Consider the following 42,923-nt stretch of genomic DNA (forward strand, 5'->3'; position numbering starts at 1 on the left):
TGCGCGGCAACAACGCCGTCGCCGGCTCCGACCGCGTATACCGCAACGACTACCTCTTCTTGGTGGACATCGGCAACGGACTCATCACCCGCATCTTCGAGTACTCGAATCCGACTACCTACGCCGCCGCGGTGGGAGATAGGTAACCGCTGGATATGAGGGCGGGACACACCGCGTTTCTGGCAGTTCTTCCCATGGTTCCAGGAAACTCTCGACGCCACGCCATCAGTTCAGTTGACCCGAATCCCCGTATCCGTAGCCATTCGCGGACCACAATCGTGGGTACTCCAGGAAAATCCCAGGAGGACACCGGTGTCGGTTTGAGAGCAGTTGTGGGCGGCGGCGCCGGGTGCGTCGTCACGGCACCTGTCTGCTCCGCCACCACGATTATCGGTATCGGCGGCGTGACAGGCTGTGCCCTCGGCACCGGCGCACAGATCCCGGGCTAGCACATCCCGCCCACCGAGATCTCCTCGTCACAGCGATCTCGGTGGGCGGTGACACGCGCGCGGCAGTCACCAGCGCGTTTGGTCGTGGGATAGGCGTAGTTCGTAACCTTTGCCCGGCGCAATGCCTGCTCCTCGGTTCCATCGAGCATGGCGTCCAGTAACTGTTGATCGAACGGATGCACCGAGGTGATGGACGAGACCGCGACGGCACGCGGCGCGGCAGACTTCAGCAGTAGCGGCCGCAGTCCCTCCAGCGTGGAGAGCGCACCGTAGTAGTTGATCGCCACCGTGGCCGGGCCGCCGAGGTCGACACCGGCGACAGTCAGGATGGCATCGATCGAGCCGCCGCTCTGGTCGGTGACCCGATCTCCTTGGCCCTGCAGCAGTTTTGCTGCTGCCGAGCCGATCCCGGAGGCCGATCCGGTGATCACGTAGTGCGTGGTGTGGTGGTCATAATCCTTCTTCCTGTGCCACCCTCAGCGGGCGAGTGTGTTCCGATAGATATGCTCGGCCACCATGATTGTGGTGAGATTTGTTGCAGTGGAAGGTATTTCAGGGAGGATCGATGCATCGACGACACGGAGCCCGGTGAGGCCGTACACGGCGCCCCTGTTGTCCACCACGGCCGACGGATCGGTGTCGGCGCCCATCGGCACGGTGGAGGTCGGATGCTGGTACGGCCCAACCTGTTCCGCGATGGCGGCGACCAGTTGCGCATCCGTGGCGACCTGTTCGCCCGGCGTCAGTTCACCGGCCGCGATACGGGCGAAAGCGGCCTCACGCGCGATCGCGCGGCTGAGCTTGACCCCCTCGAGCATCCGCTCGCGGTCACGAGGGGTGGCCAGGAAGTTGTAGTCGATCAACGGCGCGGCAGCGGGATTCGCGCTGCGCAGCTTGAACGTTCCGATGGATTCCGGGCGTACCACCGCGACCGCCAGGACGATGGCGCCGCCGGTAGGGCTGGCTGCCGGATCGATCAGGTGCGTCGCCGAGATGTGCAGATCCAGTTCGTCGCGCCGAGCTTGGCTGGTCGCCGTCCACACGATCGCGCCGGCGGCCGGTGACATCGCACTCGCCTGTGGCCGCAGGGCATAGTTGTTGAAGAAGAACGGGTGGTCCTGCAGGCGCTTGCCGACGGGGAGGTCGGCTACGGTGCGGATTCCGAGCCGACCCAGATCACCGGCTGGGCCGATACCCGAACGCATCAGAATCGCCGCGCTACCATAAGTTCCCGCAGACAGAATGACTTGCGGTGCAAGGTATTCCACTCCATCGGTGGCGACAACGCCGCGAGTGGTGACGCCGGCGAACAAGACCCGATCGATCTCTACCAGCGGGCGAATGACCAGGTTCGGCCGGTTGCGCACGTCCGCGGTGAGGTAGACGATCCCGGTGTTCTGACGCACCTCGGACACGACGTTGAGCGGATACGGCGAAACACCGTTCTGCTTATCGGCATTCATGTCGTCGATGCGCGTCAACCCGTGCTGCGACGAGGCATCGACGAACGCCTGCAGGGAGGGAGTCAGTTCGTCATAGCTGCGCTGCCGGACGGGGAACGGCCCGGTGCGGCCGTGGAACGCGTCGTCACCGGTCGGGGTGTTCTCCAGTTCGCGGTAGGTGCGCATGACGTCGGGCACCGACCAGCCGGTCAATCCCCGTGCGGCCCAGTTGTCGAAGTCCGCGGGTCGTGCGCGCATCGCTACCGCCGCATTGACCGCCGAGCTACCACCCAGCACCTTTCCGCGCGGTGCCGGAACGTCGCGGTCGCCGATACCGATCCTCGCGTGATATCCCCAGTCGTGTGCGGCGTCCCCGCCGACGCGTGCCGCCTCGGCAAGAACCCGCGGGTAGTCCGCGGGGGCGTATGCCTGCCCGGCTTCGAGCAGCAGCACCTGCCGAGTGGAGTCGGCCGACAATCTGTTGGCCAGCACAGCACCGGCGGAGCCACCGCCGACGACAATTACGTCGAAATTCCTGACCTTTTCATTTTTGCTCATGTCTCATTCGCTTCCCTGCGATCCACCGGCTCGAATGCGGCGGGCTATATGGAGTAACGGAGAGTCTCGCCGGTCGAATCCCGGATATTGCGCACGGTTCAACCTAGGACTGCCAGTGCTACCTTGAGACATTCCGCGAAAGGCAACGCGACCGCATAATCGAAGTATGGATACGAACGCCGAGCTCGGACAATTCCTGCGTAGTCGCCGCGCCAGGCTGCGGCCGACCGATGTCGGTATCACTGCACAGCGCGGTGCCGGTCGGCGAATTCGACGCGTCGAAGGGTTGCGCAGGGAAGAGGTCGCACATATTTCCGGCGTAAGCGTCGACTATTACGCACGGCTCGAGCAGGGCCGTACCGGACAGGTCTCGTCGGAAATCCTGGCGGCGATCGCTCGCGCCTTACGCCTCGATCCGACCGAACAGGAATACTTCTTCGTCCTTGCCTCCGGGCCGACCCTCGGACCGTTTTCCACTCCGGAGCCCACGCAGCAGGTGCGTCCCAGCGTGACCCGTCTACTGAGGTCGATTACGGATATGCCCGCGCTGGTCATGGGCCACGGAATGCAATTGCTGGCGATGAACGAGATGGCGGCGGCGCTGTACTTCGACATCGAGGCGGAGCCGGTCCGCGACCGCAACCTCGCCCGGTGGACGTTTCTCGCACCGCAGGCGCGAGAGCGCTACGCGGACTGGGAAGCCGTGGCCTCCGACGCGGCAGCGGTGCTCCGCGCCCAGGTGGCAGGCAATCGCGACGACAGCTTTCTCAACGAACTCATCGGCGAACTCTCGGTCAAGAGCGCCGAGTTTCGCTGCCTGTGGTCCGAACATCGGGTCCACACCTGTACTTTCGACACCCAACGCTTCGTGCACCCGATCGCGGGTCCGTTGACACTCGACTACGACGCACTCGGCGTGCCCGGTGCCCCGGAACAGAAGCTCATCACCTACTCCGCGACAGCGGGGTCACAGTCCGCGGAGGCGCTGACCATGCTGGCGAGCTGGATCGCGACTCCTGCAGCGCGGACCAACGCCCGGACCGGTTCCCGCGAGATCGGCTGAACTCCGCCGGCGAGCCCGGCCGACGGACGCAAAACGACGGCCTGCCCATCAGATGATGGGCAGGCCGTCGTTTTCCTCACATTCTCAGCGCATTACCGAGATTCCGTCTGCAACCATGGGTATCGCGCGGTATCTGCCCCAGCATAATCGGGATCGAGGTACGTGCTCAGCCGACGGATCTTGAAGTCCTGAATGTCGAACACATCGCACCAGTTTCCAGCATGGGTACGCCCGGCTACCCATTCGACACCATCGGCAGTTACTCCACTACTGGCTCCCTCGATGACAACGAGAGACCCTTGAGTGACGATATTGAATCGGTCGGCATCGTGTTTGATTACGGAAATAAACTTTCCGAGCTGTACCAAGAACTCGGAGATTTCCTGCTTACCCCGCATCAAGCCGCGTTTGGGAAAATAATACAACGCATCGTCGTCGAACAATTCGAGGATGTCCTCGTCCTTGTCGAGCCGCAGCAGAAATTCCCGGGCCACCGAGACCCGCTGCTCTTCGGTCATTGTTCCCATGGTAATAGCCATTGCATTCCTTACCGTCTATATCGGACTACAGTCAGGCCGCGAGTGGAAATCGTGCGGCGATCCATTCGCCGATGACATCGGCGGAAAGGCTGCTTGCGGTAGGTTCCCCGGCGGAAATGGGCCCACCGAAATGCAGGCCGCGTACTACGCGATGGGTGAGGTCGACGGCGCCGATCTCACGCCGCACAGCGGCCGCGTCTTCGGGGAAGCCGGCTTGGTCGCCGGTGAGTTCGATCAGCAGCGTCGGCGCGGTCACACCGGGGGCGCAGCGCAGCAGGTCGGCGTTGGAGGTATTGGCCGACCAGGTGGACAGCCAGGCGTCGGGGGTGCAGAACCGGCCGAATCCGGTCAGCCCGTAATTGATGAGATCGGGTCGGCGACCGAGTAGCGATCCGTATGGACGCTCATTGGGATCCAGCGACTGGTCGACACTACGCAGATCGGCATCAGTGCGATAGACGGTGATGACACGGGGCGCTATCGCCCGTCGGCGATCGCTGACGTCACCGGTGTCGGCGTAGCAGATGCGTGCCGCGGCGGCTTCGGTGGCCAGTTCCCGGGCCAGATTGTCGATACGGCTGATGCGGGCGCGTTGCGCCGCACGGTATCGATCGATGAATTCTGGTGCGTAGGAAGAGCTCTGCGGCGGCGAAGCGAAACCATTGGCGGCACGGTAGGGGTCCAGGCCGGGGTCTACAGACAGCGGGTCGGTCTCATCGATGACAGATGGATCGATCAACCGCTGCAGTAGCCTGCCCTGCCCGAGGTGGGCAGCGAGGAAGATCGCGGCATCCGGCAGTGGCAGTTCGGCGTCGGCCAGCATGGTCGGCCGACCTGCCGGGGTGTGTGAGATCCGCTGCGCCGGAGCAAGTCCGGCCTGCTGGTGGTAGAGCGCCGCCAGCGTGCCACCGCCGGAATGGCCGAGGGTGATCACGTGCGCGAATCCGGCCTCACGCAGGAACGCCTGCCCTGCGGCCATGTCGAGGACGGTCTGCTCATGAATCAGTGCCAGGTCGTTGTTGACCGAGCGGGAAGTCTGTGTCCACACGGCGGCGCCACGCGCGAGCAGCTCCGGAACCAGAACATGGTGGGTGAAGTCCTGACGCGGATGCATCAGGCAGACGACCCCCCGGGCACCCGGCACTGTGCGCAGCACGCCCGTCACGGTCGCACCGTCGCTGGTGCGCAGCTCGTGTGCGGTGGTAATCGTTGTGGCGGGCGCCTGCCCGGCACTGATATACCGCCCGGCGCCGAGCCGTGTCGTCTGGGTCATCGAGTCTCCACGCGCAGAGCGTTCTTGTCGTGCTGGGTGATTCGGGAATGCAGCAGTCCGGCGACGACGCTGTACCAGACCGCGTGTCGGCATCCGGTCGCGCGACGGTCGACGACGATGGTGTTCGGTGAGGCGATGCGGAAGTACGGCCCGACCTTGTCGACCGATACCGCCGAATCCTGTGCGGCGATGTGTGGGAGGCCCGCGTTCTCGGGGACATCCAAGACGAAGAAGGTACTCATACCGGCGTCGGTTCCGTCCACTGTGCGGCGCGCTCGACGATCAGCTCGGCCTTGCGCGCAAGTAGTTTGTCCAGGCTAGGCTCGGGATCGGCGGCGACCTCGACCAGCGCGTCGACGGTGAGCGCCGCGTCCAGGTCCTCCTGCGGAGTCACCGGCCGCAGTGCCCTGGTCAATTCGACCAGATATCCATTCGGATCGTGGGTGTAGATGGAGTCGATCGTCTCGTGCATGACGCGCATCTCGACCGGCCACTGCGAATCATCGAGCCGTCGGCGGTATTCCAGCAGATCCTCCTCGTCCTCGACGTGGATCGCCAGATGGCGCGAGCCGATGAAGAAGCCAGGCACATCGTCGGAGAACCGCGCGTAGACATCGCCGCCGGAACCGGATCCGATCGGCCGTTCGAACCCGAAGTAGTAGAAGAAGGCGATGCGGTCGCCGTTGCCAATGTCGAAGAAGAAGTGGATGAAGTCCGGGTGCTTCTCCGGTCCCCATCCGGCGGCGCAGATTGCGTGCACCACAGGGAATTTGAGGACGTCACGGTAGAAGTGGACGGTCGCGGCCGGGTCGAATGTCGGGAACGCCGCATGATCGACGCCCTGGACGCGATGTTCGGGCTTGCTCATCGTGAATCTCCTTGTACTCGTTGGCTTACCGGGCCATGGACGGCATCGGCGCGCAATAGGCTGCCGGCGTCGGGGATGTCCACGGCCAATCGGAGTCGCCGCAGCAGGGCGTACGCGCCCGCTGTCGCGGCAGACAGGACAGGCAGCCCGAATTCGTCCTCGGCGCGTTGCACCAGATCCAGTGACGGCATCTGCACACAGGCCGAGATCACCAGCGCATCAACATCTTTCAAGTCCAGTTGGCGCGCCGCATCGAGTACCTGCGCCCCGGGGATGCGGCCGACTTCGCCGTTGTCCTCGACTTCGAGGGCCCGCCAATCGGATACCGCGAAACCTTCCGACTCCAGATAGGCCACCACCTGCTCGGCGAGCGGCCGCACATAGGGCGTGACCAGCGCGATGCGTTGAGCCCGGAGTGCGCGTAGCCCTTCGGTCAACGCACCCGCACTGGACAGCACGGCCGCGGCGCTCTCACCGGCCAGCAGCTGACGTGCGATCGAGTCCTCGACTCGACGGTGCTCGCCCGGTCCGCCGACCATCACCGCGACGAGGCACGCGTACAGCACCGCGTCGACGCCGGCGTCACCGAGCTCAAGTATGCAGCGCTCCCGCTGAGTGTTCATGGCGCGCAACTGTTCCGGCGACACGGTGTGCATCCGCATCCGGCTCGAATGGAACGAAAATTCGGCGGTCCGATGGCGACCCAGGATTCGAGGCATCTCGGTCTCGACGGTCACGTTCGAACTCGGTACTACCAGCCCGATCCGGAATTGACTCATGTGTCTAGTTTTCAACACGAGTGTCGAACTGTCAACCCCGCGACGTCCCCAAGCACAAAAAAACCGCCCGGCGCATGATGCGGCGGGCGGTGGTGATCATCGAAAGATGATCGATCAAACCTGTTCCGGCAGTAAGCGTTTGAGCGTTTCAAGGCCCGCACTCATGGTGGCGAGGGCGGCGCCGACCGACTCGGGCCCCTGGGGTCCGCGAACGATCAGCACGTCGACCGCCGATTGACTGATCTGTGCTGCCACCGCATCGATCTCGATCCCGATCCCCGGGTGGTACCACCAGGCGACCCAGTTGCACATGCCCAGCACGGTGAACGCCGCAACCTGCGGATCCAGCCGCTTGAACTCTCCCGCCGCGATGCCCTCCTCGATCAGCCCGGCCAACTCGGTCAGCACGGTGCGCCGCGCCTGCCGATGAAGGGTCCGCAGCGGCTCGGGAACCAACGCCTCGGAGCGGTCCAGGACGCGGAACTGATTCGGCGATTCGGCACGCTGACGCACCAGTGTGCCGCTCAATTCCCGTAGCTTCCCCTCGGCGGAAAGATCGGTTCGCTGCCGCAGCGCGGTGAGCGATTCAGCGAGGTTCAGACCGATCTGCTCCACCAGCATGGCGAGCAGATCCTCTTTGCTCGACACGTAGTGGTAGAGCGCCGGTCTGGATATCCCGACCGCATCGGCAACATCCTTGAGAGTGGTGGTTTCGTACCCTTTTTCGGCGAACAACGAGGTCGCCCGGTCCAGCAACTCGCGGGTCACCAGAGTGCGCCGCGCGTTGGTACGACGGCGACCTTCGGCCTGCGTCGCCTCCGGGGCCTCCCCGCTACCTGCTGTCATCGTCGAATCGTAACGATTTCCCGGCCGCGGTCCCGGAGGATGGGCTCGGCGCGATTCTCCGCGCCGGAGATGGTGACGTCATGGTGAAGTCCTTTCCGGTCTACAGGCGGACCAGGCCGCCGTCGGCCATGATCGTCTGCCCGGTCACCCAGCCGCTGTCCTCACCGGCCAGGAACAGCACGGTGCCGACGATGTCCTGCGCGGTACCGGGTCGTTTGATCGACTGCGAGTTGGATAGCTCCGCGATCACGGCCGGGTCGATATGGGTGTGACCACCAGGTGTCAGCGACGCGGTCGGTCCGACGGCATTGACTGTGATGCCTTGCTTACCAACATCATTCGCCAAACCTCGAGTAAATCCGATCACCCCCATCTTGCTGGCTATGTAGTGCGACAGCCCTGTGGCCGGCAGCGCGACCGAGTTCGAGGTGATGTTGACGATCCGGCCCCAGCCACCCTCCGCCATGAGCGGTAGCACCGCCTTGACCATGAGGAACTGGGAATCCAGATTGATCCGATGGACGCGCCGCCACAACTCGTAGTCGACTTCGTCGAATGGCACGTTGGGGTAGATCCCGGCATTGTTCACCAGAATGTCGCCGCGCCCGAATTCCTCGCGCAGCACCGCAGATACCCGGGGGGTGATATCCGGGTCGGAGACATCGCCGGACACTGCGATACCCCGAACTCCCAGCGACTCTACTTCTTTCACGGTGTCGATGGCCTCGTTCAGGTCGACGGCGACGATGTCGATGCCGCGACCCGCGAGACCGACGCTGATGGCCCGGCCGAAACCCTGCGCCGCACCGGTTACTACAGCGACTCTCCGATTGGTAGGCATATGCGTTGTCCTCACTCTAGAAGGGGTAGGAGGGAATCTCGGTACGGCTGGTGAGCCACTGCCATTCGGTGAACTGGTCCGCATTGGTGAGTGTGCTGTGGTTGAACCCGTTGCCCGAGTCGCCGACTCCGCCGATCGGGCCGTACACCTCGTGCAGGACGGTCTGGTCGTTGATGTGGACCACGCCGGCGTGCAGCCGATCGGCCACCAGCTGGGCGCGCGTCACATCAGCCGAGACCACGGCCGCGACAAGTCCGTAATTGGTGCGGTTGGCCAGCGCGATCGCCTCCTCGTCATCGCGGAAGGTGGTAATCGGCGCGATCGGGCCGAATATCTCCTCGTCGAATGCGGCCATGCCCGGAGTAACCCCGGCCAGGACGGTCGGCTCGAAGAACAGCCCGGCGCGGGATCCGCCGGCCAGGACTCGGGCACCGGCGGCCGCCGAATCGGTGACGATCTTCTCCGCATGCGCGGCCTGGCGCTCGTTGACGATCGGCCCCAGATCGACGTCGTCTGTAAGCGGGTTTCCGACGGTGAGCGCCTTGGTCTTTCGCACCAGGATGTCGAGGTAGGCATCGGCGACCCGCTCGTGAACCAGGTGGCGGCCCGCAGTGAGGCAGATCTGGCCCTGGTGGAAATACGATCCGAAGGCGCCGGCACTGGCAGCGGCCTCGAGATCGGCGTCGTCGAGCACGATGTAGGGGTTGTTGCCGCCCAGCTCCAGGGAGACCCGCTTGAGCGCGCCGCCCGCGACCGACCCGACATTACGGCCGCCGCGGGTCGAACCGGTAAAGCTGATCATGTCGACGGCCGGTTCCTTGACCAGAGCCTGCCCGGTCTCGATGGCGCCGGGCAGCACATGCAGCAATCCCCGGGGGAGACCGGCATCTTCGAGCAGTTCGGCGAACAGGAAGCCGCCCACCGAAGGCGTCTGCACATCGGGCTTGAGCAGCACCGCATTGCCCATCACCAGCGCGGGGGCGACAGCGCGCGTGCCGAGCAGCAAGGGGGAATTCCACGGCGTGATGACGCCGACCACGCCGAGCGGAATGCGCCGGGCGATACTGTGCCGCCCCACTTCGGCACTCGCTACGACGGACCCCGTCGGCGCACTGCCGAGATTGGCGGCTTCGAGCGCTTCGCGCGAGGTCATGCGCACTTCCCACTCGGCCTTGGCCCGCGGGGACCCGGTCTCCCGGATCATCCGCTCGGCGATCTGTGCACTGTGCTCGAGCAGCAGCTGGGAAAACCGGCGCAGCACATCGCCGCGGACCGGGCCCGGCACCTGCGCCCATTCCGCCTGTGCCGCATGCGCATCGGAGGCAGCGGCGGCGACGTCGCTCTCCGAAGCAATGCCCGTATAGCCCAGCACCTCGCCGGTGGCCTTCTCGGTGATCGGCGCCGTGCCCAGGCCGGGCTCCTTCCAGCCACCGCTGTAGATCTTGCCGTTCCATCCGCCGTCCTCGGCGAACGCGCTCCACGCGGTATGGGGAGTTGTTGTTGCACTGAGCATTTCGATGATCTCCTTTGAACTGTGCCGGCACCGCTCGGCCTCATCGACGTCGGTGGGCGACGGGCGCTTACCAACGATGAACCGGGACAGCCAGATTTGTCAACACATGCGTCGATAACCTGACATTGCCGTTGACTCCGGGCGCGGGTCGTCGTAAATTCGAGGCATGAACGCGACGGCTGGTTCCCACACCGATATCGAGCTCACCCTGGAAGAACTCGTCCCGTACCCGGCCGACATGGCTGCCCGGTACCGGGCAGCCGGCTACTGGACCGGCAGATCACTGCCATCGGAGTTGAGCTCGGCTGCGGCACAGTACGCCGACCGCATCGCCTTGGTCACCCCCGAGCACAGCTGGTCCTATCGCGAATTGTTCGGTACCGCAGAACGATTCGCCGGTGGCCTACTGACCAGGACCAGCCTCTGGCCGGGCGATGCGGTGATGTTCCAGATGGGCAATGTCGCCGAGACCGTCGTCGCCTACCTCGGCTGCCTCCTGGCAGGCATGCGCCCCGTCTGCACACTCCCCCAGCACGGGGTGCGCGAGATCGAGATCCTTGCAGGCCATATCGGAGCCCGCGGCTTGATCCTGCAGGCCGATTTCGGACGCGGCCAACTCCTGGACAATGCGCGCACACTGATCGACCGGGGTGTTATCGACGACGTAATCATCGCCCGCGGAACGGCTTTCGACGATGCCGTCGGCTTCGACGAACTACTGCGGCCGACCCGGCTCGATGACCCCGGCCTGCTGCCCTATCACGTCCTGGGCCCCGAACGGATCGCCGTCTTCCAACTCTCCGGCGGCACAACCGGTTTGCCCAAGGTCGCGCCCCGGCTGCACGAGGAATACACCTACAACGCCAAGGCGTGGGCCGAAACCCTGGGCTGGGGGCCCGGCACAGTCGCACTGTACCCACTGCCGATCATGCATAACGCCGGCATTCAGGTGGCCCTGCAACCAGCGCTGCTCAGTGGCGCCACCCTGGTCCTTTCGCCCTCCGCCGACATCGACATGCTCCTCGATCTCATCGAGGCCACCCGGCCCGACAGCATGCCGCTCGTCCCGCCGGCGCTGGCCATCCGGCTGCTCGAACACCCCCGGACTCGTACGGTGGATCTGTCGTCCCTCCGTGACTTCATCGTCGGCGGGCAGAAGCTTCCGGTCGAGATCACCGAACGACTGCGTGACGAACTCGGAATCGCGGTCCGTCAGAAGTTCGGCATGGCCGAGGGCATGTTCCTCGTCACCCCGGCCGGCGCGAGCGAATCGGTTCGCCATCACAGCGTCGGCCGGCCCATCTCGCCCGCTGATGAAATCCGCATCCTCGAGCCCGATACCGGTATCGAGGTTCAATTGGGCGAAATCGGCGAACTCTGCGTGCGGGGCCCCTATACGATCCGCGGCTACTACCGTGCCGCGCAACATAATGCGAAGGCATTCACCTCCGATGGGTTCTACCGCACGGGCGACCTGGCCCAGCGATCGGTGATCGACGGCCAGGTGTGCTATTCCGTCATGGGCCGCACCAAGGACGTCATCAACCGCGGTGTCGAGAAGATCCACGCCGAAGAAGTCGAAGAATTGATCGTCCGCCACCCGGATGTGCGCACCGCCGCCCTCGTCGCGATGCCCGACCCCATTCTGGGCGAGCGCGGCTGCGCCTACCTCGTACAGGAATCCGGCACCGCGCTGCTTTCCGTCGCTACCTTGGGCGAGTTCCTCCTCGCGCAGGGCCTGGCAAAATACAAGCTGCCCGAACGCATCGAGATCGCCGACATACTCCCGCTATCCAACGTCGGCAAGGTTTCCAAGAAGGACCTCCGCGCGGATATCGAGCAAAAGCTCGCGGACGAGCAGTAATCCGCTGCGGCCCTACGGCCCCTGCCTCACATTTGCCTATACGACAACAGCTTTCGCGCGCACGCGCGCACTCTGAAAGATACGCATATTTCTTCCTAGGACGCACAGTGCGCCCCTGAATAGGAATCCGCCGAACACGGAAGGCGCTGAACCAGATATGCAAAGACTTCAAGGAAAAGTAGCCCTTATCAGTGGCGCAGCCCGCGGGATGGGCGCCCAACATGCTCGAGCCATCGTCGCCGAAGGCGGTCGAGTCGTGATCGGTGACGTACTGGATGCAGAAGGGAAGGAGCTCGCCCGCGAACTCGGCGCAGAGAACGCGATATCCACCCGCTTGGATGTTTCGGACTTCTCGTCCTGGCAGGAGGCTGTCCAACTCGCCGAGCAGACCTTCGGCCGCCTGAACGTGCTCGTGAACAATGCCGGCATCATGAACTCCGGGCCCCTGGACGAGTACGGTCTCGATCAGTGGGACAAGATCATCGCAGTCAATCTGACCGGCCAATTCCTCGGTGCAAAGGCGGCAATACCCAGTCTCCGTGCCGCGGCGCCCGCCTCGATCATCAATATTTCCTCGACCGCCGGATTCAGAGGGTACGCGGAACTTCACGGCTACACCGCCTCGAAGTTCGGGGTTCGTGGTCTTACGAAGTCCTTGGCCGTGGAACTCGCGAACCAGAACGTCAGGGTCAACTCGGTGCACCCTGGCGCCGTGGCTACGGCGATGACGGATGGCCTCGACGTTGCCGGACTGAACCCGCTCGGCCGGCGCGGGCAGCCTGCGGAGTTGTCCAGCCTGATCGTCTATCTGGCCAGCGACGAGTCCAGTTTTGCCATCGGCGGCGAGTTCATAGTGGACGGGGGCGAATTGGCGGGCAGCGGTCCTATCACGGGCAAATAGATACGAATCCTTCAAAGCACACCAACCAAAGGATGATCATGGCTGGAAACCCGCACCACATTTCGCTCGAACCCGCCGCGCAGGCATTCGTCGACGCGACATCCGAGCCGCCCTTTCTATATCAGCTCGAACCGGACGAGGGCCGCAAGGCGGTCGACGGAGTACAGGACAGCCCGATCTTCAAGCCGGAGATCGATGAGGAGTGGATCACCGTCGACGGCGGCCCGACCGGGTCGGTGCGGGTGCGCATCGTCAAACCTGTTGGCAACACCGGTGTTCTGCCAGTGATCGTGTACACCCACGGCGCGGGTTGGGTTTTCGGCGACGCGCACACCCACGACCGTCTGGTGCGTGACCTCGCGGTCGGCACCGGCGCCGCCGTGGTGTTCCCCGAATACGATCGGTCGCCGGAGGTGCGGTACCCGGTCGCCAATGAGCAGTCCTATCGAGTTGCCCAGTGGGTCAGCACAAACGGCGCCGAGAAGGGCCTCGACGCATCGCGCATCGCGATTGCGGGCGATTCGGTCGGCGGCAATATGGCCATTGCGCTGACCCTCATGGCGAAGGAGCGCGGCGATGTCACTTTCCGCCAGCAGGTGCTGTTCTACCCGGTGACCGACGCGAACTTCGATACCGGTTCCTACCACGAGTTCGCCGAGGGCTACTTCCTCGCCCGCGAGGGCATGCAGTGGTTCTGGGATCAGTACACCACCAGCGAATCCGACCGCGCCCAGATCACCGCGTCGCCGCTGCGTGCCACCACGGAACAGCTGGCCGGACTGCCGCCCGCACTCGTCATCACCGGCGAGGCCGACATACTACGCGATGAGGGCGAGGCGTACGCAGCGAAACTACGGACCGCCGGAGTGCCGGTGACCGCGGCACGGTACGGCGGCATTGTGCACGACTTCGTCATGCTCAACACCCTGCACGATACGCAGGCCGCCAAAGCCGCCGTGGCCCAGGCTATCTCGGTCCTATCCACCGCTCTGCACGCACAAGGATAGAAGCCCTGGAAGATCGCCGAGCACCTTGCCGGAGTGGGACCGGCCGACCACAAAGGGCAGGGTGGTAGCGAAAGACAACAGTGCGGCCGGTTGACGCTGCCGTTGCCGCAACACAACATTTCCTCACGAGAGGAGTCCGTGCACCTGTGCCACTGGAAGATCTCGCAAAGAGATCAGTCCTGGCCTGGCTGCACACACTGCTCCGATGGCGTTGACCGCCTTGGCTGCGGTCGCGACCACGCCCGCCTGGTTGTGGTCGACGCCATCGAGGCCTACGTGAACGTTGATCTCGACGCCGGGATGCCCAGTCACGACGACGCGATGCACACCTGGTCGCCCCTCGGGCGGCGACGGCCACTCGGGCGCGACCGCCTCGGTAAGCCGGTTGACGTGCTCCATGACAATCGCGGACCGTCCCTCGACGATGCCCTCGACTCCGAAACGCACGGCGGCGACCTGACCGGGTTCGACCCGCATCATCGTGCAGTCGATCGGCTCGACCGCCACCCATGTCTCGTAGCGTTCGCGCATCTCCTCGACGATGACACCGAGCTCATCGGCGAGAAGTCGGATCGGTCCGCCCCAAATTGAAGTAAGTACGCCGGGTTGAAACAGCGTTGGGATGTTGTCCGGCTTCGTGCCGAAACCGAAGCTCGCGCCGGTAAACGCCGCGTCGTCATAACTGCCGTAGTCGAAGACCTCCTGGACAAGGATGTGGTCTGCCCGCTCGGTGAGGCTCAGTGCCGCAAGCGGCAAGAGGTCCCCGGAGAATCCGGGGTCGATGCCGTTGACGTACATGGTGGATCCTCCGGAGGCACATGCGGCCGCTATCGGGTCGAGCAGCCACCGATCGGCGTGTGGCGGGTACACCAACCACACCAGAGACGTTGCGACCACGTTCGTGCCGGCGGCGAGAAAGGCGGTGATCTCCGCAAGTGCCTGTTCCGGACGTGTCTCGGCCTGCGAGGTATAGACGACGCAGTCGGCGCCAAGCGATACGAGCGCACCCAGATCGTCGGTCGCGTGAATGCCCGTCGGTTCGGCGGCCCCGCAGAGTTCGGCTGCGTCACGGCCGATTTTGTCCGGGCCGTGGGCGTGTAATCCGACGAGCTCGAAATCGGGGTGACGGATGATCGACCTCAAGGCATGGATTCCCACGTGGCCGGTCGAGAACTGGACTACTCGGTAACTCATGTCATCTTCCATTCCTCGTTGAACCACTCGACGCGGGTAACCAGACCCGGACGGAACGACGTCAGACGCCCACCCAGTGCTGATCAGATCCTTGAGCATGGCTTGGTCCTGCGGCGACCAGTAACCAGCCGAACAACCCGCACAAAGCCAGGGTTGCTGTGTTACGTCTTCTCCACGATCGGTCCTCTTTGAACAAATGCGGATATCAGTACGTCCTATATAATATATATAATGAGTAGACGCAATGGGGCGGTCAGCGTGGGCCGTCGCCTCCTTGGCCGATGTGGGCTTGCAGTTGTTGTTTGAGCACCTTTCCCATCGCATTGCGCGGCAAGGCGGTCACTGTTTCCAACTGCTCGGGCGTCTTGTATCGAGCCAGTCCTTCGATGCGGCAATGTGCGGCAATATCCTTCAGTGTCAGCTCGACGCCGGGCCGGGTAACGAGCACAGCGCACACACGTTCGCCAGTCCGTGCGTCCGGGACCCCCACTACTGCCGCATCCACGACGTCGCGGTGCCGTCGCAGCGCATTCTCTACCTCGAGTGCGGAGATGTTCTCCGCATTGCGAATGATGATTTCCTTCAACCGGCCGGCGACACTGACAAATCCGGCGTCGAGGGTGCCGAGATCACCGGTCCGGAACCACCCGTCCGCGTCGAACGCCGCGGCATCGAGAGTGGAATCGAGGTAGCCGGCGAAACACTGCGGGCCCTGCAATCTCAGCTCACCATCGACGACCCGAACCCGCACCCCCGATGCCGGTCGCCCCACCGTGCCGACCTTCGCCCCCGGATCATCGCCCGCCAACGCTGTGGCGCAGGGGAATTCGGTCAGGCCCCAGGAGTTCGAAAGGTGCCGCACCCCGAATGTCCCAGCCAACTCGTCGATCATGTCGGGCGGAATCGCCGCGCCACCGTTGACGAAGGCCCGCAACGCAGGAAACAGGGGATCGCTCGCCTTGCGATGCTGGGCGTCCAGATATGCGCGGAAGAACGGTGTGGCCGAGCCGAGCACTGTCGGTCGATGAACCGCCATGCGCTCCACCGTTGCCGCCGGGTCGAAACTGTCGAACAGCACCAGCCGACCGCCGCGCCGCAATATCGCCGCCGTCACCGACGCCCCGCCGATATGCGGATAGGCCCAGGCGATCGGATAGACGTCGCCGTCGCCCAGCCCGAGTGCGTCTGTCAGGGCCGAGGACGAGGCGATCACCGACAGATCGGTATGTTGCGCCCCCTTGGGGGCGGCTGTCGTTCCGGACGAGAAATAGAGCCAGCGGACTTCGGTTGGGTCGGTAGGTGGCGGGGGCAGGGTGGCTGGATCACCCATCGGAAGCCGCAACTCCGCGCGACCCGACCCTAGTGCCTCCAGATCCAGCCCCACCACTTCGGCATCGAGCCCGCGCACCATATCCCCATGGGCGAAACCACGCCAGACCCGCGGAACGATCAGCAATTCCGGCGATACCTGTCTGGTAATCAGCCCGATCTCGCTTTCGCGAAGGATCGCGACAAGCGGGTTCTGCACCACGCCGACCCGGGCGAGCGCTGCCAGCAGTACCGGTGCTTCCAGCACGGTCGGAAGCTGCCAGGACACGACTTGCCCGGTGCGCAGCCGCAGTCCGGCAGCGACCCGTTCCGCCGCGTCTCGAAATTGCTCGGTGGTCAACGACCTTCCGTAGTCGTCGCTGAACAAGACCCGATCAGGATGCTCGTGTGCCGCTGTTGCGATCAGATCCCACAACGTCACGCTCGGTTCAGTCGGCTGCGTGGAAGGCGTCGGCAGAACGTACACGCTTTTTTATACCATATATCGTATGGTATCCATACAACAGCTCCGCACCAGCGCACCAGTCATCGACGATCAGTGCGGGGAATCGGAGAACAAGTGGTGCCCTGGCATCACATCAGCCCCACCGATCGCGCGATACAGTGCGAGAACGGTGTCGACAACCCAGGAGGAACTGCCATGGTAGCCAGTTCGCATGCGACCGTCGATGACCGCGACGGGGTCCGGACCATCACGTTCGATCGGCAGGACAAACTCAATGCGATCAGCCCGTCGATGACCGAAGTCCTGTGGGATGCGGTGCATGCTCTGCGCGAACGCGACGATCTACGTGTTCTCGTCATCCGTGCGGTCGGCCCGTACTTCACCGCTGGTTACGACATCACCGACATCGACGAACAGGAACGCCCACCGTCCAGGTATCGCAACGACTACCTCGAGCATCATCGCCTCTACGATGCGATGGAGGAGCTGGACAAACCGATCATCCTTGCAGCGCAGGGCAAATGCTTCGGTGCCGGCGTCGAGATGTCGGGCTCATGCGACTTCCGCTTCGCGGCCGCCGATGCGATCTTCAAGCTTCCCGAGATCAACCTGGCCGTGATCGCCGGGAGCGGCGGGACCAGCCGGATGACACGCCTACTCGGCCAGCACTGGGCCAAGTGGCTCGCAATGGCCGGGCAGCCCGTTGATGCCCAGCGCGCGCTCATGATCGGTCTCGTGCACGACGTGTATCCCGCTGATGAATTCCACGACCGGGTTCACGAGTTCGCCGTCGGGCTCACCCGGCTACCGCGTGAGGCGCTCGGATTGGCCAAGATCGCGATCAATATGTGCGCCAATACCGACCCTGCGACCGCACGTGACGTCGAGCGCCTGACCAACAACGTCCTGGTGTACGGCCAGGAGTACAAGCAGCGCGTAGCCGCCTTCAAGGAACATAGCGCCCGGCGACGATAGTCGGGCTCACACCGTCCAGCACTATCTCGATGCTCAACGGCGGAGCGCATTCGCGAGTGTGGAGCTGAGGGCCAGGGCCACAAGAGATTCCACCAGCACGTCAATGAGTTGCTCTCGGCTGATAGGTTTTTCGTCGAGCCAGATGAGGGCGGTCTCGTTGACGAAGGCGACCCAGCCACGGATCGCGAGGGCGAGCCGGGGGCGGTCGGGATCGTCTGACGCAATGGGGACTTCAGCCAGAACGGCTTTCGCTATCGCACCGGTGTGACCGGGGAACCCGCTCAGGATTGCCCGGTACGCGTCGCCATGATGTTCGACATAGCCGACGTATCCTTCGATCGAGTTGCGGAACATGTCGAACAGAGCGAGCTCGCGGTCAGGAGCGATTGCGGTCAGAAGCTCGGCGCTGATGTGACGCACGATCGCATCACGGAATTCGTGTTTCGAGTCGAAATAGTAGAAAAGCAGGCTCGGGGAAATACCCGCCTGCCTGGCGATCTCATCGACGGAAATATCCGCAGCGGCGCGCTCAGCAAGCATATCGGCGCCCAGTGCGATCAACTGCTTGCGCCGCTGATCCCGGGTCAGCCGAACACGTTTCGCCTTTTCTGAACCTGGATCACTCACCGCGTATCGCCGTTCTCCAGCCCCACGTCGGCAGCCAACTGCGCGACCGTTTCCCGCGCGCACACGCGGTTGTCTCCCACTCCCCCGGTGGCACCCCGCTTTGCCCAGCCCACAACATACAATCGCTCGAGCGGACCGCCGGTCTCGCGCGAAATAACTTTTCCTCGCCGGTTCAGCACCGTGCCGCTCTCGCCGGCGGGGAGACCGGCAATATTCTTTGTTGTGAAACCTGCAGCGCATATCGCAGAACTCGCGACAAACCTTCGCCCAGATGCCGTAACCACTGCCACTTCACTGGAGCTCGTGCCCTCGATACTTGTCACGTCGTTTCCGAACGATAGGATCACGCGGAGCTTTTGATAACCTTGATGCCACCAGCCATATTCGGCGCCAGAAACATCGGCGGAGGGCAGGGTCGAAATATCTTGGAGCAGTGCGCTCTTCGAAGATGACTCGGGAACGATACCGGCTGCGTCGATGAGAAGGTCAACGCTGTCGAGATCGAGAAGTTCATAGAACGACGAGGGCGTGAACGATGCGCGATCAGGGGCGGATCGCGATAATACGACCAACTCCCGCACTGCTCCCCCGGCGGCGGAATCGATATTCATCCTCGCGACGTATCTGACAATATCGAGAGCTACGTTTCCGGCTCCCACGACTACACATTCAGGCCCCAGCGGCCCGTGCGGAGGAGAGTCCGACGAGCCAGAATTCGCCGCAGTGAGGATATCGATCGCCTCATATACGCCACCGCGACCCGCTTCATCGATAGAGCCGATTTTCCGTGGCTGTGACGCCCCGTACGCGAGCACTACGGCGTCGAATCTACTCCTGAGGGCCGAAACAGAAATATCGACGCCAACTTCCGTGTTGAGGATGACTTCGACACGGTCGTCATTGAATGGAACCTCGAAGAGCCTGATCATGTCTCGAATCTCGGAATGGTCTGGAGAGACACCCCTGTGCAGCAGGCCCCCAATCTCACCGTGCTGCTCGAAGACCGTGACACGGACCGAACCCGATCGGCGCAGCAGCTCCCGAACCGTGTACATCGCCGCAGGCCCTGACCCCACGACGGCGACCTTCAGCCGGCCGCCGGGAGTTCCTAGCGATTGTTCGAAAGTCACCCGACGTGCAGCAGGGCCGGAGACGACCGATGTAGTCGAGAAGAACTCCTGAGCCTGGAGGGTGTACCGATTCTCTGCGATCGTGAGTTCATGCTCAGATTTAATGGCAGACGCCGGGCACGCCTCCACACAGGCGGTGCAGTCGATACATGTGCGCGGATCGATGTACAACCTTTCCGCAGACTCGAACCCGGGCTCACGCGGAGCCGGGTGAATGCAGTCCTGCGGGCACACTTTGACGCAAGAGGCATCCTTACAGCAATGCCCCAGGATAATATGGGTCAAGATCGCTCCCGCGTGCCTAGAGAAGATTCGATTTCCGGTAAACCCACCGGGCACCCCAATGGAGCAAACCTTCCTTGTTCAAAAATTCGATAAAGGGCTCGGCTGCCTTTCGGAACATCATCCGGTGGTGTTCATTGGCATCGATGTCGCGTCTCACCGATTCCCAATCCAAGCCTAGATCCTCATAGACTCGCCGATTGATCAAACTCCTGGCGATCACGTGCATTCCGATTGCGATGACCATCGAGCTGACAGAGCGTCGCATCTTCGAGGTTCCAGCCAAGCGGTCCCGCATCTTGCGGCGCGCGAAAGCCATGTGCCTTGACTCTTCGACCACATGAACGTAAGAAGTCCTTCGAATAGTGCTGGTAACGTTCTCGCTCGCCATCCAATCTCGTTGCATGACGTCGAAAATCTCTTCCCCAGCCAGGACGATTCCGTAGGCAACCTCTTCCCAGGCGAACGATCGAAACAGCAGTCCTAGAATGTTCAGCAACCGGCCGCGTGGATAGAAATGTGAACCAATACTTTCTATGGCATTTGCGAACATCAAAGAGTGCAGATTCTCGTCAGCACACTCATTGAACAGGAATTTGACGTCACACTGGGCAGGGTCAGAACTATGACTGCGACGCAACAGCGCTACCTGCAGCCCCACTTCCAGCCAAATCCCAACGCCCAAGAACTGCGCAACCTCGCACCTGGTGAGCCGAATTCTCTGGTCCTCGGACATTCCGCCCCAAGTCCGCGTCCCAAACAAAGGCGACCACTCGGGCGTCATTCCATGAAGCCGGCCATCATTCAAGCCGGGCTCATAAATCGATTCAAGTCTCGGATCGAAAGAGAGACGAGCGGCCGAGTCCAGCAGGACCTCGAACAATACATCACTTTTGGAATCTGTCATCATATTCCTTAAATCACCCCGCAATTGATGTAGACACAGTCACGACGCAGTAAAGCGCCCGCCTCGAGATCCACGCCCGGTGGGCGGCGTCGGATCCGGACGACAGCGGTTCACGGGCGACGTCGGCCATGGTTACGTCCCAATCTCAGCAGGATTGCAGATTACATATTTTATTCAATATTTTCTGGAGGTCAACCCCTGCGCCACGCCACCCCATGCTCGGTATACGCGCCGCAGGGTACGGCTAACCGTCACATCCCTTGCTCGTCCACCTCCGATGTGGCGCGAACCAATAGATGTTCGACAAGCAGCATCAGAACGTTCTTGCATGAGGCGCGGTCGCGGGCGTCGCACAACACGATCGGTACCCCGTCGTCGAGGTCGAGTGCATCGCGGACCTCAGCGACGGTGTAGAACGGCGCATGGTCGAAACAGTTGACCGCCACGGTGAACGCCACAGCGCGGTGTTCGAAATAGTCGACAGCGGCGAAAGAATTCTCCAGCCGGCGGGTATCCACGAGGACAACCGCACCGAGAGCCCCGAGCGCCAGTTCGTCCCAGAGGAACCAGAATCGGTCCTGGCCGGGGGTGCCGAACAGGTAGAGCACAAGGCTCTCGTCGATGGTGATGCGGCCGAAGTCCAGCGCGACAGTGGTGGTGGTCTTGGTTTCCACGCCAACGAGATCATCGACGCCAGTGGACAATTCGGTGATCAGCTCCTCGGTATGCAGCGGAGTGATCTCGCTGATCGCCGATACCAGCGTCGTCTTACCCGCGCCGAAGCCGCCGGCGATGAGGATCTTGACCGAAGCGGCCAATTCTTGCGTTGAGTCATGCGCTACGGATGCCATCGAGTACTGCTCTCAAGAGGTTCACATCGGGACCACTCGCCTGGTGGTGCACCGGGGGTCGGAATATCAGAATCCTGTCGTCGATCAGATCGCCGACGAGAATCTTGGTCACCGCCAGCGGAAACCCCAGGGACGCCGACACTTCCGCAATTGAGACCGGCGTCCGGCACAGGTCCCGGATCTGCCGGTACTCGGGTTCGGTGCGCCGCAGCGTCGGCCCCGCCCGCGCGGTCACGATCGCGGTGAGCATGTCGAGATCATGTCCCGCGCCGGCCGTGCGGCCGCCAGTCATCGCGTAGGGCCGGACCAGCGGACCGGCCGCCTCGTCGTACCAATCCTCGTCGAATGGCTCGTCGGCGAACCAGAATCCGGTCATGCCAATCGAGGGGGTATCGGCTCGTTGCGGGGCGTGGCGGCAAGAGTGCTGCCCACCCTCAGCACAGTAAGGTTCATCTCGTAGGCGACCATGCCGAGGTTGGCGTCGGCGTCGGCCTGCACGGCGAGACAAGCATTGGCACCGGCTGCGGTGACGAACAGCACCGCCCAGTCCAGTTCGATCACCGCCTGACGCACCGAGCCACCACCGAAGCCCGCCCCGGCACTGCGTGCCAGCCCGTACAGGGTCGACGTCATGGCAGCGAAGCGTTCGGCGTCCTCGCGCATCATCGTCGCGGAGCGGCCCAGCAACAGTCCGTCGGCGGAATGGACCACCGCGTAACGGACTCCAGCCAATCGTTCGACGAGGTCGTCGATGAGCCAGCCGAGATCACCTGTGGTTGAAGAAGTCACTGTCGCCCTCCTGTTGATCCGGAAATGCGGAAGTCTGCTGTCGACCCGCCCCTCGCCGACCTTGCCGAGTGCCGTTCTCGATGGCGGAGAACCGCTCTCGCGCCTGGTCGGCACTGTGCGAGGGTCTCAGCGGTGGACCTTGGGCGGAATCGCTTGCGGCGGAGTCACTGTTCGCCGACCTCGCCAATTCCGGAGCAAGGCTGGCCTGTCGACGACGCTTGGGCAGCGCTGGCCGGCCCAGTCGGTCAGCGGGGGCCGCGTCCGTTACCACCGGGAAATCCGGCTGGCTCGGGTCCGGATGTACCGGGACATCCCTCCGGGGCAGGTTGGGTGTCACCCGAGTCGCCGCGGACAGCCTGGCCGGTGAAACCTGGTCTAGCCCCGGAACCACGGCCGCCGGAATCTCACCGGCGGGTGGCGGTATGTCGGCGCGGTGTCTGCTGAGGTACTGCGGGAGGTGGTCCACGGCGACCGGCTCGGTGGTGACCAGCGCGCTGGGAACCAGCACAATGGCGCGAATCCCGCCGTAATCGGATTCGCCCAGCCGCACAGAGATTCCGTACCGCGTCCCGAGCTGGGCGACAACGAAGAGTCCGAGTCGCGCATCGGCCGACAATGTCTCGACGCCGAAATCCGGTGGGTCGGTTAGCATCTCGTTCACCTTCCGGAGATCGTCCGGCGTCATTCCCACGCCTTGGTCGCTGATCTCCACCGCCACCCCCCGCCCGACCACAGTGCCGGTAATGTCCACCCGCGACTGCGGTGGCGAAAACGACGTGGCGTTGTCGACCAGTTCCGCTACCAGATGGATCAGGTCGGCGACCACCGCGCCGATGACATAGACCGCCGGCAATTGGGCGACCCGCACCCGGGAGTAATCCAGGGTCTCTCCGACGGCACTGCGGATCAACTCCAGCATCGGGACCGGTCTCCGCCACTTCCGGCCGGGCTGGCCACCTCCGAGAATTGTCAAATTTTCGGCGTTGCGACGTTCGCGAGTGGCAAGGTGATCGAGCCGGAAGAAGATGTCGAGCAGGGCCGGATCTTCCTGTTCACGTTCGGCCTCGTCAAGAATCTCGAGTTGGCGGTGCACAACGATCTGACTGCGATGGGCGATATTGAGGAAGACCCGACGCACACCCTCACGGATGCGAGCCTCAGCGACCGCGGCCGCAATCCCCGCTGTGTGAGCGGTATTGAACGCGGCCGCCACTGTCCCTATCTCATCGTGGCCAAAATCCAGTGCTGCCGATTCGGTTTCGAGATCGATCTGCTCACCCTCGCGCAGACGGCGCATCGCCTCGGGCAACCGGACTTCCGCCAGCGCCAGGGTTTCGGTGCGCAACCGCCGCAGCCGGCCGATCAGCCGGTTCGCCAGCCACAGCGACAATCCGAAGGCCAGCAGTGCGATCGCCAGCACGGCGCCACCCGCCGCCAGGGAATTGCGCACGGTGCGATCGACCGCCGCGGCGGAGACGCGGTCGGTCGCCGCGCGCTGCCCCTGCCACAGATCCAGCAGTTCCCCGCCGATCTGGTCCACCGCGCGCCGCCAATCCGCGACGGTCACCGGCGCAGCATTGGTCCCACGCGAATCCGGAGCCGGCCGCTCGATGACGTAGTTCTCCATCGCCGCCAAGGTCTGCCAGGCCGGCTCCGCCATGATCGCTTTCAACCGGGCGCCCTGAGGTGCTCGCAGATCTCCTGTCAGCTGCACGAATTCGGCGTGATAGTAGCCGACCAGGCCACGGAATTCGACAGCGAGCGGCTCGGGCAACGGGCTACCGTTCACCGTGAGAACCGCCAGCGCACTGCTACGTGACAGCGCTTCGATCGCACGGGTCATCCGCACCGTGCCGTACGCGTCGACGGCGGAGTCAGGACTCGGCGCTACGCTGCGCGCACCCTGAATCATCCCGGCGCCGATGCCGTCGAGCATCTTCGAGTAGATGGCGTACACATCCGAAACCGGCATCGCGCCATCATCAATCCGCCCTCGGATGATGGGTAACTGCTGCTCCAGCTCGGTGAAACCTCCCATGTCGGCCGGCAGCTTGTCCGCGCCGGTGGCCGTGAGCTCGGAAATGGTGGAAGCCAGCTCACGCAGGGCACTATCGAGCTGAACACGGGCGGCGGCCAGCCCCGTCGAATCCGGAGCCGCGCCCGCCAACTGCCACAGCGACATCAGCCGCTCCCGCTCCACCCCCGCGACCAATCCCCGCACCCTGTCATCGCTGCGCTGGGCGGCGGAGACGAAGGTGCGCAGGTGCTGGCTGTGCCACGCTAGATAACCCGCTGCGCCCGTTCCGATCCCGAGCAACGCCAGACACGGGACGAGCGCGATCGCCAGGATGCGGGCTCGAATTCCCGGCCTCACCTTCAACATTCGGACATAGTAACCACTATTGATCCAGAACAGGGCGGCTTCGACACACTATGTAGATATTATATATTCTATGCCCTCGGCATTGGCCTCGCGCACAATGGCGCCAGTCGCCATGACTCGGCCCGTTAGCTCGGCGCCGGCAAAACCGAAGCACGGATGGAGGATCGGCCCCGTATCGCCGACTACAAGCGGGAAAACCGGCTCAGAAGTCGGGCACCGTTACGGGCGGTGGAGAAGATCCGCGGCGGCCGGCGTTGCCGGGCTGTCAGGATCGCCGACTAGCGGTCTTCTCGATGTCGCGGCCGATAATCTCCTTCATAATCTCCGTGGTGCCGCCGTAGATGGTTTGAATCCGATTGTCGCGATAAGCGCGGGCGATGGGGTATTCGAGCATGTAGCCGTATCCGCCGTGCAACTGCAGGCAGGTATCCACGACCCGCTTCTGCAGTTCGGTGGCCCACCATTTGGCCTTGGCCGCGTCCACAGCGCTGAGCACGCCATCGTTGTATGCGCGCACGGCCCTGTCGACGTAGGCATCGGTGATGTCCAATTCGGTTGCCATTTCCGCCAGTTTGAATCTGGAGTTCTGGAAGGTCCCGATCGGCTTGCCGAACGCCCGTCGGTCGAAGACGTACTGCAGGGTCCACTCGTAGGCCGCACGGGCACCGGCCATCGCCGTCACCGCGACCGACAGTCGTTCCAGCGGCAGATGCAGCATCAATTGCCGAAAACCGTCACCTGCGGCACCGAGCAGGTTTTCGCGCGGTACCCGGACATCACTGAAGACCAGCTCCGCGGTGTCCTGACCGGCCAAGCCGACCTTCCGCAGCTTGCGCGCTTTGCTGAATCCAGGGGTGCCGTCCTCGACGACGATGAGTGACAGCGCCCGTGAACCGGTGCCCTGGCCGGTCCGGGCCACGACAACGACAACATCGGCATGTATGCCGTTGGTGATGAAGGTCTTGCTGCCGTTGAGGACATAGCGATCGCCCTCGGCAACGGCCGCGGTCGCGACCGCTTGCAGATCACTACCGGCGCCCGGCTCGGTCATGGCGACCGCTCCGATCGAGGTGCCGGCGGCCATCCCCGGAAGCCAGCGTTGTTTCTGCTGGTCCGTGCCGAGGTCTTGAATGTAGGGGATCGCGACATCGTCGTGCAGGCTGATGCCCACCCCGAACGATGTTGTCGCGCTGCGGGCGACTTCCTCGCACACGACGTACCGAAATCGGTAGTCAAGTACGGCGGCACCACCGTACTCCTCCGGGACGCTGAGCCCGAGCACACCGGTGTCACCCGCGGAGCGCCAGACGTCTCGATCGATAAGCGCCGCGTCCTCCCACTGCTCGTAGTGCGGGACAACCTCTTTGGCCAAAAACTTTCGAACCGTATCCCGATATGCCTCGTGATCGTCGCCGAACAACTCACGGTCCATTCGATTTCCCTTCCGGTAGACCATCGATGCCGACCGGTAGCCCTGGCCGATCTGGACATTTCGTGCAGAGTACTATATATATTATATATGCAACACTTGGTGCGGGCGCTTTCGAACGACCGCGAGGTCGATACCGAATCCCCTTGTGCCGACACCAATCCGGAGTACACACGGGGCGATCTACGGTGGCGCAATATCGGCGAGCTGCTGACCGATGCCGCGAATCGGCTGGGCAATGCCGAAGCGGTCATCGACGGAAACGTACGGCTGAGTTACGCCGATCTCGACACGCTCGTGTGGCGGATTGCCCGATCCTTTCTCGGCATCGGTGTGGAGCGGGGCGACCGGGTGGCGATCTGGGCGCCGAACAGCTGGCAGTGGGTCGCGACAGCGCTCGGGCTCCAACGCGCCGGCGGTGTCCTGGTCCCCCTCGACGCTCGGTTCAGCGCCAGCGAGGCGTCATATGTACTGCAGAAGAGCAAAGCGCGGCTCCTCTGCATGGCCGGCAGGTCCCCCGGGCACGACTATCCCCAATTACTGCGCACGGCAGTCGGAACGGTCACCAAGGACCGGCCCTACGCACTGCTACCGCACCTGGAGTGCGTAGTCACCTTCGATGGCGAAACTCGCCGTGGCATGCGCACATGGAACGAGTTTCTAACGACCGGCACCACGATCGATTCCGAAACCGCGCATCGACTGGCTGCCGAGATCGATCCGGAAGACCTCTCGGACATCCTGTTCACCGCGGGCACGACAGGTCGCCCGAAAGGCGTGATGTGTACTCACCAGCAGGCGCTTCGCGCCTACACGGCATGGACCGCGGCGGTGGGTCTCCGGGGAGGCGATCGGTACTTGATCCTCAGCCCGTTCTCCAACGGCTTCGGATACAAGGCCGGTTGGCTGGCCTGCTTCATCGCCGGGGCCACGGTCCTACCAGCACGGTCACTCGATGGCACTGAAGTTCTCCGAGTAGTCCGGCAAGAGCGGGTGTCCGTGATCACCGGCACTGCCACGCTATTTCAGCCAATCTTGAAGCATCCGGATTTCACCGCAGCGAGTGTGGCCAGTCTGCGCCTTGCCGTATTCAGTGCGACCTGCGTTCCTCCCACGCTCCTCCAGGGAATCAAGGAAGGCCTGGGCCTTTCGCACATCGTCACTTCTTACGGTCTCACCGAGTCCTGCGCAATAGTCTCCACGTCCCGATGCCACGACCCACTCGACACTGTGGCCACCACATCAGGGCGTCCACTACCCGGCTTATCGGTGATCGCTGTGGACACCACCGGGCGGTCCGTTCCGGCAGGGACTCGGGGCGAGATCCTGGTGCGTGGATACACCGTCATGAAGGGATATTTCGGCCAGGATGCCCGGACTGAAACGACGATCGACACCGACGGCTGGCTACATACCGGAGATATCGGGGTGATCGACGAGGACGGGCGACTCCGGATCACCGACCGGATCACCGACATGTACACCGTGAACGGCTGCAACGCCTACCCCACGGAAATCGAGGAGATACTCGACCATAACCCAAATATCGCACAAACAGCTGTGATCGGCGTGCCCGACGAGCAGCTGGGGGAAGTCGGGGCGGCCTTTGTTGTCCCACGGCGCGGCGCCCAGCTCGACGAGAACGAGCTCATTGCTTGGGCGCGCCGAAATATGGCGAATCACAAAGTGCCCCAATATGTTTTCGTCTGCGACAAGTTGCCGACCAACGCCGCCGGCAAAGTGGTCAAGGGCGTGTTGCGGGAACGCGCCCGCAGGTTGGGCAATTCGGATAGACCGCTGTGAGGAGCTGCAATGATCGATGGGCCGCGCACATGTTCGATCGAGACTGCCACTCGTTCCCAGAGTCCGACTGCGCGCCGTCGCGCGGTATTGGTGGCTCCGGGTTCGGACGAGCGGAAGGCGCTGCGGGCGCTGCGATCGCAGGCCGACGAGGTTGTCATCGACCTGGAAGACTCGGTATCGGTCGCGGACAAATCACGGGCTCGCACCGGCCTGGGGCGCCTCATAGGGCAGCAGGGGCGCAGCGAATTCTGTGTTCGAATCAATAGTTTGAGCACATCCTGGGGTCGAGCGGATGTGCGTATGTGTGCCGATACCGCAGGCATAACCAGCATCGTCGTGCCCAAAGTTGAAACGGCCGCGGACCTGCTGGGCGTTGCCGCTATGGTCGCAGGTACTCCAATCCGGTTGCAGGCGTTGATTGAGACGCCCCGTGGCCTCACCAACATTGGCACGATCGCCCAGGCTGTCGATTCGCTCGACACACTGATCATCGGGTATGCCGATCTCGGTGCACTGCTGGGACGCGCACCCGATCTTCCACCGAAACACTGGCTGTGGGTCCAGGACCAGGTCCTGGTCGCGGCCCGAGCGGCAGGCATCCAGGCCATCGACGGACCCTGCCTCTCCGTGGCTGACGACCAGCCGTTGCGCGAGTCCGCCGAATGGTCCCAGTCGCTGGGGTTCGACGGTAAGTGGGTGATTCATCCTGCCCAGATATCAACTGTTACTGACATTTTCACGCCCAGCCCCGATGCCGTCGAACACGCTCGCCGCGTGCTCGATACGCTGCAAACTGCCGCCGCAGACGGGATCGGTGCGGTGCAACTCGAGGGTCAGATGATCGACGAGGCGGTCGCGGTGGCGGCCAGACGAGTCCTGACACTGGCGGCCGCGACACCGTAGCGATTACCCGCTCCTGCGCGACTCGACACGGCAGGATCCGGTCACTTGTCGTAACCGGTTGCGGCGCTTCGTACTTGATTGACATAGACGGTGGAGTGGTTGTACGCCAGGATGGCTTGCCGCCAACCGTAGGCGGTGGCCAGGTCACCACCGGCCGCGCACAGATAGCGCCCCGCAGCCAGCGCCGCGTCATCGATATTGTCCGCGTTACCCGAAAGCTCTTTGGTGGCAACGGGTTTACCGGATTCGAGCGTGTTGGCGAGGGCAGTGTAGTCGGCGCCGGCGCGCACACCCCAGCGTCTCCAGGTGTCGGGGATGAACTGGAACGGCCCCATCGCGCGGGCAAACACGGTGCGCCCGGCTCGCGTTGTCGCGTCAGGATCGACGATCACAGCGTTGCCGCCGGTGCCATTCAGGGCGATACCGCGGATCGGTGGCCGCACCAGGCCGTCGGCGGCGATAGTGGCGCCACGGAATCGGGCGTGATTACTCTCCACGCGGGCGATCCCGGCCAGAGTGGTCCACCCGAGATGACACCCCGGCTGTGCGTTCGCCATGACCACCGTCGCGTATCCGTATGCCTGCAGCGCCCCCAACGGGATGCTGAACTTGTCCGCCCGCACCTGCGCCCAGTCATGAAGCTGGTCGAGCCTATTCTCGACTGCGTCGAGCCGGATCGCCGGAACCGGCCCACCGGAACCAGGCGGCCCGAGATCGGGAACCCGATTTGTCGACCCGCAGCCCGCGACGGAGACCGACACCACTGACACCAGCAACGCCAGGCGAACCGCGCCCATTCTAGGACCGCCTATGTCCGAATTCGCCATCCTCTCGCCCCAACGACTCGTCCGCACCGTGCCAGCTACCCGGATCAACGGGTCGTGGACGGCTTCGCCACCGTGATCGTCGTGATGGTGGACGTCTTCGAGGGCCGCGAAGTCGTGGTCGGTCGACGCGTCGTCGTCGGTGGACGCGTCGTCGTCGTCGGAGGCACTGTCGTCGGAGGCACTGTCGTCGGAACGGCAGCGGCGATCGTACTGGGTGAGATCGTCGTTGTTGTATCGGTCGTTGTCGTAGTCGGAGGCAGTGTCACCGAAAGGGTGTCGGTGGTCGTGCTGGGCGGGACAACCATCACGGTGACAGTGGTTGTGGTGGTGACCGGATCCAGAGTGGAATTCACCCATGTTTGAGGACCCGGACTCACTTCGGGTTGAGGGTTGAGCGAGAAGTCCGCATTCGCACTGAGAGAGATGCTGGGCACCGCTGGCAAGGTCGTGGTGATATCCGTGGTCGTACTCGGCGCATTGGTCGTCGTATCAGTCGTCGTATCAGTCGTAGTGATCGGCGCGCCGGGGTCGATCGTCGTGCTCGGGTCATAGGTGGCGGGGTCGGTCGTCATGGTGTCACCCGGGACAGCCACATCACTCGGCGTCACCGAACTGCTGGCAATATCGATCGCCTGAATCGGCCCACTCTGGGTGGTCAGATCTCCGGTGGTTTGCGTCTTCGAGACATCCGACGCCGCCGCATTGCCCACCTGATCATCCCGCTTCGATGCAGCCACGATCACGATCCCGATCACGACAGTCATTACCGCAGCGGTGGCCGCGGCATGCGGCAGATGCCGGCGAATGTCTTGTGCCGCAAGATGCCTCGTAAGCCATTGCCACCGCCCCGAACCCGACGATCCAGACGGATCCTCGCACGCATCGGCGTCGGAATCAGCGGCATCGTCCGCGCCGCGAGAGTCGTCAGGATCGGCGGCATCGTTGCCGAGTACGGCGATGAGTTCAGTCGCCTCCGGATCAGTGACATCACTGCCAACGATGCTGATCAGTTCGGTTGCCTCCGGATCGCCACGATCCGGTTCGTTGCTGTCCAATGGTTCCATCAGGTATTGCTTTCTTCTCCTCGATGAGCCGCCACCCCGACCAAATCTGATCTGCAGGACGAGCTCATTGGCCTCAGGGGCCATACACAAAAACCGACCGCAGCGCATCAACAGGTTGCAGTGGAATAGCTTGCGAATTTCACTGTCGGCCACGATTCGCTCGAACGTTGTTCGCCGCGCTCTCAGGAGAGTTGTCGGCCACGGCGACACCCGATTCCCCGCAGATCGAGGTGAACTGTGACCCACCTATGATGGACGGCGCAACATCACCGCTATCCTCCGACGATGAATTGCACCGTCTTCAGAGGTGCTCCACAGGGGTCCTGTTGCACCACAGACTGTGCCCTGCAGACGGACAGGATGCAACTGCGGTAGGCAGTCACGTGGGTATCCGAACCAACGCGGTAACGGGTAGCAAACCGCACGTGTTTAGTCGGTACTTTCCCGCTTCGCATCAATAGGTGCCGGAAGCTGCTTACAAAGGTATAGCCGCAGCCTCGCAATCAGAGAAAACACCGACTACCGGATTACACAAAGCAATCGAATAGCAACCTTGATCGAGCACTCTCCGAACGGTGCCGTTAGCACCGCGCGTCACGAAAGCGAAATTACGTGCTGGCCAGCACTCTTCTCCTTTTGCGGCACTTGGTTACCCGAGCCGTCGGACGCAAAGTGACACAAATTGTCACAGTCTGCCATTCCTCGGCGAATTCCATACCACCCAAGATGGCGCTTACGAAACGCTTCCACGCGTGACTTTTGTAACAAATATCGCCTTACTGTGTCGTGTATATGTTGGTTTGCGAAGTTGGATTTCGTCGCCATGAATTTGCCCGAACAGAGACAGTTCACCTTGCTGCATTCACCACATTCGGCAGTTTCCAGGCGCGACAGGCACCGTGTGAGGTTCATAGAGAGGCCGGGCATGCCGATGACCGCACCTACATTCCCGGATCCCAACCCCCTATCGATATCCCGCAGACAGCGGCGTCCGATCGTGCCGACCCGGGAGCACCGCGGGTCCGATCGACCTTCGTGGATCTGCGACCGGCCGGAGGCCGGCGTATACCTCCGCCGACGACGCGAAGCGCTGCGACTGACACGAGAGGAGGTAGCCCTGGCAGCGTCGACGACGGTGTCGTCGTTACGAAAGTGGGAGGCCGGCCTCCGTCACCCGAGCACCGACAGTTTAGTTGCCTGGTGCCGCGCACTGGATCTACCGGATTGGATGCTGCGCAAAATGACATCGCTGGTGCTCAACGGCATGGACACACTCGCGGTCGGCACGTGGCCACCGACCTTCAGCAATGATGACCTCGACCACCTGGAGATGGTCGCCGGCCCCGCCTACTACTACAGCTTCCCGCACCTGGATGTGCTGGCCGCCAACACAATCGCGCGGCAAACGATACCCAGCCTGCTGCCGGCCGATCTCGGATCGCCGCGACCCACCAACTTCGTCGAGTGGATCATGACCAAGCCCGCACGGGACCTGATCGCCAATTGGCAGACCGTCGCCACGCGCCTGGTGTACCTGCTGCGCGTCATGGGACCCGGGCTCGTCTCGCAGCACCGGCTCGACGAGATCTTCAACTTCTGCTATTCCCAGTCACCGCACGACTTCACACTCTTCTTCGACACCGAACTCACCAAGGCCGAGATGAACGACGACGTGGTACTCCTGCGAAATCCGAGCACCGACGCCATCGAGCAATGTACCTACCGATACCTGCGCCCCGTGCAACCGATGCGGCCGTACGAGCAGTTCCAGATGGCCAAACGCAGCAGACCACAAGAGACGATCGACCAGACCCCGGTCGGATAGAGAACAGCAGCAGGCGGAGGAATCGCGTCGTCCGCGCGCCATCGGCTGCAATGTGGGTCACAACGATCCGCTCTTGTCGGGAACGCCCTGAACCGTACCGTGCACGACTAGCATAGTAGATACTATGCTAGCAAGTGACGGAGAGATGGTGATGGTGACACAAACTATCCCGCCAGGTCCAGATCGCGATGTCAGGTTCTTTCGGGACGGAGTCGAACACGGCCGCTGGCTTGTTCGACCGGGCCTGCACGTACCGACAGTCGTCACCGAGGCATCGCCAGGGCAGTATTCTTGTCTACTCCCTGTCGAATTCGAATTCGAATTCTCCGAATCCGACACAGGCGAACCGGTCCAGAACGGTGTCACCGGCGACACCACTGAGAGCGTACGGGCTCAGTAGCGGCCTGATCTCCTTGCGCCCCCCGCCGCGTCGAGCATCTAGTCCACGATTGCGCGGCATTCGCCATGAAAAAGGATCCGCGGACCGGTGTTACGGCTCACCATCAGCCGCGCGGCCCTCCTCCCGTGGCGGCCCGGCGAGAACTTATCGGCCCGGGAACTGCGTCACATTGCCAGAAGGCGATGGCCGGATGCTGAGCCAACTATCTGAGGTGCCACCACGGCGCAGGTCATTACGTCGCTGGTCGCGGCGACGGCCCAGCCAAGTGAGATCCACAGCGCTTCCATCGGAAATCAGGGTGCTGTTCGGAGCCGCTCTGGTCATCGAACTCGGCTTTGGTCTGGTGACACCTGTGCTACCGCAATTCGCTCGAAGTTTCGGTGTCGATATCGCCTCCACATCCGCGATAGTGAGCGCATACGCGCTGATGAGACTGCTGTTCGCGCCTGTGAGTGGACGGCTGGTACAACAGCTCGGCGAACGATCCGTATACGTGAGCGGACTACTGATCATTGCCTGCTCGGCGGGAGCGAGTGCATTCGCCCGGAACTATTGGCAACTGCTGGCGCTGCAGTCGGTCGGCGGCATCGGTTCAACCATGTTCACCGTGTCGTCGATGGCGCTCCTGATCCGAATGTCGCCCACACATGAACGGGGCCGGGTCTCAGCACTGTGGTCAACCTACTTTTTGATCGGCTCCATGAGCGGCCCGATCGTCGGTGGAGTGCTGGCCGGGTTCGGTCTGCGTGTGCCGTTCGTGGCCTTTGCCACGGCGCTGGTAGTGGTCGGGATCGCAGTGCACTTCGGTCTGCGCAACTCGCAGATAGTATCTCCGATCCCAGCCTCTGAGGGCGCAGCAAGGACTTTCCGGCAGGTGTTATCCCTCCCTGGATACCGGGCATTGCTGTGGTCGAACTTCACCAGCGGTGTTGCGCTTTTCGGCGTCAGAATGGCGCTGGTGCCGCTGCTGGTGACGGAAGCACTCGGGCAGTCGGCTCGAATGGCCGGGGTCACCTTGACCGTGTTCGCTGTCGGCACTGCGGCTGCACTGTCAGGCTCAGGCCGATTCTCAGACAAGTTCGGGCGCAGGCCACTTCTGATCGCCGGCACCCTCATTTCCGGTCTGGGCACTGCGGCATCAGCGATGGTGCCCACGGTGCCCTGGCTGTTAGCTATGTCATTCCTGGCCGGCAGCGGTTGCGGAATGTTCACCCCTGCGCAGCAAGCCGCCCTCGCCGACCTCATGGGACCGAAGGTCCATGGCGGGTCAATGCTCGCCGGTTTCCAGATGTCCGGCGACCTCGGCGTTGTCCTCGGTCCAATCGCGATTGGAGCGGTGGCCCAACACCTGTCCTTTGGGTTCGGACTCTGGCTTGCAGGGGCGCTGCTTGCTACCGCATCGACCGTGTGGGCGATCGTCCCCGAGCCTTCGTCGCGATCGCCGCTCGGCCGGACCCGCTACGGCGCCGATGACATGCGATGGCCCGCCGGAAACGAATCGCTGTGTTCAGAAAATCGGTGCGCTCCTCGCAGGAATCGACTGTGGTCGGGTCGGCATCGTCGGTGTCGCAAACGGTGCCGGACGTCCACGTGACAATCCACCAGGTTGTGAATATATTATATACTGCGTGTTCCGGAAGCGCAGGAAGGTACATGTGGACGGCGATCCGTTACGGAGGCCAAGGAATGCGCGACCATCGAGAGGAGGCAGTCCTTGACCAATTCAACCGACATCGCCGCGACCCGGCATGTCGTCGATGTCGGCCCCATCGTGCCCGAACTCGCCGGGCAGCCGATTGCTGCCACCGTATTCTCGCCGGCAGATCCGAGCGGCCAGATCGTCTTCTGCTGCCTGCCCGGCGGCGGTCTATCCCGTCGATACTGGGATCTACAAGTGCCGGAAGACGATTCGTACAGCTTCGCGCGTTGGATGGCGAGCAGAGGGTTCCCCGTCATCTCCGTCGACCATGCCGGGACCGGCGGTTCGACACTCTCCCGGGATGGCACTCCACCATTGCTCGGACACGTAATCGCGGCGAATCACGCGGTATTCAGCATCCTGTGCAACAAGTTGCAGCAGCAATGGACCGGCACGGCTACCGCCCCGGCACTGCGGCGCGTGGGTGTAGGGCACTCCATGGGCGCCGGACTCACAGTCCGTCAACAGGCGGTACACGAAACATACGACGCCATTTGCCTCGTGGGATTCGATACCAAAGGACTCCCCGGCGTCATTCCCCCGGAGGTCACAGATCTGCTCACGGACGAGCCGCCCGATGATGTGCTGCTCGCCCAACTGACCGTGCGGATGTTCGGCAGCGCTTACCCCGCGATGTCGGCAAACGTACACGGAACCCGGACGGTTCCCGCGCCCGTGCGCCTGGCGATGGAGGCGGCGACAACGCGACTGCTCGGGGCGGGCGGGTTGTTGAGCCTGCTCCCCGGCAATGTCGCCATCGACGCCGGACGGATTCGCGTCCCGGCTCTCGTCCTGAACGGCGAACACGACTCGCTCATCAATGGCCGGCTCGATCGGGTCACGCGGTACCCGGGCACGGCGAGCTTCACGAGCCACGTGCTCCCGGGCGCCGGGCACATTCACAACATCGCGCCTACTCGAAATCTGTTCTGGGAAAACATGCTCCACTGGACGAGGAACGCCTTCCCGCAGTAGTGAGTGGCGGGCGTGGCTAGGTCCGGCCCGCGGCCGAATCCCAGACGTGGACAGCCTCATTTGTTTTGGCCAGGGTGGCGACCAATCCGATGGTGTGCTCCACGACCTGCAAGCCGTATTCGACCGGCACGCCCGCCACGGCGTCGGTGATCACGACGACTCGGTACGACCGGTTCACGGCGTCGAAGACCAGGTTCGGAATCGCGACGTTCAACGACACTCCGGCAATCACCACGGTGGTGATGCCGGAATTGCGGAGCAACGCGTCGAGTTGTCCGTCGGCCAGTGGCGATAGACCGTGGTATCGGGGCAGTACGAGATCGCCTTCGGCGTATACCGCCGACACCGGGCGCACCGATGCTGTACCGCGCGTGTTGTCGGCACCGGCCTTGCGGGCCGCACTGAACAACCGCGCGTTCCGGTTGGTGCCGAAGCCGCCGGGCAGGCTCTCCGCCGTCGCGTGAATCACCGGCACCGAGGCGGCACGCGCTGCCTCCGACAGCCGGGCGGCATTGTCGACCACCCCTCGCTGGACCGCAGCGGCAGCGAGCTCAGGAAAGACCGTCCCCGGCCCCACTACACCGTTTTGTATCTCCTGCAGCACGAGTGCCGTCCGCCCGGGGGCGATCACGTCATCGAATATCGGTATCGGCAAGGCTTTCCCTTCTATCAACTTGTGCCACAACCTCGGTCGCGAATCCAGCCACGTTCTCCAGAAATCCCGCCCGGCTCGGCGCGGGCAGCCTGATCGACAGCCAGGTCACCCCGAGCCGCGCGAGTTGTACCGCCTCGTCCAGCAGACGTTCGGGCTCGAGAGCCGCACGGTGGTGTGGATGGGAGAACGGCGTCACGCAGATATCGATGGGTTCGCTCCGGCCGATCTCGGTCGCAAAGCTCCGCATGTCGCCGATCGCACGAGCCAAACTGTCGACGTCCGTCAACGCGGCGGTCCGGGTGGCTTTCGCCAAACCGCGGGTTGCGGGGAACGGCGCCCAGCCTTGTCCCAAGCGCACCGCCCGCCGCATGGACACCGCCGAGTTTCCGCCGAACCAGATCGGCGGGTGCGGCTGCGAAACAGGCAGCGGCGCAAGGACATTGCCCTCGTTGCCGAGCTCGCCCGACCACACTTTCTGCATTGTCGTGATCACCTCTTCGAGCACTGCGCCCCGACGCAGGTAATCGACGCCCAGGGCCTCGAATTCTTCGCGCAGGTAACCGGTGCCGGTGCCGAGAATCAACCGGCCACCGGACAGTACGTCCAGCGTCGCCGCGCTGTGCGCGGCCAGCACAGGATGACGATAGGCGGCCACGAAGATATTGGTGTGCAATCGGATACGCCGCGTCGCTGCGGCGGCGAACGACAACGCGATCAAGGGGTCGAGCGCGTGGTGACCGCCGGCCTCGACCCACGCACGCGGCGGATACGGGTGATCGGTGACATGGCACGCATCGACCCCCGCCGCCTCGAGGGCTGCGGCCATCTCACCGATCGCCGCTGCGCTGATCAGATCGGGACCCGCCCCGACATTCTCGGTGGGCAGCGCAACAGTCCAGCGCACTACACCGCCCCGGAGGACAGCGCGCTGGTGTCGTCGACGACACGGTTCTCGATCAGCTTGGCGATATCGTCGTCGCTGTAACCGAGTTCGGTGAGGATGGCCCGGGAATTCGCACCCGGCCACACCGGCCCACCCTGCAATACGCCGGGCGTATCGGACAGGTCGAAGTACAGGCCCGCGACCGTCATCTTGCCGACCGCGCGTTGCTGGAACGACGCAACCAGTTGGCGGCGCTTGGCATCCGGGTCCGCGAACAATCGCTGTGCGTAATCCGGATCGGAGACTTCGCAGGGGACCCCGTGCGAGTCTAGTTCCGCGTACCAATCGGCCGCAGTCCGGTCGGCGAACACTGCGGTGAGTTCCGCAATCAGCTCGAAATCGTGTGCCGCGCGCGCCGATTCGGTCGCGAAGCGTGGATCGCGTGCCAGCGAGGCGCGTCCGAGGGCAGCGGTGAGATTCGACCAATCCGCTTCGGTAAGCGCAGCCAGGCACAGCCAGCCGTCCGATGTCCGGTACAGGCGGTACAGCGCATTCCATCCGTACTGCTCCGCATCGGAGCGCTGCCGATCGCCCATCCGGGCACCATCGGGGGTGACCCATGATGTCGCGGCATTGAGCAAGTGCGCGTACAGAATCGACGTGCGCACGAATTGGCCTGCCCCAGTGCGATCACGATCGTAGAGAGCCTGGATGATCCCGATCGCGGAGAGGAATCCGTTGCCTGTATCGCCCAGCGAGGTGCACGACCAGATCGGCCGGCCGTCGTTGTCGAGCCCGCCATCCAGCCAGGAGGTCCCCGCCAGGGCTGCGGCCGTCTGATCGTTGCCCGGGTCCTGCGCACGGGGTCCCTGCTCATGGCCGAGGGTATGGCAGTAGATCAGTGACGGATTGATGCTGCGCAGGTCCTCGTATCCGACACCCAGCCGCTCCGCGGCGTCATAACGCATATTGTGCTGAACCACATCGGCTTCCGCGACCAGGCGGTGCAGCACCGCAAGACCTTCCGGATCCTTCAGGTCGAGCACGATGGATTCCTTGTCCCGGTTGCAGCACATCGCGATGTGATTGCTGAACCAGAACTTGTCGGTCTTGGTGTTGACCATGATGACTCGGGCGCCCAGCTCGGCCAACACTTGAGTGCCGAACGGTCCGGCAACGGCCAAGCCGAGATCGAGCACGGTCACACCCGCCAGCGGAGCCGACAGGCTGCGCGTGTCCGATGCCGCCGAAACCGGCATGGACGCCAAATCCGGTTGCGCCGCAAGCAAGGCGTCCGCCTCTGCGCGGACCTCTTCGGTGTGCGTGCCGAAGATCGGCGCGGGTTGCGGAGTCGGTTGCGGATGCCGGGCCAGCTCGACGATCCTGCCGACCTGCCGAATCGGACCCATCTCCGGATCATCGATCTCGACGACGCAGCCATCGGCCAGCAGGAGGGGGTCCAGGAGCGCTTCTTCGGGCGACCGCACGGTCTGCACCGGTACGCCCACCTGGTGGGCGAGATCCACCCAATCCTGGGCCGGGTAGCGTACGACCGCCTCCGCCAGCTGCTCTTGGAAGGCGTGCAGGATGACCATGTCTTCCGACATGGGACTGACGCGAAGCGATGCGTCCTTGGGCGACGAAACTTCAGGCGTGGCCTGTAGTCCGTTCGCGGACGCGTTCAGAATGAACTCGGGCAGCGGCACCCAATGATGGGTCCAACGGCCATCGGACGTACGGAAGAAACCCTTGGGCGCTCTGCTGTCGTTGACCCAGGTCTGAAAATAGGGTGCGTCCGGCTTGTCCACCTGCTGCCAGCCCGCGATCGTGGTGGCGAGCACACCGTGCAGCAGCGACGCCTGCACGCGCTGTCCGCGTCCCGTGTGTTCCCGCGCCCGCAACGCGGCATTGACACCGACCGAGGCGATGTAAGCCGTTCCGAGACTGACCCACGGCACACCGCTGAACAGTGGCCCGTCCCGGTCGGGTCCCACCCAGGAGCCCGGCGGTGGTCCGGTCAACTCGGGCATGATCGGCGCCTGTCCGGACAGGCGCGCGATGGTTCCGCCAACGGTCCCGCGGCCCTCGAATTGGTGTCCCGACCGAGCGGCGACAAGAGCGTCGATTCCGGGCCGATCGGCATCGGGTCCGTCCTCGCCATAGCCGGTAATCGAGCAATAGATCAATCGAGGATTGATCGCCCGCAATGTCGGGTAGTCGATGCCGAGCCGCTCGGTGGTGCCCGGCGCGAAGCTTTCGATCACAACGTCTGCCGACCGAGCCAGTGCCAGGAACCGCTTCCGGTCCGTGTCGCTCTTCAGATCGAGTGCGGCGCTGCGTTTGCCGCGGTTCCAGATCCGGTAGCCCGACAGCCGCCGCCACGGATCGCCTTCGGGCGGTTCGATTTTCGTGACCTGCGCGCCGTGGTCGGCGAGCAGCATGCCCGTTATCGGTCCGGCGATGCCCCAGGACAGGTCCAGGACCTTGATTCCGTCGAGAACACCCACGGTTACACCCCGCTTCCGAGCACGATCGCGCTCTGCCCGGCCGCGCAGAGCACATGCGCGGCACCGGAGATCTGGTTCACCGCGGTGCCCCGAATTTGACGAACACCTTCGATGATGTTGTTTATCCCGTGGATATACGCCTCACCGAGCAGGCCACCGTGCGTATTCACGGGCAGCTTGCCACCGATCTCGATATTGCCGTCCTTGATGTAGTCCTTGGCTTCGCCCTGGCCACAGAATCCATAGGCTTCGAGTTGATAAAAGACGACCGGACTGAAATTTTCGTAAATCATTGCCGCGTCGATATCATCCGGCTTCAGTCCGGTACTCCCCCACAATTGTTCGGCGACATATTCCGCTTGCAGGAATCGGTCCATGTCCGCACTGTAGTAATTGAACAACGTGTTGTCCCCCGCCACGTTTCCCTGCGTGGCCGCCTCGATCGCGACGGGCGGATGGCGCAGATCTTGCGCGCGTTCGATGCCCGTCACCACCAGGGCCACGCCGCCGTCACTCTCCTGACAACAGTCCAGCAGCCGCAGGATGGGCTCGACGATCCATCTCGACGCCTGATGGTCGGCCAGCGTTATCGGGCGCTGGTAGAACCACGAATTCGGATTGGTCGCGGCATGCTTGCGAGCGACCACGGTGTATCGGCCGAAATCTTCGTTCGTCAGGCCATAGCGATGCATGTAGCTCTGAAACCAGAGCGAGAACATTTTCGCGGGTGTGTCCAGTCCGTAGGGGAGATGGAAGTTGAGGTCCGGGATCCCGCCGTTTCGCATGGGCTGGCCGAACCGTGTGCCCGATCGTTCGTTGAACGCCCGGTAGACCACCACGACATCGGACATGCCCGCCGCCACCGCCGCCGCGGCGTGCTCGACCATGGCCGACGAGCCGCCGCCGCCGAAGGGTGTGCGCGAGGTCCAACGCACTCGGTCGATGCCGACACTGCGCATCAAGGCGAGTTCGTCGTTGTCGTCTACGGTCATCGTGACCAGGCCGTCCACGTCGGCGGGCTGCAGCCCGGCGTCCGCGAGCGCATGGCGCACCGCTTCCGACGCGAGCTGTAGCTCGCTCCGCCCGGAGTCCTTCGAGAACTCGGTCTGGCCGATCCCGACGATCGCAGCTTTGTCTGTGTTCAGGGCCATCAGAACCTCACTTCGCCATCGGCTTGAACTGCGGCAACTTGACGCCGCCGACCTCGCCGAAGGTCACCTCGACAGCCATTCCGTTGACAACCTGAGCAGGGTCGATGCCCTGCAGGTTGGTGACCAGGCGAGCACCCTCGGCCAACGCGATCACCGCAACGATGCGGGCATCACCGTCCGGCTGGCTGGGGTGTCGCGACACGATCCAGCTGGATACGGTGCCCGTGCCCGCCACCTCGAGGGGGGTCCACGCGAGGGATCCACACTGGGGACACATGGGGCTGGGCGGGTGTTGAAGTCGCGCACAATTCGAACATTGCCGAATCAGCAACCGCCCCTCTTCGACGCCATCCCAGAAGAACTGATCATCCCGATTCGGAACCGGGGGGATAACTCGCAGCACGGGCGTCCACCTCTTCGTCTGTTGTTTACATAGTAACTACTATACAGAGCGAACGTTACTATTTTCGAATTTCTGTGGCAAGAGCGAGCCGCCCTTGGCAACCCGCTCAGCGTCCGTCTCAGCGCAGCAGTTCGACGATCGTGCAGTTGGCCATGCCGCCGCCCTCACACATCGTCTGCAGGCCGTATCGAATGCCGTTGTCCCGCATGTGATTGATCATCGTCGTCATGATTCGAGCGCCCGAGGCCCCCAGCGGGTGGCCCATCGCGATAGCGCCGCCGTTCGGGTTCAATCGCGATTCGTCCGCTCCGGTCTCGTGCAGCCACGCCAGCGGAACCGGGGCGAACGCCTCGTTGACTTCGTATACACCGATGTCGGACATCGAGAGCCCGGATCGGTTGAGCGCCTTCGCCGTTGCCGGGATCGGGGCGGTCAGCATGATCACCGGGTCGTCGCCGGTGACCACAGCGGTGTGCACCCGGCAGATCGGCCGCAGGCCCAGTTCCCGCGCGCGATCGGAGGTCATCATGAGCAGTGCGGCCGCGCCATCGCTGACCTGAGACGAATTGCCCGCGTGGATAACACCGTCCGCTTTGAAGACGGGTTTCAGCGCAGCCAGGGTCTCCACCGACGTTCCCCGTCGCAGGCCCTGATCCACCGACAAGGAGCCGCCATCGGCGGTCGGCACCGTGGTGATCTGCGCGTCGAAGACGCCGGAATCGATGGCGGCCGCGAGCTTTTCGTGCGATTGCGCCGAGAATACATCGACTCGTTCGCGATCCAATCCCCACTTCTCGGCGATCATTTCGGCGCCGAGACCCTGATTGAAGCCGGTGCCGTAGCGTTCGGCCACCAGTGGTCCGCCGGGCAGACCGAACTGATCTGTCGCCCAGGTGGCTCCGATCGGAACGGCCGACATAATCTCGACACCACCCGCGACGGCGACGTCGTATTGCCCGGAGATCAGCCCGGCCGCAGCGAAATGGACCGACTGCTGCGAAGATCCGCACTGCCGGTCGATCGTGGAGGCCGGTACGGACTCCGGCCAACCGGCGCCGAGAACGCCCATGCGGCCCACATTGCCGGCCTGCTGCCCGGTTTGGTTCACACAGCCCCACACCACGTCATCGACGACGGCGGGGTCGAGCCCATTGCGTTCGGCCAGCGCATTCAACACGTGGGCCGACAGGTCCGCCGAATGGTAGTGCGCGAGGGCGCCGCCTCGTTTGCCGATCGGGGTTCGCACCGCGTCGACGATCACCGCATCACGAATGGCCATGCTGTGTACTCCTTTGAGATCAAGCCGATATTTCCGATTTTGGTCTGCGCCAACTGGTTCCGAGCGCGAGCGCCCCGGCGAGGCCGCCGAGTACCGCCGCTATTGCCAGGCCGGGCCACCCGGCGATACTGATGTCGAACAGGTTGTCCAGCGACCATGAACCACCGCCGGACGCGCCGATCGCCGCCGCGACCACAATGATCATCAGCACGTACTCGTACCCCTCACCAGGGCGAAAGATGAAGAACCCGTTACGAATATGGTT

General features: G+C 63.4%; 38 protein-coding genes and 2 pseudogenes. 11 read left to right on the forward strand and 29 right to left on the reverse strand.

Annotated elements, in window-relative coordinates; genetic code table 11:
- Positions 1–445 precede the first annotated feature (445 nt).
- Both JWN03_RS31695 and JWN03_RS31700 read right to left on the reverse strand, forming a co-directional pair.
- Entirely contained in the window at positions 446–880 is a 435-nt protein-coding gene (locus tag JWN03_RS31695; protein ID WP_297622676.1) for a hypothetical protein, read from the reverse strand.
- A gap of 45 nt (positions 881–925) precedes the next feature.
- A complete protein-coding gene (locus JWN03_RS31700) occupies positions 926–2,449 on the reverse strand; it encodes a GMC family oxidoreductase (RefSeq protein WP_297622678.1) in 1,524 nt (507 codons plus the stop codon).
- Between the two features lie 166 nt (positions 2,450–2,615).
- Here JWN03_RS31700 and JWN03_RS31705 point away from each other — a divergent pair, with 166 nt between their 5' ends.
- Positions 2,616–3,512: a helix-turn-helix domain-containing protein gene (locus tag JWN03_RS31705; protein ID WP_297622680.1), complete on the forward strand. Its 897-nt coding sequence runs from the start codon at positions 2,616–2,618 to the stop codon at positions 3,510–3,512.
- A 92-nt stretch (positions 3,513–3,604) separates the two neighbouring features.
- On the opposite strand, the gene JWN03_RS31710 is transcribed toward JWN03_RS31705, so the two are convergent.
- From JWN03_RS31710 to JWN03_RS31745, 8 genes are all read right to left on the reverse strand, one after another.
- Positions 3,605–4,030, reverse strand: coding sequence for a nuclear transport factor 2 family protein (locus tag JWN03_RS31710; RefSeq protein ID WP_297622682.1), 426 nt, complete (start codon positions 4,028–4,030; stop codon positions 3,605–3,607).
- A gap of 52 nt (positions 4,031–4,082) precedes the next feature.
- The gene (locus JWN03_RS31715) at positions 4,083–5,324 is read right to left on the reverse strand and encodes an alpha/beta hydrolase (protein ID WP_297622684.1); all 1,242 of its coding nucleotides are present in this window, start codon (positions 5,322–5,324) and stop codon (positions 4,083–4,085) included.
- Entirely contained in the window at positions 5,321–5,566 is a 246-nt protein-coding gene (locus JWN03_RS31720) for a hypothetical protein (protein WP_297622686.1), read from the reverse strand. Before JWN03_RS31720 ends, JWN03_RS31715 begins: the two co-directional genes overlap by 4 nt.
- Positions 5,563–6,192 carry a VOC family protein gene (locus tag JWN03_RS31725; protein WP_297622688.1) on the reverse strand — a complete coding sequence of 210 codons (630 nt, stop codon included), beginning with the start codon at positions 6,190–6,192 and terminating at the stop codon, positions 5,563–5,565. The genes JWN03_RS31720 and JWN03_RS31725 overlap by 4 nt, the downstream gene beginning before the upstream one ends.
- The gene (locus tag JWN03_RS31730) at positions 6,189–6,971 is read right to left on the reverse strand and encodes a maleate cis-trans isomerase family protein (RefSeq protein ID WP_297622690.1); all 783 of its coding nucleotides are present in this window, start codon (positions 6,969–6,971) and stop codon (positions 6,189–6,191) included. Before JWN03_RS31730 ends, JWN03_RS31725 begins: the two co-directional genes overlap by 4 nt.
- Positions 6,972–7,085: 114 nt before the next feature.
- Positions 7,086–7,817, reverse strand: a complete 732-nt coding sequence (locus JWN03_RS31735) for a TetR/AcrR family transcriptional regulator (RefSeq protein ID WP_297622692.1) — start codon at positions 7,815–7,817, stop codon at positions 7,086–7,088.
- A 100-nt stretch (positions 7,818–7,917) separates the two neighbouring features.
- Entirely contained in the window at positions 7,918–8,658 is a 741-nt protein-coding gene (locus JWN03_RS31740; RefSeq protein WP_297622694.1) for an SDR family NAD(P)-dependent oxidoreductase, read from the reverse strand.
- Positions 8,659–8,674: 16 nt separating this feature from the next.
- A complete protein-coding gene (locus tag JWN03_RS31745; RefSeq protein WP_297622696.1) occupies positions 8,675–10,171 on the reverse strand; it encodes an aldehyde dehydrogenase family protein in 1,497 nt (498 codons plus the stop codon).
- A 166-nt stretch (positions 10,172–10,337) separates the two neighbouring features.
- On the opposite strand from JWN03_RS31745, the gene JWN03_RS31750 reads away from it, so the two are divergent.
- The 3 genes from JWN03_RS31750 (at position 10,338) to JWN03_RS31760 (ending at position 13,943) form a co-directional block, all read left to right on the forward strand.
- Positions 10,338–12,035 (forward strand): (2,3-dihydroxybenzoyl)adenylate synthase, encoded by a 1,698-nt coding sequence (locus tag JWN03_RS31750; protein WP_297622698.1) that lies wholly within the window; start codon positions 10,338–10,340, stop codon positions 12,033–12,035.
- 157 nt (positions 12,036–12,192) lie between these two features.
- A complete protein-coding gene (locus JWN03_RS31755; protein ID WP_297622700.1) occupies positions 12,193–12,936 on the forward strand; it encodes an SDR family oxidoreductase in 744 nt (247 codons plus the stop codon).
- A 38-nt stretch (positions 12,937–12,974) separates the two neighbouring features.
- On the forward strand, positions 12,975–13,943 hold the full coding sequence (locus JWN03_RS31760) for an alpha/beta hydrolase (protein WP_297622702.1): 969 nt from the start codon (positions 12,975–12,977) through the stop codon (positions 13,941–13,943).
- A 123-nt stretch (positions 13,944–14,066) separates the two neighbouring features.
- On the opposite strand, the gene JWN03_RS31765 is transcribed toward JWN03_RS31760, so the two are convergent.
- Together JWN03_RS31765 and JWN03_RS31770 are read right to left on the reverse strand one after the other, a co-directional pair.
- Positions 14,067–15,137 carry an NAD(P)H-dependent amine dehydrogenase family protein gene (locus JWN03_RS31765; protein WP_297622747.1) on the reverse strand — a complete coding sequence of 357 codons (1,071 nt, stop codon included), beginning with the start codon at positions 15,135–15,137 and terminating at the stop codon, positions 14,067–14,069.
- A 253-nt stretch (positions 15,138–15,390) separates the two neighbouring features.
- Positions 15,391–16,887, reverse strand: coding sequence for a class I adenylate-forming enzyme family protein (locus tag JWN03_RS31770; protein WP_297622704.1), 1,497 nt, complete (start codon positions 16,885–16,887; stop codon positions 15,391–15,393).
- A gap of 219 nt (positions 16,888–17,106) precedes the next feature.
- Between JWN03_RS31770 and JWN03_RS31775 the strand changes: the two genes are divergently transcribed.
- On the forward strand, positions 17,107–17,886 hold the full coding sequence (locus tag JWN03_RS31775) for an enoyl-CoA hydratase/isomerase family protein (RefSeq protein ID WP_297622706.1): 780 nt from the start codon (positions 17,107–17,109) through the stop codon (positions 17,884–17,886).
- A 33-nt stretch (positions 17,887–17,919) separates the two neighbouring features.
- On the opposite strand, the gene JWN03_RS31780 is transcribed toward JWN03_RS31775, so the two are convergent.
- The 8 genes from JWN03_RS31780 to JWN03_RS31815 all read right to left on the reverse strand — a co-directional run bounded on the left by JWN03_RS31780 (position 17,920) and on the right by JWN03_RS31815 (position 26,287).
- Positions 17,920–18,513 (reverse strand): TetR/AcrR family transcriptional regulator, encoded by a 594-nt coding sequence (locus JWN03_RS31780; protein WP_297622708.1) that lies wholly within the window; start codon positions 18,511–18,513, stop codon positions 17,920–17,922.
- A complete protein-coding gene (locus tag JWN03_RS31785; RefSeq protein ID WP_297622710.1) occupies positions 18,510–19,928 on the reverse strand; it encodes an FAD-dependent oxidoreductase in 1,419 nt (472 codons plus the stop codon). The genes JWN03_RS31780 and JWN03_RS31785 overlap by 4 nt, the downstream gene beginning before the upstream one ends.
- A gap of 16 nt (positions 19,929–19,944) precedes the next feature.
- Positions 19,945–20,832, reverse strand: coding sequence for an AurF N-oxygenase family protein (locus JWN03_RS31790; RefSeq protein WP_297622712.1), 888 nt, complete (start codon positions 20,830–20,832; stop codon positions 19,945–19,947).
- A 251-nt stretch (positions 20,833–21,083) separates the two neighbouring features.
- Positions 21,084–21,683 carry a GTP-binding protein gene (locus JWN03_RS31795; RefSeq protein ID WP_297622714.1) on the reverse strand — a complete coding sequence of 200 codons (600 nt, stop codon included), beginning with the start codon at positions 21,681–21,683 and terminating at the stop codon, positions 21,084–21,086.
- Entirely contained in the window at positions 21,664–22,059 is a 396-nt protein-coding gene (locus JWN03_RS31800) for a DUF742 domain-containing protein (RefSeq protein WP_297622716.1), read from the reverse strand. Before JWN03_RS31800 ends, JWN03_RS31795 begins: the two co-directional genes overlap by 20 nt.
- Positions 22,056–22,472, reverse strand: a complete 417-nt coding sequence (locus JWN03_RS31805; RefSeq protein WP_297622718.1) for a roadblock/LC7 domain-containing protein — start codon at positions 22,470–22,472, stop codon at positions 22,056–22,058. The genes JWN03_RS31800 and JWN03_RS31805 overlap by 4 nt, the downstream gene beginning before the upstream one ends.
- The gene (locus tag JWN03_RS31810; RefSeq protein WP_297622720.1) at positions 22,450–24,855 is read right to left on the reverse strand and encodes a sensor histidine kinase; all 2,406 of its coding nucleotides are present in this window, start codon (positions 24,853–24,855) and stop codon (positions 22,450–22,452) included. The genes JWN03_RS31805 and JWN03_RS31810 overlap by 23 nt, the downstream gene beginning before the upstream one ends.
- A gap of 265 nt (positions 24,856–25,120) precedes the next feature.
- Positions 25,121–26,287, reverse strand: a complete 1,167-nt coding sequence (locus tag JWN03_RS31815; protein ID WP_297622722.1) for an acyl-CoA dehydrogenase family protein — start codon at positions 26,285–26,287, stop codon at positions 25,121–25,123.
- On the opposite strand from JWN03_RS31815, the gene JWN03_RS31820 reads away from it, so the two are divergent.
- Positions 26,204–28,087 (forward strand): AMP-binding protein, encoded by a 1,884-nt coding sequence (locus JWN03_RS31820; protein WP_297622724.1) that lies wholly within the window; start codon positions 26,204–26,206, stop codon positions 28,085–28,087. The genes JWN03_RS31815 and JWN03_RS31820 overlap by 84 nt on opposite strands.
- Before the next feature lie 9 nt (positions 28,088–28,096).
- Entirely contained in the window at positions 28,097–28,990 is an 894-nt protein-coding gene (locus tag JWN03_RS31825; RefSeq protein WP_297622725.1) for an HpcH/HpaI aldolase/citrate lyase family protein, read from the forward strand.
- 41 nt (positions 28,991–29,031) lie between these two features.
- Here JWN03_RS31825 and JWN03_RS31830 read toward each other — a convergent pair whose 3' ends face one another.
- Together JWN03_RS31830 and JWN03_RS31835 are read right to left on the reverse strand one after the other, a co-directional pair.
- Positions 29,032–29,787 carry a lytic transglycosylase domain-containing protein gene (locus JWN03_RS31830; protein WP_297622727.1) on the reverse strand — a complete coding sequence of 252 codons (756 nt, stop codon included), beginning with the start codon at positions 29,785–29,787 and terminating at the stop codon, positions 29,032–29,034.
- A gap of 74 nt (positions 29,788–29,861) precedes the next feature.
- Complete coding sequence (locus JWN03_RS31835; protein ID WP_297622729.1) at positions 29,862–31,091, reverse strand: hypothetical protein; 1,230 nt, start codon at positions 31,089–31,091, stop codon at positions 29,862–29,864.
- Between the two features lie 721 nt (positions 31,092–31,812).
- Between JWN03_RS31835 and JWN03_RS45605 the strand changes: the two are divergent.
- The 4 genes and pseudogenes from JWN03_RS45605 to JWN03_RS31850 form a co-directional block, all read left to right on the forward strand.
- Positions 31,813–32,094 (forward strand): annotated as a pseudogene (locus tag JWN03_RS45605) (helix-turn-helix domain-containing protein); the annotation flags it as partial.
- Between the two features lie 27 nt (positions 32,095–32,121).
- Complete coding sequence (locus JWN03_RS31840; protein WP_297622731.1) at positions 32,122–32,706, forward strand: MmyB family transcriptional regulator; 585 nt, start codon at positions 32,122–32,124, stop codon at positions 32,704–32,706.
- Positions 32,707–33,404: 698 nt separating this feature from the next.
- Entirely contained in the window at positions 33,405–34,700 is a 1,296-nt protein-coding gene (locus tag JWN03_RS31845; protein ID WP_297622733.1) for an MFS transporter, read from the forward strand.
- 120 nt (positions 34,701–34,820) lie between these two features.
- The gene (locus tag JWN03_RS31850; protein ID WP_297622735.1) at positions 34,821–35,780 is read left to right on the forward strand and encodes an alpha/beta hydrolase; all 960 of its coding nucleotides are present in this window, start codon (positions 34,821–34,823) and stop codon (positions 35,778–35,780) included.
- Positions 35,781–35,796: 16 nt separating this feature from the next.
- On the opposite strand, the gene JWN03_RS31855 is transcribed toward JWN03_RS31850, so the two are convergent.
- The 7 genes and pseudogenes from JWN03_RS31855 to JWN03_RS31885 form a co-directional block, all read right to left on the reverse strand.
- Positions 35,797–36,435: a cysteine hydrolase gene (locus tag JWN03_RS31855; protein WP_297622737.1), complete on the reverse strand. Its 639-nt coding sequence runs from the start codon at positions 36,433–36,435 to the stop codon at positions 35,797–35,799.
- Entirely contained in the window at positions 36,413–37,339 is a 927-nt protein-coding gene (locus tag JWN03_RS31860; protein ID WP_297622739.1) for a TIGR03619 family F420-dependent LLM class oxidoreductase, read from the reverse strand. Before JWN03_RS31860 ends, JWN03_RS31855 begins: the two co-directional genes overlap by 23 nt.
- Entirely contained in the window at positions 37,339–39,825 is a 2,487-nt protein-coding gene (locus tag JWN03_RS31865) for a CaiB/BaiF CoA transferase family protein (protein WP_297622741.1), read from the reverse strand. Before JWN03_RS31865 ends, JWN03_RS31860 begins: the two co-directional genes overlap by 1 nt.
- A 2-nt stretch (positions 39,826–39,827) precedes the next feature.
- A complete protein-coding gene (locus JWN03_RS31870) occupies positions 39,828–40,979 on the reverse strand; it encodes a thiolase C-terminal domain-containing protein (protein WP_441343095.1) in 1,152 nt (383 codons plus the stop codon).
- A 4-nt stretch (positions 40,980–40,983) separates the two neighbouring features.
- On the reverse strand, positions 40,984–41,379 hold the full coding sequence (locus JWN03_RS31875; protein ID WP_297622745.1) for a Zn-ribbon domain-containing OB-fold protein: 396 nt from the start codon (positions 41,377–41,379) through the stop codon (positions 40,984–40,986).
- Positions 41,380–41,497: 118 nt separating this feature from the next.
- Entirely contained in the window at positions 41,498–42,652 is a 1,155-nt protein-coding gene (locus JWN03_RS31880) for a thiolase family protein (RefSeq protein WP_297622749.1), read from the reverse strand.
- 25 nt (positions 42,653–42,677) lie between these two features.
- Positions 42,678–42,923: pseudogene (locus JWN03_RS31885) on the reverse strand (DoxX family protein); the annotation flags it as partial.

This window comes from Nocardia sp. (genome assembly GCF_025465275.1).
Classification (GTDB): Bacteria; Actinomycetota; Actinomycetes; order Mycobacteriales; family Mycobacteriaceae; genus Nocardia.

What these genes read in the sequence shown, in the direction of transcription:
- JWN03_RS31700 (WP_297622678.1), bottom strand. Translation starts at nt 2,449, where the DNA reads ATGAGCAAAAATGAAAAGGTCAGGAATTTCGACGTAATTGTCGTCGGC.
- JWN03_RS31705 (WP_297622680.1), top strand. Translation starts at nt 2,616, where the DNA reads ATGGATACGAACGCCGAGCTCGGACAATTCCTGCGTAGTCGCCGCGCC.
- JWN03_RS31710 (WP_297622682.1), bottom strand. Translation starts at nt 4,030, where the DNA reads ATGACCGAAGAGCAGCGGGTCTCGGTGGCCCGGGAATTTCTGCTGCGG.
- JWN03_RS31715 (WP_297622684.1), bottom strand. Translation starts at nt 5,324, where the DNA reads ATGACCCAGACGACACGGCTCGGCGCCGGGCGGTATATCAGTGCCGGG.
- JWN03_RS31720 (WP_297622686.1), bottom strand. Translation starts at nt 5,566, where the DNA reads ATGAGTACCTTCTTCGTCTTGGATGTCCCCGAGAACGCGGGCCTCCCA.
- JWN03_RS31725 (WP_297622688.1), bottom strand. Translation starts at nt 6,192, where the DNA reads ATGAGCAAGCCCGAACATCGCGTCCAGGGCGTCGATCATGCGGCGTTC.
- JWN03_RS31730 (WP_297622690.1), bottom strand. Translation starts at nt 6,971, where the DNA reads ATGAGTCAATTCCGGATCGGGCTGGTAGTACCGAGTTCGAACGTGACC.
- JWN03_RS31735 (WP_297622692.1), bottom strand. Translation starts at nt 7,817, where the DNA reads ATGACAGCAGGTAGCGGGGAGGCCCCGGAGGCGACGCAGGCCGAAGGT.
- JWN03_RS31740 (WP_297622694.1), bottom strand. Translation starts at nt 8,658, where the DNA reads ATGCCTACCAATCGGAGAGTCGCTGTAGTAACCGGTGCGGCGCAGGGT.
- JWN03_RS31745 (WP_297622696.1), bottom strand. Translation starts at nt 10,171, where the DNA reads ATGCTCAGTGCAACAACAACTCCCCATACCGCGTGGAGCGCGTTCGCC.
- JWN03_RS31750 (WP_297622698.1), top strand. Translation starts at nt 10,338, where the DNA reads ATGAACGCGACGGCTGGTTCCCACACCGATATCGAGCTCACCCTGGAA.
- JWN03_RS31755 (WP_297622700.1), top strand. Translation starts at nt 12,193, where the DNA reads ATGCAAAGACTTCAAGGAAAAGTAGCCCTTATCAGTGGCGCAGCCCGC.
- JWN03_RS31760 (WP_297622702.1), top strand. Translation starts at nt 12,975, where the DNA reads ATGGCTGGAAACCCGCACCACATTTCGCTCGAACCCGCCGCGCAGGCA.
- JWN03_RS31765 (WP_297622747.1), bottom strand. Translation starts at nt 15,137, where the DNA reads ATGAGTTACCGAGTAGTCCAGTTCTCGACCGGCCACGTGGGAATCCAT.
- JWN03_RS31775 (WP_297622706.1), top strand. Translation starts at nt 17,107, where the DNA reads ATGGTAGCCAGTTCGCATGCGACCGTCGATGACCGCGACGGGGTCCGG.
- JWN03_RS31790 (WP_297622712.1), bottom strand. Translation starts at nt 20,832, where the DNA reads ATGACAGATTCCAAAAGTGATGTATTGTTCGAGGTCCTGCTGGACTCG.
- JWN03_RS31795 (WP_297622714.1), bottom strand. Translation starts at nt 21,683, where the DNA reads ATGGCATCCGTAGCGCATGACTCAACGCAAGAATTGGCCGCTTCGGTC.
- JWN03_RS31800 (WP_297622716.1), bottom strand. Translation starts at nt 22,059, where the DNA reads ATGACCGGATTCTGGTTCGCCGACGAGCCATTCGACGAGGATTGGTAC.
- JWN03_RS31810 (WP_297622720.1), bottom strand. Translation starts at nt 24,855, where the DNA reads ATGTTGAAGGTGAGGCCGGGAATTCGAGCCCGCATCCTGGCGATCGCG.
- JWN03_RS31815 (WP_297622722.1), bottom strand. Translation starts at nt 26,287, where the DNA reads ATGGACCGTGAGTTGTTCGGCGACGATCACGAGGCATATCGGGATACG.
- JWN03_RS31825 (WP_297622725.1), top strand. Translation starts at nt 28,097, where the DNA reads ATGATCGATGGGCCGCGCACATGTTCGATCGAGACTGCCACTCGTTCC.
- JWN03_RS31830 (WP_297622727.1), bottom strand. Translation starts at nt 29,787, where the DNA reads ATGGGCGCGGTTCGCCTGGCGTTGCTGGTGTCAGTGGTGTCGGTCTCC.
- JWN03_RS31840 (WP_297622731.1), top strand. Translation starts at nt 32,122, where the DNA reads ATGACATCGCTGGTGCTCAACGGCATGGACACACTCGCGGTCGGCACG.